Origin of the sequence: Epibacterium ulvae, assembly GCF_018678075.1 — a bacterium.
In the GTDB taxonomy this organism is placed as follows: Bacteria; Pseudomonadota; Alphaproteobacteria; order Rhodobacterales; family Rhodobacteraceae; genus Epibacterium; species Epibacterium ulvae_A.
On sequence record NZ_JAHHIR010000022.1, the window covers coordinates 1 to 57,671 of the forward strand.

The 57,671-nt window shown below is 56.5% G+C and carries 50 protein-coding genes and 2 pseudogenes (1 of these 52 running past the window's edge); 27 read left to right on the top strand and 25 right to left on the bottom strand.

Annotated features, from left to right (window positions below; all coding sequences use genetic code 11):
• Positions 1-295: pseudogene (locus tag KMP13_RS04735) on the top strand (integrase core domain-containing protein); the annotation flags it as partial.
• Here KMP13_RS04735 and KMP13_RS04740 read toward each other — a convergent pair.
• The 5 genes and pseudogenes from KMP13_RS04740 to KMP13_RS04760 form a co-directional block, all read right to left on the bottom strand.
• A pseudogene (locus KMP13_RS04740) lies at positions 255-1,531 on the bottom strand (NAD(P)/FAD-dependent oxidoreductase). The pseudogenes KMP13_RS04735 and KMP13_RS04740 sit on opposite strands and share 41 nt — an antisense overlap.
• Positions 1,531-2,346, bottom strand: a complete 816-nt coding sequence (locus KMP13_RS04745; protein ID WP_215264412.1) for an ABC transporter permease — start codon at positions 2,344-2,346, stop codon at positions 1,531-1,533. The pseudogene KMP13_RS04740 and the gene KMP13_RS04745 overlap by 1 nt, the downstream one beginning before the upstream one ends.
• Positions 2,343-3,224 carry an ABC transporter permease subunit gene (locus KMP13_RS04750; protein WP_215264413.1) on the bottom strand — a complete coding sequence of 294 codons (882 nt, stop codon included), beginning with the start codon at positions 3,222-3,224 and terminating at the stop codon, positions 2,343-2,345. Before KMP13_RS04750 ends, KMP13_RS04745 begins: the two co-directional genes overlap by 4 nt.
• Positions 3,224-4,351 (bottom strand): ABC transporter ATP-binding protein, encoded by a 1,128-nt coding sequence (locus KMP13_RS04755; RefSeq protein ID WP_215264414.1) that lies wholly within the window; start codon positions 4,349-4,351, stop codon positions 3,224-3,226. The genes KMP13_RS04750 and KMP13_RS04755 overlap by 1 nt, the downstream gene beginning before the upstream one ends.
• A gap of 122 nt (positions 4,352-4,473) precedes the next feature.
• The gene (locus KMP13_RS04760; protein ID WP_215264415.1) at positions 4,474-5,559 is read right to left on the bottom strand and encodes a polyamine ABC transporter substrate-binding protein; all 1,086 of its coding nucleotides are present in this window, start codon (positions 5,557-5,559) and stop codon (positions 4,474-4,476) included.
• Positions 5,560-5,722: 163 nt separating this feature from the next.
• Here KMP13_RS04760 and KMP13_RS04765 point away from each other — a divergent pair, with 163 nt between their 5' ends.
• From KMP13_RS04765 to KMP13_RS04790, 6 genes are all read left to right on the top strand, one after another.
• The gene (locus KMP13_RS04765; protein ID WP_215264670.1) at positions 5,723-6,403 is read left to right on the top strand and encodes a GntR family transcriptional regulator; all 681 of its coding nucleotides are present in this window, start codon (positions 5,723-5,725) and stop codon (positions 6,401-6,403) included.
• A 43-nt stretch (positions 6,404-6,446) separates the two neighbouring features.
• Entirely contained in the window at positions 6,447-7,841 is a 1,395-nt protein-coding gene (locus tag KMP13_RS04770; protein ID WP_215264416.1) for an aspartate aminotransferase family protein, read from the top strand.
• Between the two features lie 324 nt (positions 7,842-8,165).
• A complete protein-coding gene (locus KMP13_RS04775; RefSeq protein ID WP_215264417.1) occupies positions 8,166-9,266 on the top strand; it encodes an ABC transporter ATP-binding protein in 1,101 nt (366 codons plus the stop codon).
• An 84-nt stretch (positions 9,267-9,350) separates the two neighbouring features.
• A complete protein-coding gene (locus tag KMP13_RS04780; protein ID WP_215264418.1) occupies positions 9,351-10,424 on the top strand; it encodes an ABC transporter substrate-binding protein in 1,074 nt (357 codons plus the stop codon).
• A 93-nt stretch (positions 10,425-10,517) separates the two neighbouring features.
• Positions 10,518-11,834, top strand: coding sequence for an ABC transporter permease (locus KMP13_RS04785; RefSeq protein WP_215264419.1), 1,317 nt, complete (start codon positions 10,518-10,520; stop codon positions 11,832-11,834).
• A gap of 5 nt (positions 11,835-11,839) precedes the next feature.
• Positions 11,840-12,760, top strand: coding sequence for an ABC transporter permease (locus KMP13_RS04790; RefSeq protein WP_215264420.1), 921 nt, complete (start codon positions 11,840-11,842; stop codon positions 12,758-12,760).
• Between the two features lie 51 nt (positions 12,761-12,811).
• Here KMP13_RS04790 and KMP13_RS04795 read toward each other — a convergent pair whose 3' ends face one another.
• The 5 genes from KMP13_RS04795 to dapE all read right to left on the bottom strand — a co-directional run bounded on the left by KMP13_RS04795 (position 12,812) and on the right by dapE (position 18,746).
• A complete protein-coding gene (locus KMP13_RS04795; protein ID WP_215264421.1) occupies positions 12,812-14,125 on the bottom strand; it encodes a lytic murein transglycosylase in 1,314 nt (437 codons plus the stop codon).
• Positions 14,126-14,266: 141 nt separating this feature from the next.
• The gene (gene rnr / locus KMP13_RS04800) at positions 14,267-16,546 is read right to left on the bottom strand and encodes a ribonuclease R (protein WP_215264422.1); all 2,280 of its coding nucleotides are present in this window, start codon (positions 16,544-16,546) and stop codon (positions 14,267-14,269) included.
• A gap of 51 nt (positions 16,547-16,597) precedes the next feature.
• Positions 16,598-17,182: a TIGR04282 family arsenosugar biosynthesis glycosyltransferase gene (locus KMP13_RS04805; RefSeq protein WP_215264423.1), complete on the bottom strand. Its 585-nt coding sequence runs from the start codon at positions 17,180-17,182 to the stop codon at positions 16,598-16,600.
• A complete protein-coding gene (locus KMP13_RS04810) occupies positions 17,179-17,604 on the bottom strand; it encodes a GNAT family N-acetyltransferase (RefSeq protein ID WP_215264424.1) in 426 nt (141 codons plus the stop codon). The genes KMP13_RS04805 and KMP13_RS04810 overlap by 4 nt, the downstream gene beginning before the upstream one ends.
• Positions 17,601-18,746: a succinyl-diaminopimelate desuccinylase gene (gene dapE, locus KMP13_RS04815; RefSeq protein ID WP_215264425.1), complete on the bottom strand. Its 1,146-nt coding sequence runs from the start codon at positions 18,744-18,746 to the stop codon at positions 17,601-17,603. The genes KMP13_RS04810 and dapE overlap by 4 nt, the downstream gene beginning before the upstream one ends.
• 347 nt (positions 18,747-19,093) lie before the next feature.
• Between dapE and KMP13_RS04820 the strand changes: the two genes are divergently transcribed.
• Entirely contained in the window at positions 19,094-20,662 is a 1,569-nt protein-coding gene (locus KMP13_RS04820; RefSeq protein WP_215264426.1) for a Hint domain-containing protein, read from the top strand.
• A gap of 161 nt (positions 20,663-20,823) precedes the next feature.
• Entirely contained in the window at positions 20,824-21,891 is a 1,068-nt protein-coding gene (locus tag KMP13_RS04825; RefSeq protein ID WP_215264427.1) for a transporter substrate-binding domain-containing protein, read from the top strand.
• An 8-nt stretch (positions 21,892-21,899) separates the two neighbouring features.
• Here the strand turns inward: KMP13_RS04825 and KMP13_RS04830 are convergent, their stop codons facing one another.
• The 3 genes from KMP13_RS04830 to KMP13_RS04840 all read right to left on the bottom strand — a co-directional run bounded on the left by KMP13_RS04830 (position 21,900) and on the right by KMP13_RS04840 (position 23,951).
• Positions 21,900-22,262, bottom strand: coding sequence for a hypothetical protein (locus KMP13_RS04830; protein WP_215264428.1), 363 nt, complete (start codon positions 22,260-22,262; stop codon positions 21,900-21,902).
• A gap of 157 nt (positions 22,263-22,419) precedes the next feature.
• Positions 22,420-23,247: a 2,3,4,5-tetrahydropyridine-2,6-dicarboxylate N-succinyltransferase gene (gene dapD / locus KMP13_RS04835; protein WP_215264429.1), complete on the bottom strand. Its 828-nt coding sequence runs from the start codon at positions 23,245-23,247 to the stop codon at positions 22,420-22,422.
• 104 nt (positions 23,248-23,351) lie between these two features.
• Complete coding sequence (locus tag KMP13_RS04840; protein ID WP_215264430.1) at positions 23,352-23,951, bottom strand: GntR family transcriptional regulator; 600 nt, start codon at positions 23,949-23,951, stop codon at positions 23,352-23,354.
• Between the two features lie 186 nt (positions 23,952-24,137).
• On the opposite strand from KMP13_RS04840, the gene KMP13_RS04845 reads away from it, so the two are divergent.
• Positions 24,138-24,986, top strand: a complete 849-nt coding sequence (locus KMP13_RS04845; RefSeq protein ID WP_215264431.1) for a TIGR00730 family Rossman fold protein — start codon at positions 24,138-24,140, stop codon at positions 24,984-24,986.
• A gap of 41 nt (positions 24,987-25,027) precedes the next feature.
• Here KMP13_RS04845 and rlmN read toward each other — a convergent pair whose 3' ends face one another.
• Positions 25,028-26,221, bottom strand: a complete 1,194-nt coding sequence (gene rlmN / locus KMP13_RS04850; protein ID WP_215264432.1) for a 23S rRNA (adenine(2503)-C(2))-methyltransferase RlmN — start codon at positions 26,219-26,221, stop codon at positions 25,028-25,030.
• A 170-nt stretch (positions 26,222-26,391) separates the two neighbouring features.
• The gene (locus KMP13_RS04855) at positions 26,392-26,925 is read right to left on the bottom strand and encodes an invasion associated locus B family protein (RefSeq protein WP_215264671.1); all 534 of its coding nucleotides are present in this window, start codon (positions 26,923-26,925) and stop codon (positions 26,392-26,394) included.
• 171 nt (positions 26,926-27,096) lie between these two features.
• Here KMP13_RS04855 and KMP13_RS04860 point away from each other — a divergent pair, with 171 nt between their 5' ends.
• Positions 27,097-28,095, top strand: coding sequence for an asparaginase (locus KMP13_RS04860; RefSeq protein ID WP_215264433.1), 999 nt, complete (start codon positions 27,097-27,099; stop codon positions 28,093-28,095).
• A 12-nt stretch (positions 28,096-28,107) separates the two neighbouring features.
• On the opposite strand, the gene KMP13_RS04865 is transcribed toward KMP13_RS04860, so the two are convergent.
• The 3 genes from KMP13_RS04865 to serB form a co-directional block, all read right to left on the bottom strand.
• The gene (locus KMP13_RS04865; RefSeq protein WP_215264434.1) at positions 28,108-28,422 is read right to left on the bottom strand and encodes a hypothetical protein; all 315 of its coding nucleotides are present in this window, start codon (positions 28,420-28,422) and stop codon (positions 28,108-28,110) included.
• Positions 28,423-28,484: 62 nt separating this feature from the next.
• Entirely contained in the window at positions 28,485-29,243 is a 759-nt protein-coding gene (locus KMP13_RS04870) for a TSUP family transporter (protein ID WP_215264435.1), read from the bottom strand.
• Entirely contained in the window at positions 29,243-30,118 is an 876-nt protein-coding gene (gene serB / locus KMP13_RS04875; protein WP_215264436.1) for a phosphoserine phosphatase SerB, read from the bottom strand. The genes KMP13_RS04870 and serB overlap by 1 nt, the downstream gene beginning before the upstream one ends.
• 267 nt (positions 30,119-30,385) lie before the next feature.
• Between serB and KMP13_RS04880 the strand changes: the two genes are divergently transcribed.
• The 3 genes from KMP13_RS04880 (at position 30,386) to KMP13_RS04890 (ending at position 34,082) form a co-directional block, all read left to right on the top strand.
• A complete protein-coding gene (locus KMP13_RS04880; RefSeq protein ID WP_215264437.1) occupies positions 30,386-31,531 on the top strand; it encodes a phosphoserine transaminase in 1,146 nt (381 codons plus the stop codon).
• Positions 31,532-31,600: 69 nt separating this feature from the next.
• Complete coding sequence (gene serA, locus KMP13_RS04885; protein WP_215264438.1) at positions 31,601-33,196, top strand: phosphoglycerate dehydrogenase; 1,596 nt, start codon at positions 31,601-31,603, stop codon at positions 33,194-33,196.
• 160 nt (positions 33,197-33,356) lie between these two features.
• On the top strand, positions 33,357-34,082 hold the full coding sequence (locus KMP13_RS04890) for a metallophosphoesterase family protein (RefSeq protein ID WP_215264439.1): 726 nt from the start codon (positions 33,357-33,359) through the stop codon (positions 34,080-34,082).
• On the opposite strand, the gene tdh is transcribed toward KMP13_RS04890, so the two are convergent.
• The 5 genes from tdh to ubiE form a co-directional block, all read right to left on the bottom strand.
• Complete coding sequence (gene tdh / locus KMP13_RS04895) at positions 34,050-35,117, bottom strand: L-threonine 3-dehydrogenase (protein ID WP_215264672.1); 1,068 nt, start codon at positions 35,115-35,117, stop codon at positions 34,050-34,052. The two genes, KMP13_RS04890 and tdh, sit on opposite strands and share 33 nt — an antisense overlap.
• 14 nt (positions 35,118-35,131) lie before the next feature.
• Positions 35,132-36,316, bottom strand: a complete 1,185-nt coding sequence (locus tag KMP13_RS04900) for a glycine C-acetyltransferase (RefSeq protein ID WP_215264440.1) — start codon at positions 36,314-36,316, stop codon at positions 35,132-35,134.
• A 136-nt stretch (positions 36,317-36,452) separates the two neighbouring features.
• Complete coding sequence (locus tag KMP13_RS04905) at positions 36,453-37,019, bottom strand: helix-turn-helix domain-containing protein (RefSeq protein ID WP_215264441.1); 567 nt, start codon at positions 37,017-37,019, stop codon at positions 36,453-36,455.
• Between the two features lie 40 nt (positions 37,020-37,059).
• Positions 37,060-38,589, bottom strand: a complete 1,530-nt coding sequence (gene ubiB / locus KMP13_RS04910; RefSeq protein ID WP_215264442.1) for a 2-polyprenylphenol 6-hydroxylase — start codon at positions 38,587-38,589, stop codon at positions 37,060-37,062.
• Between the two features lie 3 nt (positions 38,590-38,592).
• Complete coding sequence (gene ubiE, locus KMP13_RS04915; RefSeq protein WP_215264443.1) at positions 38,593-39,345, bottom strand: bifunctional demethylmenaquinone methyltransferase/2-methoxy-6-polyprenyl-1,4-benzoquinol methylase UbiE; 753 nt, start codon at positions 39,343-39,345, stop codon at positions 38,593-38,595.
• Between the two features lie 93 nt (positions 39,346-39,438).
• On the opposite strand from ubiE, the gene mutM reads away from it, so the two are divergent.
• The 7 genes from mutM (at position 39,439) to gyrB (ending at position 48,672) form a co-directional block, all read left to right on the top strand.
• Positions 39,439-40,290 carry a bifunctional DNA-formamidopyrimidine glycosylase/DNA-(apurinic or apyrimidinic site) lyase gene (gene mutM, locus KMP13_RS04920; protein WP_215264444.1) on the top strand — a complete coding sequence of 284 codons (852 nt, stop codon included), beginning with the start codon at positions 39,439-39,441 and terminating at the stop codon, positions 40,288-40,290.
• Positions 40,291-40,355: 65 nt separating this feature from the next.
• The gene (locus KMP13_RS04925; protein WP_215264445.1) at positions 40,356-41,132 is read left to right on the top strand and encodes an enoyl-CoA hydratase; all 777 of its coding nucleotides are present in this window, start codon (positions 40,356-40,358) and stop codon (positions 41,130-41,132) included.
• A gap of 224 nt (positions 41,133-41,356) precedes the next feature.
• Positions 41,357-41,620 (top strand): 30S ribosomal protein S20, encoded by a 264-nt coding sequence (gene rpsT / locus KMP13_RS04930; protein ID WP_215264446.1) that lies wholly within the window; start codon positions 41,357-41,359, stop codon positions 41,618-41,620.
• Positions 41,621-42,169: 549 nt separating this feature from the next.
• Positions 42,170-43,618 (top strand): chromosomal replication initiator protein DnaA, encoded by a 1,449-nt coding sequence (gene dnaA, locus KMP13_RS04935; RefSeq protein ID WP_215264447.1) that lies wholly within the window; start codon positions 42,170-42,172, stop codon positions 43,616-43,618.
• Between the two features lie 247 nt (positions 43,619-43,865).
• Positions 43,866-44,987 (top strand): DNA polymerase III subunit beta, encoded by a 1,122-nt coding sequence (gene dnaN, locus KMP13_RS04940; protein WP_215264448.1) that lies wholly within the window; start codon positions 43,866-43,868, stop codon positions 44,985-44,987.
• Positions 44,988-45,050: 63 nt separating this feature from the next.
• The gene (gene recF / locus KMP13_RS04945) at positions 45,051-46,148 is read left to right on the top strand and encodes a DNA replication/repair protein RecF (protein WP_215264449.1); all 1,098 of its coding nucleotides are present in this window, start codon (positions 45,051-45,053) and stop codon (positions 46,146-46,148) included.
• A gap of 106 nt (positions 46,149-46,254) precedes the next feature.
• On the top strand, positions 46,255-48,672 hold the full coding sequence (gyrB, locus tag KMP13_RS04950; protein ID WP_215264450.1) for a DNA topoisomerase (ATP-hydrolyzing) subunit B: 2,418 nt from the start codon (positions 46,255-46,257) through the stop codon (positions 48,670-48,672).
• A gap of 115 nt (positions 48,673-48,787) precedes the next feature.
• Here gyrB and KMP13_RS04955 read toward each other — a convergent pair whose 3' ends face one another.
• Positions 48,788-49,699 carry a rhodanese-related sulfurtransferase gene (locus tag KMP13_RS04955; RefSeq protein ID WP_215264451.1) on the bottom strand — a complete coding sequence of 304 codons (912 nt, stop codon included), beginning with the start codon at positions 49,697-49,699 and terminating at the stop codon, positions 48,788-48,790.
• A 198-nt stretch (positions 49,700-49,897) separates the two neighbouring features.
• Here KMP13_RS04955 and pncA point away from each other — a divergent pair, with 198 nt between their 5' ends.
• From pncA to pncB, 3 genes are all read left to right on the top strand, one after another.
• Entirely contained in the window at positions 49,898-50,488 is a 591-nt protein-coding gene (pncA, locus tag KMP13_RS04960; RefSeq protein ID WP_215264452.1) for a bifunctional nicotinamidase/pyrazinamidase, read from the top strand.
• A 77-nt stretch (positions 50,489-50,565) separates the two neighbouring features.
• Positions 50,566-52,863: an ATP-binding protein gene (locus tag KMP13_RS04965; RefSeq protein WP_215264453.1), complete on the top strand. Its 2,298-nt coding sequence runs from the start codon at positions 50,566-50,568 to the stop codon at positions 52,861-52,863.
• A 6-nt stretch (positions 52,864-52,869) separates the two neighbouring features.
• Positions 52,870-54,162, top strand: a complete 1,293-nt coding sequence (gene pncB, locus KMP13_RS04970; protein WP_215264454.1) for a nicotinate phosphoribosyltransferase — start codon at positions 52,870-52,872, stop codon at positions 54,160-54,162.
• 29 nt (positions 54,163-54,191) lie between these two features.
• Here the strand turns inward: pncB and KMP13_RS04975 are convergent, their stop codons facing one another.
• Positions 54,192-54,698: a GNAT family N-acetyltransferase gene (locus KMP13_RS04975; protein ID WP_251363682.1), complete on the bottom strand. Its 507-nt coding sequence runs from the start codon at positions 54,696-54,698 to the stop codon at positions 54,192-54,194.
• 123 nt (positions 54,699-54,821) lie between these two features.
• Here KMP13_RS04975 and KMP13_RS04980 point away from each other — a divergent pair, with 123 nt between their 5' ends.
• The 3 genes from KMP13_RS04980 to panC all read left to right on the top strand — a co-directional run.
• Positions 54,822-55,940 carry an acetoin utilization protein AcuC gene (locus tag KMP13_RS04980; protein WP_215264455.1) on the top strand — a complete coding sequence of 373 codons (1,119 nt, stop codon included), beginning with the start codon at positions 54,822-54,824 and terminating at the stop codon, positions 55,938-55,940.
• Between the two features lie 253 nt (positions 55,941-56,193).
• The gene (gene panB, locus KMP13_RS04985; protein WP_215264456.1) at positions 56,194-57,051 is read left to right on the top strand and encodes a 3-methyl-2-oxobutanoate hydroxymethyltransferase; all 858 of its coding nucleotides are present in this window, start codon (positions 56,194-56,196) and stop codon (positions 57,049-57,051) included.
• Positions 57,048-57,671: the 5' portion of a pantoate--beta-alanine ligase gene (panC, locus tag KMP13_RS04990; RefSeq protein WP_215264457.1), read on the top strand. 225 nt of this gene lie beyond the right edge of the window; only the first 624 of its 849 coding nucleotides appear in the window; its start codon is at positions 57,048-57,050; the stop codon falls past the right edge of the window. The genes panB and panC overlap by 4 nt, the downstream gene beginning before the upstream one ends.

The following is a 57,671-nucleotide window of genomic DNA, read 5'->3' on the forward strand; positions in this document are numbered from 1 at the left end:
TACAAGAACAATGGGCAGGCGGGATTGAGCATCGACTGACCAAGCCGAACCATCCCTGGACCAACGGCCAGGTCGAGCGGATGAACCGCACGATCAAGGAGGCGACAGTGAAGCGAGACCACTACGACAGCCACGAACACATCTCGGCGACTTCATGGCTGCCGACACCCTTGCCCGCAGACACAAAACGCGCAGCAGCCTCACGCCCTGCGAAAACATCTGCAAAATCTGGACTTCCGAGCCAGATCAATTCATCATCGACCCGATCCACCAGATGCCGGGACTGAACAAGTAGTTGCGTTTTGCACGATGGGTGAAGAGGGCAGGTCCGGTGTTTTCCCTTGCACCAGGTCGGCTAACAAGCGGCCCGCGTAGGTCCCCATGGCCACGCCATTCCAGTGGTAATTCAGCCCTGAAAAGAGTCCAGGGAAATCGGGCACCGCGCCGATAAAGTGCACCAAACCGGCCCTCATACCGACCAAACTGGACCATGTGTTGATGATCTCAACGGTCTTCCAAGCAGGAAAAAGGCGATGAAAGTGGTGAACCAATTGACGCCGGATGTGCTGTTCGGTGGTTGGTGAAGACATCAGGCCACCGCGCATTCCAAACAGGAACCGACGGTCCGGCATCAGACGAAAATAGTGCAGCAGGTGGCGGGTGTCCTAAGCCATTTGGTTGCTGGTCCAACCCTGCGCCTGAAGCTCGCCGTTGGTCAGTGGGCGCGTGACCAGAACGGTCGACTGACTAGGCAGGTCCCGCCCACGCAACCAATCGGGGATATCTTCGCTGGAATAACCGTTGGTCGCAATGACCACGCGTTTTGCGCGCAGCGAACTGGTGTTGGTGCGCAGTTCAAAGCCATTCGGCGTCTGTTTGATCCTGGCAACCGGGCTTTTTTGAAACAGTCGAGCTTTGGCGGTTTGAGCGCGGCGGCCAGACCGAACAGGAACTTTCGCGGGTTTAGTCCAAAGCCAACGGGCGTTGTCAGGGCTCCGAAAAATGGCCCCGCCAAACCCAAAGCGGCCAATTCGTTTTGCTCGAACAGCGACACACCATCATCTGCGGCGTGCGCCTGCTTGCGCAGCTCTGCCATGGCGCGCGGGGAATGGGCCAGGAGGGTCTCTCCCTTTGAATGTATGTCTGCCTGAATGCTGTGTCGGTCAATCAGATCGCGGGCAAGGGCGACTGCCTGCACTTCACTGTCTGCGTCACATTGTGCGGCCGATCCGCCGTGACGCCGGACCATCGTGGCATGGCCCAGCTTTGCGCCACCCAGACAGCAGAACCCGCCATTGCGCCCTGACGCCCCCCAGCCGGGTGTTTCGGCCTCAAAAAGGGCCACATCAACACCGGCCTCAGCCAAGTGGAGGGCCGCAGACACACCGGTAAATCCACCGCCAATAATCGCAACCTCTGCGGTGTGGGATCCCTCAAAAACGGGCCACGCCGGTGCCGAGATGGTTTCATCCCACCAGCAGTTGTCGCGCGGCCCATTCCCGTAAGCGTAGTCCGGATAGATCCGGCGCATCAGCTTCTTTCGGCCTCTTGTTCCTCGCGTCGTTGGCGGACCACCTGTCGTTTGCTGATGAGCGATGTTGTAATGACGCCCGTTGCCACAATGGCGATCATAATGGTCGACAGGGCATTGATCTCTGGGCTGACGCCCAATCGCACGGCGGAAAAGATCTTGATCGGCAATGTGGTTGCTGCAGGGCCCGAGGTGAAGGATGCAATCACCAGGTCATCCAACGACAAGGTGAAGGCGAGCAGCCAGCCCGAAATCACGGCTGGCGCGATAATGGGAAGGGTCACCAGGCGGAACGCCTCGGACGGGGTGCAGCCTAGATCCAGCGCGGCTTCTTCGATCGAGCGGTCAAACGTCACCAACCGTGAGGATACGACAACCGAGACGTAGCACATGGAGAAAGTCGTATGCGCCAGGATGATCGTGAGAACACCGCGGTCCAGCCCAATGCCGATGAAGAGAAGCAGCAGCGACAGACCGGTGATGACTTCGGGCATGACCAGCGGTGCGTAGATCATCCCAGAAAACAGCGTCCGGCCAAAGAATCGCCCGCCGCGCACCATGACATAAGCCGCCATTGTGCCCAGAACGGTGGCAAAGGTCGAAGAAACTACAGCCACTTTGATGGTGACCCAGGCCGCATTCAGAAAGGCATCATTGCGCAACAACTCGCCATACCATTTGGTGGAGAACCCGGCCCAAACCGTGACAAGTTTGCTTTCGTTGAAGCTGTAGATCACCAAGATCACGATCGGGATGTAAAGAAACGCAAAGCCAAGCGTCAGGGAGACCGTGTTAAACCAGCTCATCCGGGTCATTGTTCCGCCTCCTGCTGCTTTTGCTGATTGCGTTGGAACAAGACGATGGGCACCACCAGCAACAAAAGCAGGATGACCGCTACGGCTGATGCGACCGGCCAGTCACGGTTGGAGAAGAACTCCTCCCAGAGGACTTTACCAATCATCAACGTATCAGACCCGCCCAGCAGGGATGGGATGACAAATTCGCCGAGGGTGGGGATGAAGACGAGGAAGCTACCCGCGATGATACCGGTTTTCGACAAAGGGATGGTCACCAGCCAAAACGCGGAGATGCGGGAACAGCCCAAATCTTCGGCCGCCTCGATCAGGGAGGTGTCCAAACGTTCCAGCGCGGAGTAGATGGGCAGGATCATAAACGGCAGATACGTGTAGACGATGCCGATATAGACAGCGGTATTGGTGTTCAAAATCACCAGAGGATCAGAGATCACCCCCGTCCACAGGAGGAATTGGTTGAGGATGCCTTCGTTCGACAGGATCCCCATCCAAGCATAGACGCGGATCAGAAAGCTGGTCCAGAACGGCAAAATGACCAACATCATCAACGTCGGACGCCATTCGGACGGCGCGCGCGCCATAGCGTAGGCGATCGGGTAGCCAATCAGCAGCGTGCACAGGGTTGAGAAAACTGCGATGCGCAACGAACTGATGTAGGCTTTCCAGTACAGATCGTCCTGGGTGAGCCAGATGAAGTTCTCCAGATCCAGCTGCGCAAGGAACGCCCGGATGCCTTCGGCCCAGTCAAATTTTGGAACATAGGGTGGAATTGCGATCGCGATGTCGGACAGCGCGATTTTCAGCACCATCGCAAATGGGATCAGAAAAAGCGCAACCAGCCAGATATACGGGATAAATACGAGGAAAAAGCGCTGCATCAGCTTGCCAAAAGCACGCCTGCCGTGGCGGTCCAGGACAGCCAGACAGTGTCTTCCCATGTGAATGCACGACGCGAAATGCGGCGGGTATTTGCGGTCTGCGCTTTGATCACCGCGCCGTTTGTCAGCTCGACGTGGTAGGTCGAGCTGTTGCCCAGATAGGCGATGTCCAAGATCTTGCCCTGGACTGCATTGGTGGCATCATCCGGTTTATCCGCAGTGATCGCGACTTTTTCTGGACGAATGGCGAGATGACAGGTTTCATCAAGCGCGAACGGAATTGCTGATTTGGCCGTCAACGGCGCGGTCTCTTCGCTCCATTGAATGGCAAATGTGTCGTCGCCACTCGGGGTTGCCGTGCCAGGGATGATGTTCACATCGCCAATGAAATCCGCGACATAGACCGAGTTTGGTTCCTCATAGATCTTGTCGGGCGTGGCGATTTGAATGATTTTGCCGTGATCCATTACGGCCACCCGCGACGCAACCGTCATCGCTTCTTCCTGGTCGTGGGTCACAATGACAAAGGTGGTCCCGGTTTTTTCCTGAATATCCATCAGTTCGAACTGGGTTTCTTGGCGCAGCTTTTTATCCAGCGCTCCAAGGGGTTCATCCAACAGCAACAGTTTCGGCGCTTTGGCCAGAGAGCGTGCCAAGGCAACGCGCTGGCGTTGACCGCCCGAAATCTGATGCGGCTTGCGGCGCGCGAATTTTTCCAGATGGGTCAGGCGCAACATTTCGGAAACGCGTTCGTTGATCTGATCCTTGGGCATACGTTCGCGACGCAAGCCAAAGGCAATATTGTCCCAAATGCTCAGGTGCGGAAACAACGCATAGGATTGGAACATCATATTCACTGACCGCAGGTTTGGCGGGACCATGGCAATGTTCTGACCAGCAAGGTCGATCGCCCCTTCGGTGGGCGTTTCAAAACCTGCAAGCATGCGCATCAATGTGGTCTTGCCGCAGCCTGACGGGCCCAGCAATGCAAAGAACTCTCGTTCAAAGATCTCCACGGTCAGATCGTCGATGGCTGTGAAAGTGCCAAACCGTTTGGTGACGTTTTGGAATTTGATCAGTGGGCGCTCTGATGGATCATCCCACGGCGCAAAGACTGTATTGGACACGCTAAACCTCTTGGAAATCGTGGACAGAGTTCGAATGCCATCCACGTGCAAGATGCAGATGATCAGTCACCAGAAGCCAGGGCATGTGGACGCCCTGGCTGATTTTGGATGGTAAAAACGGCTTAGGTGCCGGACTTCACTTTGGTCCACAGACGTGTCGCGATACGCTGAACCTTGGCCGGGTAAGCCTCTTTGATGTAGAGGTTTTTGACGGTTTCTTCGTTCGGGTAGATCGCTGGATCACCGATCACGTCTTCGACCAGGAACTCCTGGCTCGCCTTGTTGCCATTGGCGTAGTAGACGTAGTTCGACGCCGCCGCCATGTTGTGCGCATCCATGATGAAGTTCAGGAATGTATGCGCGGCTTCAGGGTTTGGAGCGTCTACTGGGATCGCCATTTGGTCGAACCACATCAGCGCGCCTTCTTTTGGCGGGTTGTATGCGATTTCTACGCCATTCTCAGCTTCTGCGGCACGGTCACGCGCCTGCAGGATGTCGCCGGACCAACCAAATGCAACGCAGATTTCGCCGTTGGCGAGGGCGTTGATGTATTCCGAGCTGTGGAATTTTTTGATGTAGGGACGGATCGCTGTCAGCACATCTTCGGCTTTGGCAACAACATCAGCATCTGCGCTGTTGGGGTCTTCACCGATGTATTTCAGTGCAGCCGGGATCATTTCGTCAGGCGCGTCCAGGAAATAGACGCCGCATTCCGCCAGTTTTTCCATGTTTGCAGGATCAAACACCAGCGACAGGGAATCGACGGGCGCATCTGCACCAAGCGCTTCGGCGACCTTGCCTGTGTTCACACCCAGACCGGTTGTGCCCCACATGTAGTTGACGGAATATTCGTTGCCGGGATCATACAGCGAGGTCCGCGCTTCGATGGCGTCCCACATGTTTTCCGCGTTGGCCAGTTTGGATTGGTCCAGCTTTTGGAACGCACCGGCTTGAATTTGGCGCGCCAGGAACGAACCGGTTGGGACAACAACGTCATAACCGGATCCACCGGCCAACATCTTTGTCTCCAGAACTTCGTTGCTGTCAAAGACATCATAGATGAGCTTGATGCCGGTCTCTTCTTCGAATTTGGTCAACAGCGACTCGTCAATGTAGTCGGACCAATTGTAAACTCGAACTTCTTCGGCTGTGACTGCAGCGGCACTCAGCGCGGCGACGGTCGTCAGTGTGAATAGTTTAGTGGTCATTTTGACACTCCCAATTGAGACCGGCTTCCTCGTCCGGTGGTGATAATTTGATCAAGTTTCGATATGATCGCAACATGTTTGTGTTTCCAGCGATCATTTCTTGGTGCATTCTGCCAAAAATATAGGAGGACGCGGAACAGTGACCGCCCCAGTTTTGCAAGACATGCAGACAGCAGATACAAGTGAAAAACGCCCCACCCATGAGGTGGTCTATCAACGCTTGCGTGAGAAAGTGCTGTTTGGAGAGCTGGCACCAGGCCAGGCTGTGACAATTCAGGGTTTGGTGGAAACGCTCGGTGTCGGAATGACGCCCGTCCGGGAAGCAATCCGCAGGATGATTTCTGAAGGCGCATTGGTCTTCCAGGGCAACCGAAGGGTTTCTGTCCCTTCTTTGTCGCCTGACGACATAGATCAAATGGTTTTTATAAGGAAATCAATTGAATGTGAGCTGGCGAATCGAGCTGCTAGTAACATTTCGGATGCTGGCGTGAACCGTCTGGCAGAGATCGACGCGGCATTGGACAAGGCACTTTTGGCCGAGGATATCCATAACTACTTGGTTCATAACTATCAATTTCACGCAGAGCTGTACCGCCATGCAAACGCGCCAGTTTTGACCGATATTGCCGAACGGGTTTGGCTTCGGTTCGGACCGTCGATGCGGGTCGTTTGCGGGCAATTGGACGCCGGGAATTTTCCAGACCGTCACAAGGATATTCTGGAGGCCATGCGCCGTCGGGACGGTGAATTGGCTGCCCTGGCGATGGAGCGGGACGTGAAGCAGGGGATGGAACAGATCCGCCATGGGTTGTCGCGGGAAGTTGATTCGATTGACAAAGAATAATTTGATCATATTCTGGCGGTAACTTTGAATTGGGAGTTGCTCCATGTCGACGATTACAAACCACATGCCCACCGAGGAGCTGCAAGCGCTGGACGCTGCGCACCACATGCATCCTTTTACCTGTAATGGCGAATTGGCCCAAAAGGGCGCGCGCGTTATCACCCGCGCCGATGGCGTCACGCTGACCGACAGCGAGGGGAACCAAATCCTGGACGCGATGGCAGGATTGTGGTGCGTCAATATCGGCTACGGCCGTGACGAACTGGCGGATGTCGCCGCGCGTCAGATGCGCGAGCTTCCCTATTACAATACGTTTTTTCAGACGACCCACCGGCCCGCTATCGAGCTGGCGCAGAAAATCGCGGAACTTGCACCGGGCGATTTGAACAACGTGTTCTTTGCCGGGTCGGGGTCAGAGGCCAACGACACAAACCTGCGCATGGTGCGTCACTATTGGGCGCTCAAGGGTAAGCCGTCCAAGTCCATCGTCATCAGCCGCAAAAACGCATACCACGGATCCACTGTTGCGTCGGGTTCCCTGGGCGGGATGACCGGAATGCACGAACAAGGTGGCATGCCGATTCCGGACATCCACCATATCAACCAGCCAAACTGGTGGGCCGAAGGCGGCGACACCTCTCCAGAAGCGTTTGGCCTTGCCAAGGCGCAAGAACTGGAAAAGGCGATCCTGGAACTCGGCGAAGATCGCGTCGCAGCGTTCATCGCCGAGCCAATTCAGGGGGCCGGTGGCGTTATCGTCGCCCCAGAGAGCTATTGGCCAGAGGTTCAACGCATCTGCGACAAATACGAAATTCTTCTGATTGCCGATGAGGTGATTTGTGGCTTTGGTCGCACTGGAGAATGGTTTGGTTCGCAAACCGTGAACATTCGTCCAGACATTATGACCATCGCCAAGGGGCTGAGCTCGGGATACGCGCCGATCGGTGGTTCTATTGTCAGTGACGAGGTTGCGTCGGTGATTGCGACGGGTGAGTTCAATCACGGCTACACCTATTCCGGTCACCCGGTTGCAGCGGCGGTTGCATTGGAAAACCTGCGGATCCTCGAAGAAGAAGACGTCATCGGCCATGTTCAAAACGTGGCCGCCCCATACCTGAAGGAACAGTGGGAAGGTTTGCAGGACCACCCGTTGGTGGGAGAAGCCAAGATTGTTGGGATGATGGGCTCCATCGCCTTGACGCCGAACAAAGAAACGCGCGCGGTGTTTGCAGCTGATACGGGTACTGTTGGGTACATCTGCCGCGAGCGGTGTTTTGCCAATAATCTCGTGATGCGACATGTTGGCGATCGGATGATTATTTCACCGCCATTGGTGATTAAACCTGAAGAAATTGACCTTTTGATTGCGTGCGCACGGACATCTTTGGATGAGTGCTACGCCCAACTGAAGGAAGACGGGTTGTTGCAAAGCGCCTGACGTCGGCCACATTCTGCTCAATATTATACCAAAGCGCACCCTCGGGTGCGCTTTTGCGTCATTCGATTCGTCCTTCGAAACCGTTATGATTAAGGGGTTTTCGACGGAGGTGCGTTAAAACGTGCCGCAAAGTAATCTCGATATGCCGCAAAATGTCCTTTTCCTCACAGGAAAGCTCTTTTACCCTCACGTCAAAACAGACCCGGCGAAATCTGCCGCGCTCTTCTTTGACGGACATGCGCTTGCCCTCTTTCGGCATAAATGTATGGTGAGTGAAAAGAGTGACAGACAGTCGCCGATAAACATAAAAATGGGGAGCCTCCATTGGCCAATTCATCTCGTAACAACGCGTTCGTGGAATTCGAACGCGTCCAAAAGAGCTATGACGGCGAGAACTTGGTCGTTAAAGATCTGAACCTCACTCTCCCTAGGGGTGAATTCTTGACGATGCTTGGCCCATCAGGTTCGGGGAAAACCACCTGCCTTATGATGTTGGCGGGATTTGAGACGGCAACCCACGGCGACATCCGCCTGGATGGGGTGTCGATCAACCATATCCCACCGCACAAACGCGGCATTGGCATGGTGTTCCAGAACTACGCTCTGTTTCCGCATATGACCATCGCCGAAAACCTGAGCTTCCCGTTGGAAGTGCGCGGCATGGGCAAATCCGAGCGGGAACAAAAGGTCAAACGTGCGCTTGATATGGTTGAAATGGGTGCCTTTGGCGGGCGCCGCCCCTCGCAACTGTCTGGTGGCCAACAGCAGCGTATCGCCCTGGCCCGTGCCCTGGTGTTTGAGCCGGAGCTGGTGTTGATGGACGAACCGCTCGGCGCCTTGGACAAACAACTGCGCGAAAAGATGCAGTTTGAGATCACGCGCCTGGCGCACAATCTCGGCATCACAACCGTTTACGTCACCCACGATCAGACCGAAGCGCTGACGATGTCAGACCGGGTTGCCGTGTTCAACGATGGACGCATTCAGCAGTTGGCCCCGCCAAATGAGCTGTATGAAGCCCCCGTCAACAGCTTCGTCGCCCAGTTCATCGGTGAGAACAACACGATGGAAGGCACGATCAAAGAGATCACTGGCAATCAGGCATTGGTTCAGCTGGACGACGGCGAAGTCATCCGTTGCAAGCCAGTGAATGTGTACAAACCCGGCGAACGGGCCCGCGTTTCCATCCGCCCAGAGCGGGTCGAGTACAACAAAGACCGGATGCAAGAGGGCGCGCATACCATCAAAGCCGAAGTGCTTGAGTTCATTTATATGGGCGACATTTTCCGGACCCGTCTGAAAGTGGCCGGAAACGAGGAATTCATCATCAAGACGCGGAACGCACCAGATCAAGTGCGCCTGCAAGCGGGACAGCAAATCGAGATCGGTTGGATGCCCGAAGACTGTCACGCGCTCGACGCCTGATACGCAATTTTCAAAGTCGGCGGAGATCCACGCCCGGGCCGCAGAACACCAACAATAAAACGGGCTTCACTTGGGAGTTACTACATGAAAGTCAAAACTGCACTTCTTGCGACCGCACTGACCACAGCCGCGGGCGCAACCTTCGCTCAGGAAGTTACTGTTATGTCCTGGGGCGGCGCTTACACCAAGAGCCAGGTAGAAGCCTACCACAAGCCATTTACCGAAGAGACCGGCATCAAGATCGTCTCTGTAGACGCGGGCAACCCTGCAACTCCGATCAAAGCGCAGGTAGAAGCAGGCAATGTTTCGATCGACGTTGCGGACGTAGAATTCTCTGACGCCGTGCGTCTGTGCGACGAAGGTCTGCTGGAAGAGATCGACCTCTCGATCCTGCCGTCGGCGCCTGATGGCACTCCGGCCGAAGACGACTTTATCGATGGTGCGCTGCAGGATTGTGCGGTTGCAAACATCGTGTGGTCGACTGTTTTTGCGTACAACACCGAGAACGTGTCGGACGCGCCAACCACCATCAGCGACTTCTTTGACACAACCAAGATCCCTGGCAAGCGCGGCCTGCGTAAATCTGCCAAGGCGACTTTGGAAATGGCTTTGATGGCGGATGGCGTTGCGTCAGAAGAAGTCTATGACGTTTTGGACACCGATGAAGGTGTTGATCGCGCATTCGCGGTTCTGGACAAGATCAAAGACGACATCGTTTGGTGGGAAGCTGGTGCCCAGCCGCCGCAACTGTTGGCCGATGGCGAAGTTGTGATGTCCACTGCTTATAACGGTCGTATCTTCAACGCGGCCATCGCCGAGAGCCAGCCGCTGGAAGTGGTTTGGGATGGTCAAATCCTGGACTTCGACCTCTTTGTTGTACCAAAAGGTGCACCCAACAAAGAAGCAGCAATGGATTTCATCGCCTTCTCGACAGATACTCAGCGTTTGGCCGATCAGGCGTCTTGGATCTCCTACGGGCCAGCCCGTAAATCCTCTGGCGATCTTGTGGGTATCTTCTCTGACGGTTCCACCGAAATGGCGCCTCACATGCCAACCGCAGAAGCCAACCTTGGCAACGCGCTGGTAAACGATTTTGAGTTCTGGGTCGACAAAGACACCGAGCTGAACGAGCGCTTCAACGCTTGGCTGGCTAACTAATCCAGCCTCTCAGCACTGCTGAGATACGCAAGCTTTTGGGACCGGGCCACATTATAAGGCCCGGCCCACTTCCGGGGAGAAGGTGTAACCCAAATGAGTGATGCTACTCTGTCACCAGCTGCAATGGCCGACACGATGCCAGAACAGCTGACAACGGCCGATGGAAAGCCGTTGAAACAAGCGCTTATACGTGCCCAATCACATGCCCGCCGACGCGCATTCCTATTGGTAGCGCCGCTCTTGGCTTTTATTCTTTTGACCTTTGTGATGCCCATTGGGCAGATGCTGCACCGTTCGGTGCACAATGAAGGTTTCACTTGGCATGAAGACGTCGCAAGTGGTGAGCGCACGCGCATTATGGCAAACCTGTCGCAGTGGTTTGACCAAAACGAATTGGGAACCGAACCCGGTGAGGCGGCCTTTGCGGCGCTCGCGGCTGATTTGGTGGTCCTGCGTGAGGTCAAGGCAGCGGGTCAGGCGGGGACGCGGATCAACTATGAACGGTCTGGCTCACGCTCCATGTTCACCAAGGCAGCGCGGCGTGCTCAACGGTTAGAAGCGCCCTTCAAGGAAGCCATTGTTGATCTGGACGAAGACTGGCTGGATCCGGACCTGTGGCGCGTCATGCGTGATGCAAGCTCATCCTATACCGCGAATTTCTACCTTGCTGCATTGGACCGCACCAAAGATGCAGACGGCAATGTCACCCCAGTGAACGAGAACCGGCAGGTGTATGTAAAGCTGTTCCAGCGGACCCTGTTCTTGTCGATCGTCATCACCTTTATGACGTTTATCCTTGCCTATCCAATTGCCCATTTGCTGGCGACCCTACCCTTGGCCAAGTCGAACCTGCTGATGATCCTGGTGTTGTTGCCGTTCTGGACGTCCCTTCTGGTGCGGACCACCAGCTGGATGGTGCTGTTGCAAAGCCAGGGTGTGGTGAATGACGCTTTGGTCAGCACCGGCATCCTTGCCGATGATAACCGGTTGGAAATGATGTACAATCAGGCGGGTACGTTGATCGCCATGACCCATATTCTGTTGCCGTTCATGGTTTTGCCGCTCTACTCGGTGATGCGCCCGATCAACCCGTCATATGTCCGGGCCGCGCGTTCCCTTGGTGCGACCAGCTGGACCGCGTTCCGTCGGGTTTACTTCCCGCAAACGGTGCCCGGTATCGGTGCTGGCGCGCTATTGGTCTTCATCCTGGCGGTTGGGTATTACATCACCCCCGCGCTTGTGGGTGGTGCGGATGGTCAGCTGATCTCAAACCTCATCGCCTTCCACATGCAAAACTCCCTCAACTGGTCTTTGGCCGCGGCTCTGGCTGCGCTGCTGCTGGGTGGCATTCTGCTGCTCTACTGGCTCTATGACCGGCTGGTGGGCATCGACAATCTGAAGCTGGGGTAACTGACATGGCACTTCCAACACATGCGTCGCGCCTCGAACGGATTTGGCACTACACCTATTTGGTGATCTGTACGCTGATCTTCCTGTTCCTGATCGCTCCGATTCTGGTTGTTATTCCGCTCAGCTTCAACGCAGAGCCGTATTTCACCTTTACCGAGAAGATGTTGAAACTGGATCCAACAGGGTTTTCCACTCGCTGGTATGACCTGCTGCTGACCTTCGGCATGACAGATCCCGAAGCGCCACGTGGCTGGAGCTGGTGGACGGATACCTGGACAAATGCGGCCTGGATCAACGCCGCCAAAAACTCGGTCATTATCGGGCTGTTCTCGACCGTTCTGGCCACGGGCCTTGGCACCATTGCGGCGCTGGGTCTGTCCCGTCCCGAGATGCCGGGACGTCGGATCATCATGGCGATCCTGATTTCGCCGATGATCGTTCCGATTATCATCGTCGCCACCGGCCTGTTCTTCTTTTACTCCTCGATCGGCATTCAGAACTGGGGCATTCCTTACCTGGGCGTCATTCTGGCGCATGCCACGCTTGGCATCCCCTTTGTGATCATCACCGTGACGGCCACTTTGGTCGGGTTCGATCACTCCCTGACGCGTGCATCCGCCAGCCTTGGTGCTGATCCGGTGACCACCTTTATGCGGGTACAGATGCCGCTGATCCTGCCGGGTGTTGTCTCCGGCGCGCTCTTTGCCTTTGTCACGTCTTTTGACGAGGTGGTTGTGGTGCTCTTTGTTGGTGGCTTGGACGAGCAAACAATCCCGCGCCAGATGTGGAATGGTATCCGCGAGCAGATCAGCCCGGCCATCCTGTCGGTTGCGACGATCCTGGTTCTGATCTCCATCGCGCTTTTGACCACAGTCGAGCTGTTGCGCCGTCGTTCAGAACGCCTGCGCGGTATGAGCCCGCAGTAAGGTTTGGAAATTCAACATGAAAAAGGCCCCGCATTCGGGGCCTTTTTTGATTTACTGAAGCCGTTTCAACAGGCTCAGCGACGGATACCCGTCCTGGACCAGCCCTTGTGACGCTTGGAATGCACGGACAGCGGCGATCGTATTTGGACCGATTTTGCCATCGACCCCTTGGGTGCTGAAACCTGCCCGCGTGAGCAGGCGCTGCATCTCTTGACGTTCCTTAAAGCTCAACGCGCGATCACCACGGGGCCAATTGGCTTTGATCGGGCCGGCTCCGTTGATGCGGTCCGACAGATGACCAACCCCAATCACATAGGCATCAGCCGCGTTGTACCGTTCGATGACCGAGAAGTTCTTGAAGATCATAAAGGCCGCGCCCTGACCGCCAGCGGGAAGCAGGATAGAGGCGCTGCCGTAATTAGGAACATTACGTCCATCGACGCCTTTGACCCCAAGCTTGGCCCAGTCGGCGGGCGACTTTTTGATTTTCCGGTTGGCCAGCGAGAAGTTGAAATTGCGTGGAAGCTGCACTTCGACACCCCAAGGCTGCCCTTTGACCCAGCCGAATTTGGCCAGATAGGCCGCGGTTGAGGCCAGCGCATCGGTGGGATCTTCCGACCAGATGTCCCGTTTGCCGTCGCCGGTGAAATCCACGGCGTAAGCCAGATAGGACGTTGGGATAAATTGCGTGTGCCCCATCGCGCCGGCCCAGCTACCGGTCATCTTGCGCGGAGCGACATCGCCCGCTTGCAGGATTTTCAGCGCCGCAATGAGCTGTGCTTCAAAAAACCGTCCACGGCGCCCGTCATATGCAAGCGTGGCCAAGGATTGGACAATATCCATACTCCCTTTGTAAGTGCCATAAGCGCTTTCCAGTCCCCAGACAGCTGTCACGACTTCTTTGGGCACGCCGTAATGCGCCTCTATCCGTTCCAACGTGCGGCGATGTTCGCGCAAGGCGGCCTTGCCGTTCTTGATCCGCGAATCTGAGGCCGCACTGTCGAGGTATTCCCAAATCGTTTTGGTAAATTCCGATTGGTTGCGATCTCTGCGGATGACCTCGGTGTCATAGCTTATGCCGCTAAAGGCGCGGTTCAGGGTGCGTTTGCTGATGCCCTGATTTTGCGCCCGTCTCTGAAAACCACCGATCCAGTTCTGAAACCCGGCATTGGCCGCTGCCGGGGTCGCAGTCTGCGTCAGATCAACGGTGGACCGGGCGGTCGGGCGCAGCGCTTCGACAGAGGACAACACAACATTGTCGCTGGAAACGGGACGCGACAGGGGCCTCAAAGAGATTTCCGGAGACGCCATTCCGGATGTGCCCAGTGCGATTAAAATTGCAGTGGTTGATACCAACTTCATCATTTAGCACCTCAAAAACATCTGCTCGTTTTCAGCCTAGCGCGGGTCAGACATGCAAAAAAGACTTCTCATTGGAAAATACCCATCATCGGCCATGAGTCGCGCGTTCGGTTGCATGCGATTTTACGCCCCGGTAACGGCAGATCATTTGCGTTTGCGTATCACCTTGCGTTTGACCTTGTCGTTCTTGATCTTTGCCTTGGCGGCTTTGCGCTTTGGTGCGCGCCCTGCGGGGCTGCGTCGACCGCGCCCGGGCCGTCCACTGCCACCCTTTGGCATTGCCGCACCTTCGAGCGTCAGAAGTTCCAGCTCAAGCCCGCCGGTCACCGGCGCAGCTTGTGCCAAGCGGACCGTAACCGGCAGCCCAACCGAAAGGGTCAGGCCAGTATCGACGCCCATAAGGGTTCCGGCTTCGGCGTCGAAATGAAAGAACTCGCGCCCGATGGTGCGCACCGGGACCAGACCGTCGGCGCCAGTCTCTTCGAGTTTCACAAAGATACCAAAACGTGCAACGCCACTGATACGACCCACAAACTCGTTGCCCACCCGTTCTGACAGATAGGACGCAAGATAACGGTCGGTTGTGTCCCGTTCAGCGACCATTGAGCGGCGCTCGGTATCTGAGATATGTTGCGCAGTGTCGTCGAGCCGTTCGATATCGTCCGGCGTCAAACCGTCATCCCCCCAGCCGTGGCTGGAGATCAGTGAGCGGTGCACGATCAAATCGGCATATCGACGGATAGGTGAGGTGAAATGCGCGTAATTGCGCAGTGCCAGCCCAAAGTGGCCAAAGTTCTCAGCGTTGTAATAGGCCTGCTGCATCGATCTCAGCGTGCTGATATTGATCACTTCGGCATCGTCGGTCCCGGCGGCGGCATTTAGCAACGCGTTCAGGTGCCGGGTCTGCAACACTTGCCCTTTTGCCAGTGCGAAGCCTGCGGATTTGGCGGTTTCCCGCAGCGCTTCCAGCTTTGCTTCGGCCGGTTCCTCGTGCACCCGGAACAGCTGCGGCGAGCGTTTCTTGATCAGGGTTTCCGCAGCCGCGACATTGGCCAAGACCATGAATTCTTCGATCAGTTTATGCGCATCCAACCGGTCCCGGAACGCGACCGAGGCGACCTGACCGTCGTCATCCAGGATGATTTTTCGCTCGGGTAGATCCAGATCAAGCGGTTGACGCGCTTTGCGTGCGTTCACCAAAGCGGCGTAGGCGGCGTAGATCGGCTTGATCACGTCTTCTACAAAAGGCGCGGTCTTTTCATTGGGTTGCCCATCAAAGGCCTCTTGCACTTCGGCGTAATGGAGCGAGGCGGCAGAGCGCATCAGACCCCGCACAAAACGGTGGCCGATCTTATTGCCATCCACATCGATCTGCATGCGCACAGCAATACAGGCGCGCGGCACGCCCTCGTGCAGAGAACAGAGATCACCGGACAAACGATCCGGCAACATCGGCACAACGCGGTCGGGGAAATAGCTGGAGTTGCCGCGCTTGCGAGCTTCGCGGTCCAGGTTTGAGCCGGACTTTACATAGGCTGCCACATCGGCAATCGCGACCCAGACCACATGTCCGCCGGGGTTTTTCGGATCATCATCCGCATGGGCATAACAGGCGTCATCGTGGTCACGCGCGTCGGGCGGGTCGATGGTCACCAGCGGCATATCGCGCAGGTCTTGGCGTCCGTTCAGCCCCATAGGCTTGGCTTGATCCGCTTCGGCAACCACCTTGTCCGGGAAATGATCGGGAATGCCGTGTTGATGGATCGCAATCAGCGACACGGATTTTGGTGCAGATGGATCGCCGAGCCGCTCGACCACACGTGCGCGCGGCAATCCCATCCGGCCTTTGGGACCGGCTTGTTCCGCCTCGACCAACTCGCCGTCCTTGGCACCCATTACCGCGTCAGTCGCGACAACCCATTCTTGGCTGCTGGCCTTGTCGATGGGCACAATGCGACCGCCCTCTGAACTTTCTCGAAAGATGCCCAGAACGCGTTTGGGATTGGTTCCAATTCTGCGGATCAGCCGCGCTTCATAGTGATGGTCTTCGCCTTTGACTTGCGTCAGCCGACCCAGAATGCGGTCGCCCTTGCCAAGGGCCGGGTCTGATGCGCGTGGAATAACCAGAACGCGGGGCTCTTCGCCTTCGCCGTGCCATTCCATCGGCTGGGCAAACAGGTCACCGTCTTCGTTCGGCTCTTTGACAACCAGCACGCTGACAGGTGGCAGACGGTCCGGATCCCGGTAGGTTTTCTTGCGTTTTTCCAGATGCCCTTCCGCTTCCAGCTCTTTGAGCACGCGTTTCAAATCGATCCTGTCGGATCCTTTGATGCCAAAGGCCTTGGCAATATCGCGTTTGGAAGTCTGGGTCGGGTGGGCGGTGATCCAATCGAGGATCTCGGCCTTGCTGGGAATAGAGCTCATACACCCGGCCTATCACGGCCAGATGACAAGGTCATGAGCAAAAACGCGTGGTCAGCCTTGCACAGCGCGCAGATCTTCGACGGTGTCCACATCTGCCAATGTATCGACCAATGCAATCCGCTGCCCGTGCAGCGTGTCCAGTGAGTCAGACAATGCATAGATGCTCGACCAGCGTGCGCCAGCAAAAGCGCCGCGTGGCAATCGTTTGGGATGGCGCGCACCCACCAGCCAAAAGCCGCCATCCGGGGCCGGTCCAAACACCGCGTCATGATCCCCCAGCGCGCCAAAAGCCCGTGCAATATGCGCGCGTTGGATGCCCGGGATGTCGGCGCCAATCAAACAAACCGGCCCGGTTTTGGCCGCCGATTTCAACATCCGCGTCATCCGTTGGCCCAGATCACCGGTCCCCTGTGTGATCCGGTCCAGATCCGCTGGCCACACACGGGAGGACACGGCAGTATCCGGCGCGGTTGCCAAGATGATGCGCCAGCGCGGATCTCGTAGACGACGCAACAAATCTGCGGAATGATGCCGAAACCACCACGCCGAAGAAACCAAACCAATATCCCGGCCCAAGCGAGTTTTTACCCGGCCCGGGCGCGGTTCCTTGATCATGACGACCAGAGTCTTGTTCATTTTAGCTCTTTCACCATGTCGCGGTGGGGGATTCCACCGTCGTCGTAGATGGGGCCAAAGGGAGCAAAACCCAAGCCTTCATAAAAGCCAATCGCGTAAGTTTGAGCTCCCAGTTTGGCGCGTTTGACGTCCGACTTGCCCGTGACCAGGTCCAGGGCAAACTGCATCAATTCCTTGCCAAGCCCAGTCCCACGGGCGGATTTGACGATGCAGACCCGGCCGATCTTGGCGGTGTCGCCTTGGATGACCACACGTGCGGTCCCAATCGGCGTGGACCCGTCGCGTGCCAAAATATGCACCGCATGGTCGTCCAACGTGTCCAGCTCGTCTTCGACTGGCACCCCTTGTTCGTGGACAAAAACCTCCATCCGCAACGCAAGACAGGGGCTGGGGTCGGCGACAACTTCTATCGAAACCGTCATGCAAAATAATCCGCAAGGATTTTCGAATAGATCGATTTCAGCTGTTTGATATGGTCGATTTCAACGTGTTCATCCACCTGATGCATTGTTTTCCCGACAAGGCCGAATTCAACAACTGGACAGTGGTTTTTCACAAACCGCGCGTCAGATGTGCCGCCTGTGGTTGACAGTTCTGGGCGCACGCCTGTTTCAGCCTCAACCGCGCCTGCGACCAATGTGGACAGCGGTCCGGGTTGGGTCAGGAAGCTTTCGCCAGAGATTTTGATCTTGGTGTCGATGGTCACGCCAAACTCTTCGCAGATTTTGTTGGCTTCGCTCTGCAGCCAGTCCGACAGTGACGCGCCGGTGTGGGTGTCGTTAAACCGGATGTTCACAGCCGACGTTGCCTGGGCTGGAATGACATTCGTCGCAGGGTTGCCGGTATCCACGGTGACAACGGCCAAAGTGGACGGGTCGAAATGTTCGGTGCCTTTGTCCAGCTGATGGCTTGCCAGACGATCCATCAGACGTACCATGGCGTTCAGCGGGTTATTGGCGCGATGGGGATAGGCAGAGTGACCCTGAACGCCGGTGACCGTAAACCAAGCGGTCATTGAGCCACGTCGGCCGATCTTGATCATGTCACCCATCTGGTTGGGGCAGGTGGGTTCGCCAACCAGACAAACCGTCATCTGTTCACCAGCAGTGTCCATATAATCCAGCAAGGCCGTGGTCCCGTCGGTTGCATCGCCTTCTTCGTCGCCGGTGATGGTCAGGACAACCGCGCCATTGGGGGGCGTGTTCGTGACAAAGTCGATAGCGGCGGCGGCAAAGGCTGCAACGCCTGACTTCATGTCAGTCGACCCGCGCCCATAAAGGATGCCGTCTTTGACCTCTGCTCCAAATGGATCCACGGTCCATGCGGAGGCGTCACCGATCGGGACAACATCCGTGTGGCCATTGAAACCAAAGGTTTTTTCATGCCCCTTGGCACCCCAACGTGCAAAGAGGTTGCTGATTTCTCCACGATCCGCGCGCGTGCATTCAAACCCTGCATCGCTCAGCAGGCGCTCCAACAAGACAAGCGCGCCGCCCTCAACAGGGGTCACGGATTGGCATCGGATCAGATCAGCGGTCAATTCCACGGGGTCAATAGTGGGCACGTTAGCCTCCTGCAATTTTATATGGTGTGGCCTACCCCGGAATGTCGTGGGGTGCAAATGACGCTCTCGGTATAGCTGTGGCCAAAAAACAGCGCAAATCAACAGGTTTCAGGAAGGCGGCTGACTCACAAATTAAGTTTGGTTAACTAATGGTTAATTAGACCCGAGGCAGGGCGACAGAGCAGTTGGAAAACCGGACAAACCGGGCCAACATCCAAATTTGAGACACGTCGTGACGCATTGTTTTTGCGTTGCTCAGACGATCTGAACCGCTTGCGGCTCGGTTTGCTTTTGCCTTGTTGAAACTCAACTTGCCGTCACGGCGAGAGGCACGCAAAGGCGAACAGATGGTTGCAGCGTCAGAACTCAATTACGACACGTCAGCAACGGCAGAACAGCTTGCTGCGACGATCTTTGGCGATGGCGTCTCTGTCGAAACCGCGACCTATACGGGTGATCCGCTGTCTTCGGCGATCTATTCCGGTGGCGATGCACGTGCGTTCGACGCAACCCCTTCGGACACGGGCGTCATCTTCTCGACCGGTCGCGCGGCGGACTACACCAATTCAACGGGCGACGCCAACCAGTCAAATTCCCGAACGACAAACACAGACGGCGAAACTGATCAGAGCGATTTTAACGCAGCCGCCGGCACGCGCACCTTTGATGCATCCTATCTGGATGTGGAGTTCATTCCGACCGGCGATACCCTCACGATGCAATTTGTCTTTGCGTCAGAGGAGTATCCCGAATTTCAGGGCTCGGTCTTTCAGGATTTTGTCGGCGTTTGGGTGAACGATGAATTTGTCGAGTTGGGGTTTGGCACCGGCGACACGGATCCGGGCAATATCAACGATGGTGCCAACCAGAACCTCTACCTCGATAACTCAGACAGTGATTTCAACACCGAGATGGACGGGCTGACGATCACACTTTCGCTGAAGGTGGACGTCAATCCAGGTGAAATAAACTCGATCCGTATTGGGATTGCCGATGTGGCCGATTCCTCGTTCGACAGTAGCCTGTTGATTGCCGCGGATTCTGTGCAGACCACGCTGATCGCCAACCAGGACGTTGTCCATGTGCGACCGGATGAGAGTAAGACGGTTGACGTGTTGGCCAATGATGAAAGCGGCAACTCTGGCACGCTGACCATCACCCACATCAACGGCCAGGAAGTGGCCGTTGACGACGTGATCACCCTTGGCACCGGTCAGGAGGTTCAGCTGAACGAAGATGGCACGCTGACGCTGTTGGGCGACGGGGATGCCGAGGATTTCACCTTTACCTACACAGTGTCCGACGGCACCAACAGCGATGTGGGCATTGTCGAGGCGAGCTCAATCCCGTGCTTTGTTGCAGGCACCAGAATTGCCACCCCCAGTGGTGAGAGATTGGTGGAAACCCTGGCCGTGGGCGATTGGGTGCGAACGCGCGACAATGGCGACCAGCCCATTCGTTGGATCGGTCAGCGTACCGTTCCGGCAAGCGGTCGGATGGCGCCCATTCGTATTTCACAAGGCGCCATTGGCAATCAGCGCGATCTTTGGCTGTCGCCACAGCACCGGGTGCTACGGTCGGATGCGTCAACCGCATTGTTATTTGGCGAAGACGAGGTTCTGGTGTCCGCACAGGCGCTGGTGAATGATGCCACGATAACCCGCCAACCGGGCGCGTGGGTGACATATGTGCATATGATGTTTGACGATCACCAAATCGTCTTCTCCGAAGGGGTCCCCAGCGAAAGCTATCTGCCCGGTGATCAAACACATGCGCTGTTCGACCCCGAGGTGCTCGATGAAATCTGCACGATTTTCCCCGAGCTGGATCCGTCAACCGGCAATGGATACGGTCTTGCGGTTCGACCTGTGCTGCGTGGCTTTGAAGGGGCGTTGCTGTCACGGCCATCCGATTGATCCACGCATGCTTGCCAACAAAGCGCCCAGCTTACGTAAGGTCGCATGGAATATGTACGTTCAGATAGGCGGCGATCGTGGCTTTACTGCTGCTCACAAGGCTTAATTTCTTGCCTGAACGCCCATCCCAGCCTAAGCATTCGCCGGATGACAACTTGCCCATGAGGTCTTCTTTGTTCTTTCTACGGTCGATCATGTTTCTTGTTCTCGTGAATTTAGCGGGGACAGCCTGGGGACAGGTGTTGACGGTGAATACGGTGACACGCCCGCCGTTTTCGATGGAAGAAGACGGAAAAGACGACGGTTTCACCGTCAATCTGGTGGAGGCTCTGGCCAACCGGCTTGGGCAAAACGTAGAATTTCGGCGTGTCGACAGTTTTCCCCAAATGTTGATCGATGTGGTGGATGGAACGGCCGATATGGCTGCAGCCAATATCTCGGTTACCGCATCGCGCGAGCAAACCATGGATTTCAGCCACCCGATTTTCGAAAGCGGGTTAAAGATCATGGTCGCCGCCGACGATATGAAAGAACCCTCTCTGTTTCGGGCGCTTTTTTCCACCGAACTGGCGATTGCGATCGGCGTGGCTTTCTTGCTTTTGGCGGGAGGCGGCATGTTGATGTGGACCGTCGAACGGCGCGCGCAGCCCTATTTTGACCGCCCTTTGAAAGAAGCCTGGTTCCCGTCGTTCTGGTGGGCGCTCAATCTGGTGGTAAACGGCGGGTTTGAGGAACGCGTTCCACGCACGCCGATTGGCCGGGTGTTTGGCGTGTTTCTGGTGATTTCATCGCTGTTTATCGTGTCGGTCTTTGTCGCCAAAATCACGGCGGTGATGACGGTAGAAGCGATCAGCGGCAATGTGAATTCCGTCAATGACCTTTATGGCAAACAGGTGGGGACGCTGTCTGGATCCACCGCAGCTGGGTTCTTGGATCGGCGTGAAGTGGACTATCGCGGCTTTACCGACTTGAACGACATGCTTGCTGCTTTCGAAGACGGCAATATTCGTATCGTGGTCTTCGATGCGCCGGTGCTTGATTATTACACCAGCCACGAAGGTCACGGTTTTGGCCGCACCATCGATCAGATCTTCCTGCAAGAAAGCTATGGGATCGCGTTGCCGCAGGGCTCGCCTCTGAAAGAAGAAGTGAACCGGGCGCTTTTGGAAATGCGCGAAGACGGCACCTATGATGCGATCTATAAAAAGTGGTTTGGTCGCCTGAACTAAAACGGGGCCTAGTGCACCGTGTCCGATGTGCCGTCGTCAAAAAACGGTGTCATCTGGGCGACAATAACCGCGTTTTCTTCCAGCGCGCGTGCCATCAGATCGCGCTCTTCGTCACTGATCTCGTGACCCTCGGCTTCCCGTTCGGCCAAAGTGCCATATCCGGTGACATCAAGCGGCGCGGTATCCGCTTGTTTTAGGATCGCGACCGTTTCGCGCACCGCTTCGGCCTCATCAACGCCAGAGGCATAGACCATAAGCGCCGCGCCGGTTGCATTTTCGGGCAGCCCGTCACCGTCTTTGCGACCGATTTGGACAAGCAAAGTGTAGACTTGCTGGCGGGATTTCTTTTTTTCGGGCTTTTTCTCGGTCATGGGGGAAGCCTTTGCCGGGATTTGTCGCGCGGGTCAAATAGAAATGCAGATCTTGTCCAGGTGCTGCGAAGTGTTGAGCAACAAGATAAAAAGGTGAAGACCAGAAGCCCTCACCTTTTTGTCTTGTTTATCAGCGCATCGCTGCGCCTTGGATGGATCAGTCGCGCAACAGCTCGTTGATGCCTGTTTTGGAACGGGTTTTCTCGTCCACGCGTTTTACGATCACGGCGCAGTACAGGTTCACGCCATTCTTGGAGGGCAGGGAGCCTGCGACCACAACGGAGTAGGGCGGAACTTCGCCGTACATGATTTCGCCGGTTTCGCGGTCAACGATTTTGGTGGATTGGCCGATGAACACGCCCATGCCCAAAACGGCACCTTCACGGACAATACAGCCTTCAACAACTTCGGAACGCGCACCAATAAAGCAGTTGTCCTCGATGATGGTTGGGCCAGCCTGCATGGGTTCAAGGACGCCACCGATACCAACGCCACCAGACAGGTGCACGTTTTTACCAATTTGCGCGCAGGAACCAACGGTGGCCCATGTATCAACCATGGTGCCTTCGTCGACAAAAGCGCCAAGGTTTACGAAGGACGGCATCAGGACAACGCCGGGCGCGATAAAGGCTGATTTGCGCACAACAGCGTTTGGCACAGCGCGGAAGCCTGCTGCCTTCCACTGGTTTTGGCCCCAGTCTTTGAATTTGCTGTCGACTTTGTCCCACCAGCCAGACCCCTGTGGGCCGCCGGATTGCTCTTCCATGTCCTTGATCCGGAAGCCAAGCAGCACGGCTTTTTTGGCCCATTGGTTGACATGCCAGTCACCGCTGTCGAGCTTTTCCGCAACGCGCAATGTGCCGCCGTCCAAAGCATTCAGGGTATCTTCGATGGCTTCACGGGTCTCGCCGGTGGTGGCGGGGGTGATAGTGTCACGGGCCTCCCAGGCGGCCTCGATTGCGGCTTCCAGCTGCGCGTTGGACATAGGTGCTCTCCACGGGATTAAAAAATTTGTCGGCGATACATAACCGGAAACGCGGGGATGGTCATGCCTCAATCCGCCCGAATCTGTAGGAATTCTGCGATGGATCAGCGCACACGCCGCAGATGGCGCCGCAGAATGTCACAGGCGCTGCCTGTTTCACGCCGCGTGACGGCCTCCACGAGGGCCGCATGATCGGGGTCAGGTCGCGCACGCCAGGTTCCGCGCCAATGGGCAAACATATGTCGCGCTGCCGCAAGCTGCAGATCGGCGATGGTTTCCAGCAGGCGCGGCATGGCACATGGCGACAGCAGCGTCATGTGAAACTGTCGATTTGCGCGGTCCCATTGCACCATATCCGTGCTGGTCTCGCAGGCTTCAAAACGGGTCTGGATTTGGCCTAGATCCTGATCGGTGATCCGCGGCACCGCGTGGGACAGGGCCAGAACCTCTAAGGAGACCCGCATTTCGACCACCTCGCGGATTTCTTTGGGGTCCAAGGCGCTAACACGGGTGCCCCGGCGCGGGAGAGAGGTCGCCAGGCCATGCGCCTCCAGCCGCAACAAGGCTTCGCGCACCGGCACATGGCTGGCGTCATAGTCGCGGGCGATATGGTCCTGCCGCAGCTTCTCCCCCGCAGGTAGCTCGCCGATGACAATGCGTTCACGCAGGGCGGTGTAGATTTTATCGGCGACGGTTTCGGTCATGCATCCAATGCTTCGTGTCTTGGCCTTCGGGACAGCTGCGCGGTACAGCCAAAACAGACTAGGAAATTGCAGGCGTTTCCGCAATTAATGTTGGCCGCGTCTTGGTTTGCACGCGTGCGGGGGTGGTTTCATACAAAGCCTGTCGATAGGATCTAAGTCTAACTTTTTAGACGAGGTCCCTTTTCCATGACCGAAGAACGCCACAGTCGTTTTCCTGATGCCCACGCAGATCGTGACCGTGCCGAACATGTTCCGCTGACGCCACAAACCTCATCCCCGGCTTATGCCCTTGCTTTTGCAGATGAAGAGTTCCTGTGCCGTGAAGAGCTTCGTCCGGTGCGCTTGCAGCTTGAGCTGTTGAAACCACAATTGATGTTGGACGAACAAGGCGTCGAAAGCACGATTGTTATGTTTGGTGGGGCGCGTATTCCTGCGCCCGCACACAAGGACCAAGCCCGGACACAGACCCTGGCGGATCTGTCCCATTTCTATGATGAAGCCCGTGAATTTGCCCGGCTGATGACGTTAAAGTCGATGGAGACTGATGGGAAACAGAACGTTGTCGTCACTGGCGGCGGTCCCGGTGTGATGGAGGCCGGCAACCGTGGTGCAGTTGATGCGGGCGGCAGCTCCATTGGCCTCAGCATTGTTTTGCCGCATGAGCAGGCGCCCAACGAATATGTCACGCCCTCGCTGAGCTTCAATTTCCACTACTTCGCGATTCGCAAAATGCACTTCCTGATGCGCGCGCGTGCGATCACGGTGTTCCCCGGCGGCTTTGGCACATTGGACGAGCTGTTCGAGACGCTGACCTTGATCCAAACCGGTCGGATGGAGCGGGTGCCGTTCATCCTCTTTGGTCGTGCGTTCTGGGAAAGCATCATCAACTGGGAGGCCCTGTCTGATGCGGGCACCATCTCGGCTGATGATCTCAACCTGTTCAAATTCGCCGAAAGCGCCCAGGAAGCGATGGAGATTTTTGAAGCCTGGGAAAGCGCGCCACCGCGCGACAGTCTTCCCGGTCGCGAGCGCTGATCAAAGAAAGAGCCCGGTTGCAACGCCGGGCTTTTTACTGCCTACTCTTTGGTCATGCCTGCTTCGGCTTCGATCTGCTTGCGTGATTTTCGCGCCCGCTCAGTGGCCGATTTCAACTGACCACAGGCCGCCATAATATCATCGCCCCGTGTTTTGCGGATTGGTGAGGCATAACCTGCGTCATGAACAATATCCGCAAATGCTCGAATACGGTTGTTTGAAGACCGTGTGTAAGGGCTGCCAGGCCATTCATTAAATGGGATCAGATTGATTTTGGCTGGGATCTTGTACTGTTTGATCAGCGAGACCAGGCGATGTGCGTCTTCGTTGCTGTCGTTCACCCCGTGCAACATCACATATTCAAATGTGATACGTTCCGAGTTTGACACTTTAGGGTAATCCGCCAGTGCTTGCAGCAGCGTATCAACGTTCCAGCGTTTATTAATCGGAACCAGAACATCGCGTGTTTCATTGGTTGTGGCATGGAAAGAAATCGCCAACAGGCAGCCGATTTCTTCGGCCGTACGCGCGATCTCAGGCACCACGCCCGACGTCGACAGGGTGATCCGGCGACGTGATAGGGAAATCCCTTCCGGGTCCATCGCGATCTTCATCGCGTCGCGGACGTTCTCAAAGTTATAAAGCGGCTCGCCCATTCCCATCAAAACAATGTTCGACAGGCGACGGTTTGCGTCCGTGGGCGTTCCGGGAACCGGCCATTCATCCAGATCGTCGCGCGCCATCATCACTTGGCCAACAATCTCGGCAGGGGTCAGATTGCGCACCAGCTTTTGGGTTCCAGTATGACAGAACGAGCAGGTCAGCGTGCACCCTACCTGCGAAGAAATACAAAGCGTGCCGCGATCGTCTTCGGGAATATAGACGACTTCGACCTCATGACCGCCGTTGATCCGCACCAGATACTTCCGGGTTCCATCGGTCGACACTTGTTTGCTGACAACTTCGGGAATGCGGATTTCAAATTTCTCTTCCAGATCAGACCGGTAGGCCTTGGAGAGGTTGGTCATCTCCGCGAAATCGCGTTTGCCCCATTGGTAGATCCATTGCCAAATCTGACCTACGCGCATCTTGGCCTGCTTTTCGGGGGTGCCGTTTTCGATCAACACCTCGCGCATCTGGGCGCGGGGCAGGCCGACAAGGTTGATCTTGTCGCCGTCCGCGTCTTTGCGGGGCAGGGTCAGGACGTCTTGCGTGATCGGCGCTTTGGCGGTCATGGCTTGGGACTCGAACTGCTGGGGATTGAAGGCGGCTCTATATATGAGATTACCCTAAGTTCCAAACAAAAGATGTAGCCTTCGTTCGGCGCCACTTTTTGGCCATGACCCCAAAATGCACAAGACCGCCCATTGGGGCGGCCTGTTTAGGACGTCAAAAGCTTTGGCTTTTAGCCGTTACAACGTTTCGCGGCATCGTCCACGGCGGCTGTAAACCCAAGCAATGAGAAGGTGTCTTTTGTCTGCGTGCCACGTGCAGAACGCGCGGTAAGGGTCGCACTGGCACCGCGTTTCATTGCCGAGATAATTTTTGCATCATCTCCTGCGGTTGTGGGCCACGCCCACTCGCCTTCGGTGATCAGGTTGAATTGCTCGTCGCCGACCTCCAGCGAAACCGTAGAACCGGGTGCAAACGGATATCCGCCGGTAAAGGTGACCTGACCATCTTTGGATGTGTCAGGGCGATAAAAGACGAACAGTTGAATTTCACTGCGTCGTACGGCGACCACGCGACCTTCGCGCGTGTTCACGGTCTCTTTAGGTGCAGAAACGCCCCAGCATTCTTTGGGACTATCACCTTGAAAGACGCTCCAATCTACATTGGCGCCTACGCGATTATCTGTTGTTGCTTGTTGTGCTACGGCCATGCTGGCAACGCAGGCCACGCTCAGTCCCGCGATAATGCGGACGAGTTTCGATGCCATTTGTCCCGACTCCAAAGACTGTTCTTTAACCTCAATTACGCCGGGGGTTTGCGGCTTTGTCACGCCGTCTCTTCCCCTGTCCCGCGCTTGCGTTACACAATCATATTAGCGTATCTAGTGCTACGGTTGAAAGGGAGTTTGGCGGGAAATCGCGCAGAAAAGAGGTCGAAAATGACGAACCCGGTTCCTTTGGTGGAAATATGGCGCGCAGCTCTGTGTGAATCACTTCATTCTGGCCATGCGGTGGTTTGCGACGCAGCTGGTCAGATCGTGCACAGCTGGGGTAATCCAGCGACGGTTATTTACCCGCGAAGCTCCGCAAAAATGCTGCAAGCGCTGCCTTTGGTGACCTCTGGCGCTGCTGCGAAATTTGGGCTGAACAGCGAACAACTGGCCCTGGCCTGCGCCTCCCACAACGGAGCGAAAATTCACACGGATCGGGTTGGCAAATGGCTGGACCAATTGGGGTTGCAGGATGGTGACTTTCGATGTGGTGCCCATATGCCGAAAGATGGCGATGCCCGCGATCACCTGATCAAAACGGATCAAAGCCCATGTCAGTTCCACAACAACTGCTCCGGTAAACACGCGGGCTTCTTGACACTGGCGCAACATCTTGGTGCCGGTCCAGAATATGTGGAGCCTGACCACCCTGTTCAACAGGCATGTCTGGCCGCATTCGAAGAGGCGACAGATGCCACAAGCCCCGGATTTGGGATCGACGGCTGCTCTGCCCCGAATTTCGCGACGTCTCTCAAAGGGTTGGCGCGTTCCATGGCCTGGTTTGCGTCCGCGCACCATCGACATGATCGCGCCTCTCAGGCAGCAGCGTCGCTGGTTCAGGCAATGACGGCCCATCCCGAACTTGTCGCTGGAGAGGGGCGCGCCTGTACCGAATTGATGCGCGCCATGGGTGGACGGGTTGCGATCAAAACCGGGGCTGAAGCGGTCTTTGTCGCGATGCTGCCAGAGCAACAGCTTGGCATTGCGTTGAAAATCACCGACGGGTCGACGCGGGCCAGTGAATGCGCCATCGCATCCATTCTGGTAAGCCTTGGCGTTTTGGATCCGGCTCACCCAGCGGTCGCCAAATTCATGGATGTTCCAATTGTGAACTGGCGCGGAATAAACTGCGGCTCGATTCAACCAGCCGCAGTTTTGAAGTTCTGACCCCTAGAGGACTTACATTTCGTGGATTTCAGCGATTTCGACCGAGCCTGATCCGTCTTTTACCATCGGGCAGCCCTGCGCCATGCGGCAGGCGTCGTCGATCGTTTCCACGGAAATCACGGTATAGCCGGAAATCGGATTGCTGCCGCCATTGTCGGCCACGCCGCCTTGGCTGACTGTTTTGGACATTCCAACGGGCGCGCCGGGAATATCCACAATCTCGCCCATCTCAGCGAACCAATCGTTCCACTGCGCCATTACTTTTTCACCCTCTTCGGGGGTCTCGGGTGATTTTCCGCCGTGATACGCAAAAATAAACTGGGGCATCAAAGCCTCCTTTACTGTCAAAACACACACTACGATGGGGGCAGCCTATCAGAAAACGGGCGTTAAAGCATCTCCCACAACAGCTTGATCGCGAGGATCAGGGAGGTTGTAACAAGCAACGGTTTGATGAGCCGCGCTCCGATCTTTTGTGCAAGCATGGCGCCACATTGCGCACCGGCGATTTGGACGGCAGCCATCGCGAGGCCCGTAAACCACCAGGGCGTGGCCACCACCGCAAACACGGTCAATCCACCAAGGTTGGAGGCAAAGTTCAACAATTTGGTATGGGCCGTTGCCTTCAAAACGCCGTAACCGGCCAGGCTGACAAAGCCGAGCATGTAGAAACTGCCGGCCCCCGGACCCAACAGCCCGTCATAGGCTCCACACAAGGGCACAACAGATGCGCCAAAGATCAGCGGTGTCATACGTTTATGGCGGTCTGTGTCATCCAGCCCTTTTTTGACCACAAAAAACAACGCGATGCCAACAAGGACAACCGGCAGCAACAACCGGATGGTGTCTGTGGGCAGGATTGAGACCAAGAGCGCGCCACACATCGCAGCAGCAAATGCCGCGCTTGCAGGAAGCGCCTGTTTGCGCAAGTCCACATGGCCGCCGCGCGCATAGGACAAGGCTGCTGTGCCTGCGCCAAACAGCCCTTGCACCTTGTTCGTGGCCAATGCGGTTACGGGATCGGCGCCGACCAACAGCAATACGGGCATGGTGACGAGCCCACCACCGCCCGCAATGGCGTCGATGAAACCGGCCACAAACCCCGCTGCGATCAGCAGGGCAAGTAGGTCAAGACTGACTTCGAACATTAGGCGGCGAAATCTTCGCTGCTATACCCTTGAATATAAAGGAGCGCGGTGAGGTCGCTGTGGTTGATGCGGATGTCGCATTCGGCGGCAACCGAAGGTTTGGCATGAAGCGCAACACCGGCACCGGCGCGCCCCAGCATGCCCAAATCATTGGCGCCATCACCCACCGCAATCACGTCCTGTTCGGTAATGCCAAGGCGTTCGGTGATCTGCTCCAAAGCTTCGACCTTGGCTTGTCGGCCCAGAATTGGCCGCCCAACGTCACCGGTGAGCTTGCCATCGGCGGTGATCAGCGTGTTGGCGCGGTTCTCGTCAAAGCCCAGTTCAGCAGCCACTTTGGCTGTGAAGGCCGTAAAGCCGCCGGAAACGAGTGCAGCATATGCGCCGTTTGCCTTCATCGTCGCCAACAGGGTTTTACCGCCGGGCATGAGTGTGATCCGTGTGTCGAGCACTTGGCCAATGACCGCTTCGGGCAGATCCTTCAGCAGGCCTACACGTTCTGTCAGCGCGCCTTCGAAGTCCAGCTCGCCGTTCATGGCGCGGGCAGTGATGTCTTTGACCCGTTCGCCGACGCCGGCTTCGTCGGCCAGCTCGTCGATGCATTCCTGCTGGATCATGGTGGAATCCATATCCGCCAGCAGCATTTTTTTCTTACGCCCTTCAAGGGGTTGCGTCACCAGGTCGATGCCCATTCCCTGAAGATCCGACCAGACGTCCCACCGGTTTTCCGGAATGTCAGCATGGGTGAATTCCAGCGCCACACCTTGGTTCAGCCAGACGATATCGCCGCCGCCCCAAGCGTTGCGCAGCGACTCAGCGAGCGCCGGTTCCACAGACGGAGAAGACGGGTTGCACAGCAGGGTGGTGACATACATGGGGTGCGCGTCCTTTGCGGTGATTCTGCCCGACTCATAAACAGAGGCGGCAATTGGAACCAGCCCCGTTTGTGTACTTGGTACAAGGTTTGTATCCGGTCGCGGATGCGCGAAAGTTTCCTAAAGGCGAAATTTTACGTCGCAATTGGAAATAGAATAGCCGGAAATGGGCGATTTTCCCTATTGCTGATTTTCGCGCCGCTCTCTATCTCGGTCGGCGGGACACCTCTCCCCAACGAGAGGCACTTATCTGGAAGGGTAGCATCAATGGCTATTTCTCAACCGGCAACGCGGCCGGCTAACCCGCGTTTTTCCTCTGGCCCCTGTGCCAAACCCCCCGTTTTTGAACTGTCCAAACTCGCCGACGCGCCTCTTGGCCGTTCGCATCGTGCCGCCGTTGGCAAAGCCAAACTGAAAGCCGCGATCGAAGAAACCCGCGAGATCCTGGGCATTCCGGCTGACTACAAGATTGGCATCGTGCCTGCGTCCGACACCGGCGCAGTTGAAATGGCGATGTGGAACCTCTTGGGCGAACGCAAGGTTGAGATGGTCGCCTGGGAAAGCTTTGGCGCTGGCTGGGTCACTGACGTTGTCAAACAGCTGAAAATCGATGCCGAAGTCAAAACCGCTGAATATGGCGAAATCGTCGACATGGCGTCTATTGATCCAAAGAACGATGTTGTCTTTACCTGGAACGGCACCACCTCGGGCGTACGTGTTCCCAATGGCGACTGGATTGCCGACGACCGCGAAGGTCTGACCATCTGTGACGCGACCTCTGCGGCCTTTGCGCAGGATCTGCCCTGGAACAAGCTGGATGTGACCACATTCTCTTGGCAAAAAGTTCTCGGCGGCGAAGCGGCTCACGGCATGATCGTGCTGGGCCCGCGCGCAGTTGAGCGTCTGGAAAGCTACACACCCGCATGGCCGCTGCCGAAAATCTTCCGCCTGACCAAAGGTGGCAAGTTGATCGACGGTATCTTCTCGGGTGCAACCATCAACACGCCGTCGATGCTGGCGGTTGAGGACTATCTGGTCGCGCTGGAATGGGCGCGTTCCGTAGGTGGTCTGCAAGGTCTGATCGCACGCGCTGATGCAAACGCCAAGGCCGTGTTTGATTTCTGCGACGCCAATGATTGGATTGCCAACCTGGCCGCTGATGACGCGACACGGTCCAACACCTCTGTTTGTCTCAAGTTCACCGACGCCCGCATCAACGATGGCGCGGCTTTTGCCAAAGCTGTTGCAAAACGTCTGGAAGCCGAAGACGTCGCGCTTGACGTTGGTGCCTATCGTGACGCGCCTGCGGGTCTGCGGATCTGGTGTGGTGGCACGGTTGAAACGGCTGATCTGGACGCCATGCTGCCGTGGCTCGCCTGGGCCTTTGAGGCTGAGATCGAAGCGCAAGCTTAAGAACATCTGATTTGGGTGCGCGTTCGGCGCGCGCCCTCCCGCACCCCATTTATTGAAGGACCCAAACCCATGGCTCCCAAAGTACTCGTCTCCGATAAACTGTCTGAAACCGCCGTCCAGATCTTCCGTGATCGTGGCATCGACGTGGACTTCCTGCCCGAGCTGGGCAAAGACAAAGATAAACTGGCCGAAGTGATCGGTCAATACGACGGTCTGGCGATCCGCTCCGCTACCAAAGTGACCCCGACCATTCTGGAAGCCGCCACCAACCTCAAAGTTGTTGGCCGCGCCGGTATCGGCACCGATAACGTGGACAAAGAAGCGTCCTCGAAAAAAGGTGTGATCGTCATGAACACGCCGTTTGGCAACATGATCACCACAGCCGAACATGCGATTGCGATGATGTTCGCCGTTGCGCGCCAGATCCCGGAAGCGTCGGAATCGACCCATGCCGGTAAATGGGAAAAGTCCAAATTCATGGGCGTTGAGCTGACCAACAAAACGCTGGGCGTTATTGGTGCGGGCAACATCGGTGGCATCGTCTGTGATCGCGCCCGTGGTCTGAAAATGAAAGTTGTCGCGTTCGACCCCTTCCTGTCGGAAGAGAAGGCCGAAAAGATGCAGGTCGAAAAGGTTGAGCTGGACGAGCTGCTGACGCGCGCGGACTTCATCACGCTGCACGTGCCTTTCACTGAAGGCACCAAGAACATCCTCTCCGCTGAAAACCTGGCCAAAACCAAAAAAGGCGTGCGGATCATCAACTGTGCCCGCGGCGGTCTGGTTGACGAAGAAGCGCTGGCTGAGCTGTTGAAATCTGGCCATGTTGCCGGTGCGGCGTTTGACGTGTTCAAAGAAGAGCCCGCCAAAGAGAACGCGCTGTTCAACCTGCCCAACGTTGTCTGCACCCCGCACCTGGGCGCCGCAACCACCGAAGCGCAAGAAAACGTGGCGCTGCAAGTTGCCGAGCAGATGTCCAACTATCTACTGACCGGCGCTGTTGAAAACGCGCTGAACATGCCATCTGTGACCGCCGAAGAAGCCAAAGTCATGGGGCCGTGGATCAAACTGGCCGATCACTTGGGTGCATTTGCCGGTCAGATGACCGACGAGCCCATCGAAGCGATCAACATCTGCTACGATGGTGTTGTCTCTGACATGAATCTCGAAGCGCTGAATTGCTCGGTGATCGCGGGCATCCTGAAAAAGGCAAACCCGGACGTGAACATGGTTTCCGCACCGGTCATTGCAAAAGAGCGTGGCATTCAGATCTCGACCACCACTCAGGACAAGACCGGCTCGTTTGATGGCTACATCAAAGTCACCGTTGTGACCTCCAAGCGTGAACGTTCGGTTGCGGGCACTGTGTTCTCGGATGGCAAGCCTCGTTTCATCCAGATCAAAGGCATCAATATCGACGCCGAAGTTGGCGCCAACATGCTCTACACCACCAACAAAGACGTGCCGGGCATCATCGGGACATTGGGTGGCACCCTGGGCGGCATGGACGTGAACATCGCGAACTTTACCCTGGGTCGTTCCGATGTTGGCGGCGAAGCGATTGCTCTGCTTTATGTCGACGGCCCGGTTTCTGTTGAAGCCCGCGCCAAGCTGGCAGAGACCGGCATGTTCACTCAGGTGAAGCCGCTGGCATTCGACGTTGCCTAACGCAGCCGCTTGGAATGCTTAATTCAAAGGCCACCCTTTGGGGTGGTCTTTTTCATTCAGGGTTTAACGGCGGCTTTTGGTGTAATCGCTGATAGCGTCTTGTTACCAATGGCCTGTATGTGTGTTACCGAATGATTGATTTTTAAGAAGGGAATTTGTGATGTCTGAGACGATTTACGCAATGGGGGATATCCATGGCCAAATTCAGATGTTGCACGAGGCACTTGCGTGGATTGAGGCCGACGGCGGCCCCGACGCGCAGATCGTGTTTCTGGGCGATTACGTTGACCGGGGGCCTGACAGTCGTGGCGTGATCGATGTCCTGAAATCAGGCATCGACGCGGGCCGCAATTGGACCGCGCTCAAGGGCAACCACGACCGCCTGTTTGAATGGTTCATGGAAGACTCGCCGCGTCTCGACCCGATTTTGAAGGCGAAATACACTTGGGTGAGCCCGCCTTTGGGTGGAGACACAACGCTGGCCTCTTATGGCATCGAAGGTGCGGCCGACACACCGTTGGGCGTGTTGCACCCCGCCGCGCAGGAAGCGGTGCCTGCCGAACACCTCGACTTTCTCAAGTCGTTGAAGACCTATTACCAATTCGGCGACTACCTGTTTGTTCACGCAGGGATTCGTCCCAATGTCGCGCTGGAAGATCAGGCGGAAGACGATTTCCTGTGGATCCGTGAGCCCTACCTCAGCTACGCCGACCCGCATCCCTGGACCGTTGTGCACGGCCATACCGCGCTTGAGGCGCCGCAGGACTATGGGAACCGGATCAACCTGGACAGCGGTGCAGGCTATGGTCGCCCGCTGTCGGTTGCCGTTTGTGAAGGTGCCGAGGTCAGCTGGCTAACCCAGGACGGGCGCATCAAGGTCCGCTGATCTTTTGGCGGTCCAGTCCAGAACAACCTTGCCGGATCGCCCAGATTTCATCGCCGCAAAACCTTGCTCAAAATCTCCGACCGGAAAACGGTCGGTGATCACCCGGCTCACATCCAGACCGTTTTGCAGCATGGCGATCATTTTATACCAGGTCTCAAACATCTCGCGGCCATAGACCCCTTTGATCGTTATCGCCTTGAACACGATGCGCGACCAATCGACTGGGGATTTTCCGGGCGGAATGCCGAGCAATGCGATCTTGCCGCCCATCACGATGGCTTCAACCATCTGATCCAGCGCGATTTGGTTGCCCGACATCTCAAGCCCAACGTCAAACCCTTGGCTCAAACCCAGCTCATGGATGACGTCGTTCAGGTCTTCTTGACCAATATCGACAGGACGGACCGTTGGAACCACATGCTCCGCCAGGGCCAGCCGGTCCGAGTTGATGTCGGTGATGACCACATTGCGCGCGCCCGCATGACGCGCCACCGCCGCGGCCATGATCCCAATCGGCCCGGCCCCCGTGATCAACACGTCCTCGCCCAACAAATCAAAGCTCAGCGCGGTGTGCACCGCATTGCCAAGCGGATCCAAAATCGCACCGATTTCATCCGGGATGTCATCAGGTAGAGGCACGACGTTAAAGGCCGGCAGGCGCAAATATTGGGCAAACGCCCCTTGCACGTTTACGCCGATACCCCGCGTGCCGGGATCCAGGTGAAATTTTCCCGCGCGCGATTGGCGACTGTCGTGTTCGATCAAATGACCTTCGCCGGAACACCGCTGGCCTACCTCAAGACCGGTGACATCTTTGCCGATCTCAACAATCTCGCCCGCAAACTCATGGCCGGTGATCATTGGAACCGGCACCGTCGCTGATGCCCAGTCGTCCCAATTCCAGATATGAATGTCAGTGCCGCAGATCCCGGTTGTGTTGACCTTGATCAGCACCTCATCCGCGCCGATCTCGGGCACCGGGGCCTGCACCATCCACAAGCCTTCTTTGGGATGTGACTTTTCCAGCGCTTTCATCGTGTTTGGGTGCATCATATCACCCCGCAGGCCTTGCCGGCCGTCTCAAACGCCACCAATGCCCGTTCCAGTTCGGACCGCGTCAACGCGGCGTTCATCTGGGTGCGAATACGGGCCTGACCGCGCGGAACCACTGGGAAGAAAAAGCCGGAAACATAGACACCTTCGTCGAACAGTTTTGCGGCCATATCCTGCGCAAGCTGCGCCTCGCCCAGCATCACAGGAATGATCGGGTGTTCTCCCGGCAACAGTTCAAACCCGAGGCTTTCCAACCCATCACGCCAAAACTTAGCGTTTTCAAACAACTGCGCGCGCAGCGTGTCGCCTTCTTCGACCAATCGGATGGCTTCCAACCCGGCGGCAACAATTGCCGGTGGCAGTGAATTCGAAAACAGGTAGGGGCGCGCACGCTGGCGCAACAGATCCACAACGGGCTGCGGTCCGGCAATGTAGCCGCCAATGGCACCGCCCAGTGCTTTGCCCAAAGTGCCGGTCAGAATATCGATATCGACCCCAAAGTGATCCGGCGTCCCAGCACCCTTTGGCCCCATAAAACCCGTCGCATGACAATCATCCACCATAACCACAGCGTCATACGTGTCGGCCAGAGCGCGGATGTCGGGCAGATTGGCCAGATAGCCATCCATGGAGAACACGCCATCGGTCGCAATCATGATATGGCGCGCACCCTTTGCACGTGCCTCCTTCAGTTTGGCTTCCAGATCATTCATGTCGTTGTTTGCATAACGATAGCGTTGCGCCTTGCACAGACGCACCCCATCGATGATCGAGGCATGGTTCAAACTGTCCGAGATGATCGCGTCGTCTGCGGTCAGCAGCGGTTCAAACAGGCCACCATTGGCGTCAAAACAGGCGGCAAACAGGATGGAATCATCCTTGCCCAGAAACTGCGCCAGCCTCTGTTCCAACGTGCGGTGAATGTCCTGCGTGCCACAGATGAACCGGACCGAGGCCATGCCAAACCCTTTGGGTTCCATCGCACCTTGGGCGGCGGCAATCAGGTCGGGATGGTCCGCAAGCCCCAGATAATTGTTTGCACATAGGTTGATAACCGCGCGGTCGCCGACCTGGATCTCTCCTGCCTGAGGTGAGGTGATCATACGTTCGCGTTTATAAAGCCCGTCCGCTTCAATCTGATGGAGGGTCTCGGTGAGGTGATTCAGGAAATCTTGGGACATGGCAGAGCTCCGCTGTGATGAGGAATTCTGTCATACTGGACGAGCGTCCGTAAAGAGGGAAGTTTTCAATAATGGAAAAGTGTCTGCTATAACGGATTTTAAGCGCGAGCGAATGTCGACCTACCATTGGCCCAGTTCAGCCGTTTTTTACAATCAGGAAAACCCGCGCATCGGCGTTGATTGCGGCAATCGTATGCGGGACGTCTGCCGCGTAGCGCGCTGTATCTCCGGTTCTGAGCGTTTCTTCAACGCTGCCGGAATTCAACAGAATCTCACCCTCCAAAACAGTCACCTGTTCACGGGTGCCAACCGAATGAGGCTGGCTGATCAACGCGCCGCCGGTTGAGATCGAAATATCATAAACCTCATGCCCGCCTGCATCTTCTGGCGGAGACAGGATCATGATCCGGCAGCCTTGGCCCATGTTTTGAATGACGGGGACGTCGGCTGCGCGCAATACGTCAATCCGGTCTTGCTTGTTGGCGGCCTCCAGAAGCCCTGCGAAATCCACCTGCAAGGCACGTGTCAAATTCCACAGGGTCGCGATTGTGGGGCTGGATTCGCCGCGTTCAATCTGGCTGACCATAGACCGGCTCACGCCAGATAGATTGGCCACAGCTTCCAGGGACAACCCTTGCGCCCGCCGCGCGTCTTTGAGGCGGGCGGGCAGGAGGTGCAGAATATCGTCAGCGTGTTCCGTCATACTGGAAACTTTCTAGGCAACACCGGCAGAAGTCAAATCGTCAGAGCAAAGCCGTCACGATCAGGCAAAGCGCAACGCCCAAAGCGACCCCAAAACCGACAGGAACCAGCCGGTTTGATTTCTTTGAACTGCGCGCTGATGTGCCGGTGGATTGCTCGATCAGCGCCTTTTCCACCAATCCAGGCAGACGGGGACCAAACCGCGCAAGCACCTTGGCGGTTTTTGCCAGATCCGAGGCAACCGCTTTGGGCCCGATTGACGATTTGATGTAGTCCTCAACAACCGGATGGGCGGCTTCCCAGATGTTCATATGCGGGTCCAGCGACCGCGCGACACCTTCGACCACCACCATGGTGCGTTGCAAAAGGATCAGTTCGGTACGGGTTTCCATGCCAAACCGTTCAGTCACCTCGAACAGATAGTTCAAAAGACGACCCATCGAGATATGTGCTGCATCCATGCCAAAGATCGGCTCACCCACGGCGCGCAAGGCTCGCGCAAACTCGTCGACGTCATGATCTGCGGGAACATAGCCCGCTTCGAAATGGACCTCGGCGACGCGGCGGTAATCGCGCTTGATAAAGCCATAAAGGATCTCGGCGTAGACGCGGCGGGTGTATTCGTCGATGTGCCCCATGATGCCAAAGTCATAGGCAATGATGTCACCGTTGGCCGCAACCTTCAGATTGCCCTGGTGCATATCCGCATGAAAGTAGCCATCCCGCAGCGCATGGCGCAGAAACAGCGACAAAACCCGGTCCGCCAGAACGCGACGATCATGGCCTGCCGCGTCCAGCGCGGCATTGTCACCCAGTGCGGTGCCATCGGCCCAGCCCAACGTCATCACCCGACGGGACGAATAATTCCATTGCACCTGCGGCAGCTGGAACCCTTCGTCGTTGACCGTATTGGCCGTGAACTCGGACGCAGCGGCGCTTTCAAGGCGCAGGTCCAGCTCTCCTTGGACGACCCCGTCAAAGTGTTTGATCACTTCCATCGGTCGCAGTCGGCGTGCACCCGGCGCACAGATATCAGCAATACGCGCGGCGAGGTAAAAGGCGTCCACATCGCGGTTAAACGCACGTTCGATCCCGGGGCGCAGGACCTTTACGGCGACCTCCTGGCCTGTGTCGACCAGCCGTGCCTTGTGAACCTGCGCAATGGAGGCGGCTGCAATGGGTTCGCTGAACTCCGAGAAAACCTCATCCATGGGTCGGCCAAGCTCACGTTCGACCTGTTGAATGGCCTCGGCGCGGGAAAATGGCGGCAGCTTGTCCTGTAGAACACGCAGCTGCTGCGCCAGATCATCGCCCACAACATCCGGGCGGGTCGACAGGACCTGGCCAAATTTGATGTAGGCAGGCCCCAACGCGGTCAAGGCGCGGGTGGCGGGCGGCATGTCTTCGTCGCCTTTGTAGCCCATCCATTGAAAGGGCCAGCCCAGGGTATAGGCCACCATACGCAGGGCGCGCGGTGCTTTAAACGCATCCAGAACAGCATTCATGGCGCCTGTGCGCACCATGGTGGCGCCTGTGCGGATCAGGCGGACAATATTGTGGGGACCACGCATGGATCAGATCTTCCAGCCAGAGTGCAGTGCCGCAATGCCCAGGGAGAGGTTGCGATACTTGGCGTTCTCGAACCCGGCTTCGCGCAGCATGCCCAAGAATGTGTCCTGATCGGGGAAATTGCGGATCGATTCCACCAGATATTGATAGCTGTCGTAATCGTTGGCGATCAGCTTGCCCATGCGCGGAATGACGTTGAACGAGTATAGGTCATAAAGCTTTTGCAGCCCCTCATTGGGCAGCTGGCTGAATTCCAGAACCATCAGCCGTCCACCGGGCTTCAGCACGCGATAGGCTTCTTTCAACGCTTCCAAGGGACGCGTCACATTCCGAATGCCAAAGGAGATCGTGTAGACGTCGAACGTATTGTCCTGAAACGGCAAAGCCATGGCGTCACCGGTGACCCAATCCAGACTGTCGGCCATCTGTTCGGCCTCGGCGCGTTTGCGGCCCTCTTCCAGCATGGGGCGCGTCAGATCCAGCACGGTTGAATGGCCGTATCCTGCACGTTTCAAAAACCGGAAAGAGATATCGCCGGTGCCGCCAGCCACATCCAACAGCTTTTGCCCCGGACGTGGCGCCAGCCAGTCCATCATCGCATCTTTCCAGACGCGGTGGATGCCAACGCTCATGACATCATTCATAATGTCATATTTCGAGGCAACCGAGTTAAAGACCCCTTGTACACGCCCGGCCTTTTCATGCTCGGGCACGGTTTCAAATCCAAAATGGGTGGTGTTGTCCTGCGTCTCGGTCATTTGGCTTGCCGTTTCCTTTGGTTCGCCCCAGTTATAGAGCGCAATTCGGGCGGCACAATGCGGCCCACCGTCATCTGTTGCAGGAGCGATGTAATGCCTGAACTGCCCGAGGTCGAGACCGTGATGCGAGGTTTGGCGCCTTCGATGGAAGGTGCAGTGATTTCGACCGCACAGATCAACCGCCCAGACCTGCGTTGGCCCTTTCCTGACAACATGTCAGAACGGTTGACCGGCGCCCGTGTTTTGGCGCTGCGGCGACGGTCCAAATACATCCTGGCAGAGCTGGATCGCGGTGAGACCTTGCTGGTGCATTTGGGTATGTCTGGGCGGATGACCGTATCGGGTGATCCTTTGGGTCAGTTTGTACATGACCACCCGGCGCATCAAAAACACGACCACGTGGTGTTTGACATGGACAACGGGGCACGGGTTACCTTTAACGATCCGCGACGCTTTGGCGCGATGGATTTGATTGCGACCGATGGGGTGGAAGATCACAAGCTTTTAGCGGTCCTGGGACCGGAGCCTTTGGGCAACTCTTTTGATGAAAATTACCTGATTGAAGCCCTGAAAACACGCAACACGCCGATCAAATCAGCCCTCTTGGATCAGGGAATCATCGCTGGTCTTGGTAATATATACGTGTGTGAGACCCTGTTTCGGTGCGAAATTTCGCCGAAACGCAAGGCACGCGAATTAGCGAAAACACAGATTGCGAGCCTCGTTCCGGTCATTCGCGAAGTGTTACAGGGTGCAATAAAGGCAGGCGGTTCTTCGCTCAAGGATTTCCGCCAAGCCAATGGAGAACTTGGATATTTTCAGCATAGTTTCGATGTTTACGGCAGGGAGGGAGAGCCGTGCCGTAGGGAGAAATGTGAGGGTGAAATCACGCGAATGACCCAATCTGGACGCTCAACCTTCTATTGCAGTCAATGCCAAAGATAACTTGATCCGAGCTGCGCGCGTGGTAAGAAATCGACCCTAAACGGAACAATCGAAAGCAAAGCCCGATGGCATATGAGACGATTAACGTCAACGTGCAGGACCATGTTTGCGTCATAAAACTGAACCGCCCGGAGGCGTTGAACGCGCTCAATACCGAACTGTTGTCAGAGCTTGCGACCGCCCTGGAAGAAGCCGATGCAAGCGAGAAGGTGCGCTGCATCATCGCGACCGGGTCTGAGAAAGCCTTTGCTGCGGGCGCTGACATCAAGGAGATGTCGCAAAAGAGCTTTGTCGACGTCTACAGCGAAGATCTGTTCGCCAAGGTCAGCGATCGCATCACTTCGATCCGCAAGCCGATCATTGCTGCGGTGTCTGGCTATGCGCTAGGCGGTGGTTGTGAACTGGCCATGATGTGCGATTTCATCATTGCCTCTGACACCGCCAAATTCGGCCAACCTGAAATCAACCTGGGTGTTATGCCAGGTATGGGCGGCAGCCAGCGTCTGACGCGGTTCATTGGCAAATCCAAGGCGATGGATATGAACCTTACGGGTCGTTTCATGGGGGCCGACGAAGCCGAACGCTCTGGCCTCGTGTCCCGTATCGTGCCCGCCAAAAAGCTGATGGATGAGGCAACAGGCGCTGCGCAAAAGATCGCCGAGAAGTCACAGCTGAGCTTGACCGCGACCAAAGAAGCCGTGAACCGCAGCTTTGAAGTGCCACTGGCCGAAGGTCTTCTGTACGAACGCCGCCTGTTCCACTCGATGTTTGCGACCGAAGATCAAAAAGAAGGCATGGGTGCCTTCCTTGAAAAACGCGAAGCGCAGTTCCGCGACAAGTGATCGATACCGGATAATTCCGGGTCATACCCACGTGCAAGGCCAGCCCAAGGGTTGGCCTTTTGCATTGCCGGATGTGGGGCTTGCAATTCCATACATATGTGGATACACATCGCCGTCATACATGCGCGTGCAGCCCGCCTAGGCTAGAATCACACCGGTGACCGGACCCGGGGTTGGTTGGCATTGCGCCTTCAAAGAACACAAACCCTGTAGAGGTCCACATCATGGCAAATTCGCCTCAGGCCAAGAAACGCGCACGTCAGAATGAACAGCGTTTCGCGGTAAACAAAGCCCGTCGTTCGCGCATCCGCACTTTCCTACGTAACGTTGAAGAAGCAATCGAATCTGGTGACAAGGAAACGGCAACTGCCGCTCTGCGCGCTGCCCAACCCGAGCTGATGCGTGGTGTGACCAAAGGCGTTTACCACAAGAACACTGCGTCTCGTAAAGTATCCCGCCTGGCGTCCCGCGTAAAAGCGCTGGGTTGATTCTTATACAACTCTGCTAGGCTACGGTTTAGGTACCACAAATTTGTGAAGCGCTGCGATTTGCGGCGCTTCTTTTTTTTCCATGAGGACAAAAACTTATCGCAAAGGGCAGAGATTCTTTCTGACCAAAGGTAGAGTCAACATCATAGTTTCGTTGCTGTCTCCCACTCAAAATTGCTACCAATATTGAGCGATTCATGCGCTGGGGGACTTGCTGCCGAAGTGGTTTCCACTGAGATCCAAAAATGACATCGATGACTGCGCTTGTTTTTGCGCAGCCATATAGTGCGTTGTCTCTGTTGTGTTTTTGACCACCAGGGATGTCGGGACGTCGTTTAAGGATACTTCGCTCGTGAATTGTTGCAGGGTGATAACGGTCATCCATTGCTTAAAAAATTAGACAGGTAAGAGGGATCGTATCCTCTGGCTAGAAAGACACCAGTCTTTCGGCACAGAGATCCTTTTTGCGTGTCAAAACCCAATAATGGGTACGGGACGAAACGATAGGCCCAAAGAGGCCGCGGCACGTGGGGACGCGAGAGGCGAATAATGACGAACGATAAATGGGGCAGTGTCAGACAAAGATTGTTAAAGACAGTCGGACAAAACAATTTTACGACTTGGATCGAGCCGCTTGAGCTGCAGAACCTGGACGATGGAATCGCTGTTTTTAATGTGCCCACCAATTTTATGGGCAACTATGTCGGGCAGAATTTCTCTGATCTGATTTTGCACGAATTGAATATGTCAGGTGAACATGTTCAACGTTTGGCGTTTAATGTTGCGGTAAACTCCCCAAACCGCCCTGCGGCGTCTGGGCAGCCTCTTTTTGAAGTGATTCAAGGCTCCGACGGCGACACGGATGTTGCTGTGTCCGCAACCCGAAGAGAATCGGCAGATACACCGGCACCTGCTGCGTCTGAACAGCGGTCCGCAGGTAAGGACACATTGGAAGGTTTGCAGGCGGCCCCGCTGGATCCGCGGTTCACCTTTGACACTTTTGTTGTGGGCAAGCCCAATGAACTGGCGCATGCCGCTGCCCGGCGCGTCGGCGAAGCAGGCCCGGTGACATTCAACCCGCTTGTCCTTTATGGTGGCGTGGGTTTGGGTAAAACGCACCTGATGCACGCGATCGCATGGGAGCTGAAACGCTCCAATCCCGATCTCAACGTTCTGTATCTCTCGGCAGAGCAGTTCATGTACCGCTTTGTGCAGGCTCTGCGCGAACGCAAGATGATGGATTTCAAACATCTTTTCCGCTCAGTTGACGTCTTGATGGTAGATGACGTGCAGTTCATCGCGGGCAAGGATTCCACGCAGGAAGAATTCTTCCATACGTTCAACGCGCTTGTGGATCAGAACAAACAGATCATTATCTCTGCCGACCGCGCCCCCGGTGAGATCAAAGAGCTGGAAGATCGTGTGAAATCGCGTCTTCAGTGTGGCCTTGTGGTTGATCTGCACCCAACCGACTACGAATTGCGTCTGGGCATTCTGCAGACCAAGGTTCAGCAGCACCGCCAAACCTTCCCCGATCTCAAGATCGCGGATGGGGTGTTGGAATTTCTGGCGCATCGCATCTCAACCAATGTCCGTGTCCTCGAAGGCGCGTTGACCCGCCTGTTTGCATTCGCATCCTTGGTCGGGCGTGAGATCGACATGGAGCTGACGCAGGACTGCCTGGCGGATGTTCTGCGCGCCTCGGAACGCAAAATCACCGTTGAGGAAATTCAGCGCAAAGTATCGGAGTACTACAATATCCGCATGTCCGACATCATCGGCCCCAAACGCCTGCGTTCTTATGCGCGTCCGCGTCAGGTCGCGATGTATCTTTGCAAGCAGCTGACCAGCCGGTCATTGCCCGAGATTGGACGCCGGTTTGGCGGTCGCGACCACACCACCGTAATGCATGGTGTGAAGCGGATCGAAGAGCTGAAACAGGTCGACGGTCAGATCGCAGAAGACGTGGAAATGCTGCGCCGCTCCTTGGAAGCGTAACCGATCCCCGCTTTGTTTGATTTTGAAACGACTCTGATCCCAATCAGGGTCGTTTTTACGTTGTGAATACAGCCGGAAAGCCACGAATGCCGCGCTTCTGCACAATAGCGGTCTTTGGCCCCTTGACGCTGGTCATCTACAATTGGAGAAATCGAATAAAGTCTTGTCATGGGGACGCAAAAGGTTACCGTGACCTCCCGGCTTGGCGACGGGCTGCTGGTAAAGCCAGACGAAAGGAATGATAGATATGAAGATCAGTATCGAACGTGGCACCCTTCTAAAGGCTGTGGCTCAGGCGCAGTCCGTTGTGGAACGCCGCAATACCATTCCGATCCTGGCGAATGTGCTGATCGAAGCCGAAGGTGACACGGTGCAATTCCGCGCCACTGACCTCGACATCGAAGTGGTGGACAAGGCAACGGCACAGGTAGAGCGCGCAGGCGCCACCACGGTTGCCGCAACCACCTTGCACGAGATTGTGCGCAAGCTTCCAGATGGCGCATTGGTCACGCTGACCGCAGATGCGGCCACCGGCCGTCTGACGGTTGAGGCGGGGCGGTCGAACTTCTCGCTGGCGACCCTGCCGCGCGAGGACTTCCCGGTGATGGCGACATCAGAATACCAGTCGAACTTTGCCGCAAACGCCGCCGTTCTGCGCCGCCTGTTCGACAAGTCCAAATTCGCAATCTCAACCGAAGAGACGCGGTACTATCTGAATGGCGTCTATATGCATGTCTCGGACGGTAGCACTGGCGGACGTGTTCTGCGCTGCGTTGCAACCGATGGTCACCGTCTGGCGCGTATTGATGCAGACGTACCTGCGGGTGCCGAAGACATGCCGGGCGTAATTGTTCCGCGCAAAACCGTGGGTGAGCTGCGTAAGCTGCTTGATGATGACGAGATGGACATCGCCGTCTCGGTCTCGGAAACCAAAGTGCGGTTTGCCACGCCCAATATCACCCTGACATCTAAAGTGATTGATGGCACCTTCCCGGACTACACGCGGGTGATCCCGGTCGGCAACACGCGCCGCCTGGAAGTGGACGCCAGCGAATTCGCCAAGGCCGTTGATCGCGTGGCAACCGTGTCTTCGGAACGCTCGCGCGCGGTCAAACTTCAGCTGAGCGAAGATCAACTGATCCTGTCCGTCAATGCACCCGACAGCGGCGCCGCCGAAGAAGAGCTGGCAGTTGCTTATAGCGATGAACATCTCGATATCGGTTTCAACGCGAAATACCTGCTGGAGATCGCCAATCAGGTTGATCGCGAAAATGCGGTCTTCATGTTCAACTCGTCCGGTGATCCAACCCTGATGCGCGAAGGCAGCGACGAAAGCGCGGTCTACGTCGTGATGCCGATGCGCGTTTAAAGTGCCTGACGGCACTGCCTCCGGCGGAAGTATTTTGGAAAAGATGAAAGGGAGCGCAGTTCCTTGCGTGCGCTGACCTCCTTATCCCTGTCTCATTTCCGCTCGCATTTGCGGGCGGAACTTCATTTGGACGGTCGCCCTGTTGCGCTTTATGGAAATAACGGCGCCGGCAAGACCAATGTGCTTGAGGCTGTGTCGTTGTTTTCCCCGGGTCGCGGGATCCGACGCGCCAGCGCCGCCGATATGGCCCGCAAACCCGAGGCTTTGGGCTGGAAGCTCAGCGGCGTCTTGCGCAGTGGTACGCAGAACTATGAGATTGAGACCTGGTCCGAAACCGGTGCCGCCCGGCAGGTCAAGATCGACAATAAGTCCAGCAATCAAATCGCATTGGGTGAGATCGCGCGCGTTGTCTGGCTGGTGCCTGCGATGGACCGTCTGTGGATCGAAAGCGCCGAAGGGCGCAGGCGTTTTCTCGACCGTGTCGCCCTCAGTTTTGCGCCCGATCATGCCGAGGCTACGCTGACCTATGAAAAAGCCATGCGGGAGCGCAATAAGCTGTTGAAGCAAGAGGTCCGTGATCCGGTGTGGTACCGGGTTGTCGAACAGCAAATGGCCGAGGCTGGGCACCGCATCCACCAGGCCCGCCTGAACGCCATCGATTATCTGCATCAGGCGCAGGACAGCGCCCAGACCGGCTTTCCCACTGCGGAATTGGAGCTGCTGCAATCTGATGGCGACATGCCGCTGGGTGCGGCGGATTTTCAGGCCGCATTGGAAGAAAGCCGGTTTCGCGATCTTGTTGTCGGGCGCACCCTGATTGGCCCCCACAGAACCGATATGCTGGGCACCTATCGCACCAAGGCGTTGCCTGCCAAGGATTGCTCCACGGGTGAGCAGAAGGCGCTGTTGATCTCTCTCATTCTCGCCAATGCGCGTGCGTTGATGGCGCAAGGCAGCGGCCCGCCTATTCTGCTTCTGGATGAAGTGGCCGCCCATTTGGACGCAGGCCGTCGCGCGGCGCTCTATGACGAGATCTGCGCCCTTGGCGTGCAGGCCTGGATGACCGGCACCGGTCCCGAACTCTTTGCTGAGATCGAAAAACGCGCGCAGGTTTTCGAAGTGGCCGAAGAAGACGGCCATTCCGTGGTCCGCGCCGCATAAGGTCCGGCGAAAACAGCTTGAATTTGCCGAGAAAATCGAGCCACTGCGCGTGACATTCCAGTGTGAAATTCGTATAAAATCGGAAAGCTACAGCAGGAAATTGTGAATGTCCGAGAACGAGCAAACCCCAGCAGAATATGGCGCTGATTCCATCAAAGTTCTCAAGGGGTTGGAGGCCGTGCGTAAACGGCCTGGCATGTATATCGGTGACACGGATGACGGCTCGGGTCTGCACCACATGGTGTATGAGGTTGTCGACAACGGCATCGACGAAGCGCTGGCCGGTCACGCGGACGCTGTTACCGTCAAAATCCACGCGGATTCCAGTGTTTCTGTTGGCGACAACGGTCGCGGCATCCCGGTTGATATTCACCCCGAAGAAGGCGTCTCTGCGGCTGAGGTGATTATGACCCAGCTGCACGCCGGCGGTAAATTTGACAGCAACTCCTACAAGGTGTCCGGCGGTCTGCACGGTGTGGGCGTCTCGGTTGTAAACGCGCTGTCGGATTGGCTGGAATTGCGTGTTTGGCGCAACGGCAAGGAGCACATCGCGCGGTTTGAGCGTGGCGACACCGTCAAACACCTCGAAGTTGTGGGAGACTGCGGTGATCGCACCGGAACCGAAGTGCGGTTCCTGGCCTCCACCGACACATTCTCGAACCTGGAATACGTGTTTGAGACCCTGGAAAAACGTCTGCGCGAATTGGCGTTCCTGAACTCTGGCGTGCGGATCGTTCTGGTGGATGAACGCCCCGCGGAACGTCTGGAATCCGAGCTTTTCTATGAAGGCGGCGTCAACGAGTTTGTAAAATACCTCGATCGCTCCAAAACGCCTGTGATGGACGCTCCGATCTATATCAAGGGTGAGAAAGACGACATTGGCGTTGAAATCGCCATGTGGTGGAACGACAGCTACCACGAAACGGTGCTGCCCTTCACCAACAACATCCCTCAAAAGGACGGCGGCACCCACGTGGCCGGTTTCCGGGGCGCTTTGACCCGGACCATCAACAACTACGCACAGGCCACCGGCATCGCCAAACGGGAGAAGATCTCCTTTACCGGCGACGACGCGCGTGAGGGCCTGTCCTGCGTCTTGTCGATCAAAGTGCCGGACCCCAAGTTCTCCAGCCAGACCAAAGACAAGCTCGTCTCGTCCGAGGTGCGTCCGGTTGTCGAAAGCCTGCTGAACGAGAAACTGGCAGAATGGTTCGAAGAGAACCCCAATGTCGCCAAGCAGGTGGTCGGCAAGATCATCGAGGCCGCGCTGGCCCGTGAAGCCGCCCGAAAGGCGCGTGAGCTGACGCGGCGCAAAACCGCGATGGATGTGAACTTCCTCGCTGGTAAGCTGAAAGACTGCTCCGAAAAAGACCCATCCAAAACCGAAGTCTTCCTGGTGGAGGGTGACTCTGCGGGCGGCTCCGCACAGACAGGTCGCGACCGCCAAACACAGGCGATCCTGCCGCTGCGTGGTAAGATCCTGAACGTGGAACGCGCGCGGTTTGATCGTATGCTTTCCAGCCAGGAAATCGGCAACCTGGTGATGGCGCTTGGCACCGGCATTGGGCGCGATGAATTCAACATCGAAAAGCTGCGCTACCACAAGATCGTCATCATGACCGATGCGGACGTCGATGGGGCCCACATTCGGACCCTGTTGCTGACCTTCTTCTATCGCCAGATGCCGGAACTGATCGAAGGCGGCTACCTCTATATCGCGCAGCCCCCCCTGTACAAAGTGGCGCGTGGCAAGTCCGAGGTTTACCTCAAGGATCAGAGCGCTCTGGATGAATATCTGATCAACCAAGGTGTCGAAGGCGCGGTGCTGAAACTGGGCAACGGGGCCGAAGTTGCCGGTGCTGACCTGACCCGTGTTGTCGATGAGGCACGCCAGTTGAAACGAGTTTTGGACGCGTTTCCAACACATTACCCGCGATCCATTTTGGAACAGGCAGCCGTGGCGGGTGCCTTTGTACCGGGCGCCGTTGATGCGGATTTGCAAGGGGTCGCCGACAAAGTTGCCGCGCGTCTCGACCAGATTGCGCTGGAATACGAACGTGGCTGGCAAGGTCGGATCACCCAGGATCACGGCATTCGCCTGGCACGTATTCTGCGCGGCGTCGAAGAGGTGCGCACCCTGGACGGCCCAATGCTGCGCTCTGGTGAGGCCCGCAAAACCGGCAGCTTTACCGCCAGCCTGCAAGAGATCTATGGCAGCAGCGCCGTGTTGCAGCGCAAAGACCGCAATCAGGCCATTCACGGTCCTCTGAGCCTGCTCAAGGCGATCCTGGACGAAGGCGAAAAAGGGTTGAGCCTGCAGCGCTACAAAGGTCTGGGAGAGATGAACCCGGGTCAGCTGTGGGAAACTACCCTGGACCCGGACGCACGCACCCTGTTGCAAGTGCGCGTGGACGACAGTGTGGAAGCCGATGATCTGTTCACCAAACTGATGGGCGATGTGGTCGAACCACGCCGCGAGTTCATCCAGAAAAACGCGCTGAGCGTGGAAAACCTGGATTTCTAAGACACCAGATTGGCGGCGTGGCCTGTGCCCAAGGCGCGCGGTCGGCGGAGGCCTTTTCAATAAAGAGAAGCCCGCAACCGTTTGGTTGCGGGCTTTTTCTTTTTGAATTCAGTTGCTACAGCGGGTTTCCGGCATAGGTTTTGTCACCCCGCTCGCGGGCAAGCCGGATTTGTTTTTGGCGCTCCCGGAACCGTGCTTTGTCGGCCTCGGTGGTCTCATGCGCGCATTGATGGCAGGATACGCCCAGCTCAAACTCGGGACGTTCCATATCTTCGGGCAGGATTGGGCGGCGACATCCATGGCACAACAGGTGCGGGCCTTCTTCCAGCCCGTGACCAACGGAAACACGATTGTCAAAGACGAAACACTCGCCCTGCCAGGTGCTTTGTTCGGCGGGTACTTCTTCCAAGTAACGCAGGATCCCGCCTTTTAGGTGGTAAACATCCTCGATCCCCTGACCCAACAGATAGTTGGTGGATTTTTCACAGCGGATGCCACCGGTACAGAACATCGCCACACGTTTGTTGTGAAACCGCGTCTGGTTCTCTTCCCACCAGGCCGGAAAATCGCCAAAGCTCACGGTCTTGGGATCCACCGCGCCTTCAAAGGTGCCAATGGCAACTTCGTAGTCGTTCCGAGTGTCAATCACCACAACATCGTCCTGCTGGATCAGGTCGTTCCAATCCTGCGGTTCGATGTAATTGCCGACACGTGCACGGGGATCAACATCGGGTTGGCCCATGGTGACGATCTCTTTTTTCAACCGGACTTTCATCTTGCCAAAGGGCGGGTGGTCGCTGGTTGCTTCTTTCCATTCCAGGTCCGCACAGCCGGGCAGCGCCTTGATATGGGCCAGAACGGCGTCGATACCCGCACGCGGACCAGCAATTGTCCCGTTGATACCTTCCTTAGCCAACAGGAGCGATCCTTTGACCTCCTGCGCAACGCACAGGTCCAGAAGCGCCGGTTTGATGTCGGCGGGGTCTTCAAAGCGGGTGAAGTGGTAGAGAGCAGCGATTGTGTACATGTCCCGCCATTAAATCGCTCTGAGCCGTATTTCAAGCGCTACAAACACGGGTGATGCGCAGTATCCGGGTCAAATGTGTTCAGAAAATAACATATCTTACTTACATGATTTACGGTTGCGTGACGCAAGCAGGTCGGCGAAGATTCCTGTAGTGTTGCGATGTTTCACAGAAAATCTCTGAGGAGAGGAAAGCAGCCAATGACCGCAGCTCTGTTAGTTATCGATGTTCAAAACGACTTCTGCTCGGATGGCGCATTGGCCGTCCCGGAGGGAGAGGCCGTGGTCGCGCCGATCAATGCACTGATGGAACAATATGATACGGTGATTTTGACGCAGGATTGGCATCCCGCCGGGCACCAGTCCTTTGCCAGCGCCCATCCCGGAAAAGCGCCGTTTGAGACCACCGAACTGGCCTATGGGACACAGGTTTTGTGGCCCGATCACTGTGTGCAAGGCACAGATGGCGCGGCGTTTCATGGCGATCTGCGCACGGACGCCGATCTGATCCTGCGCAAAGGCTTTCGCACGGCCATCGACAGCTATTCGGCGTTTTTTGAAAACGACCAAAAAACCGTGACGGTCCTGCATGGCTACCTTCAGGAACGCGGGATCTCGCGGCTCACACTTGTGGGTCTCGCAACGGATTTCTGTGTCGCCTTTTCCGCCCAGGATGCCGCGCGGCTTGGCTATGACGTCGCCGTTGATCTGAACGCTTGTCGCGCGATTGATCTGGATGGCGCGCTGGACGCGGCATTGACCAACATGCAATCCGCGGGGGTTTCATTGTAGCGGGGCGTGATCAAAAGTAACGAGTAATAAATAGAATATTTATCTAATTCGGTCGCAAACTGAGGAAGATCCCAACGATGACAGACGCAACTCGCCAGGTCGCCCAACATGACAGACGATACAGCGCCGCCGGTTTGTTGCAACGTTACGCAGGCCACAAGGTAGACCATCTGAAAACACGCCTACTCTTCACGTGTGTGTGGTGCCTGTACTTTGTCTACTACACCATCTACGAGGTTGCTCTGTATTGCTTCGCTTTGATCGTCGCCGGCGATCTGGTTGAGACGCTTTATATGAAGCGGATGCTGAACACTCCGGTTGAGGAGTTGGATGAGCGACGCGCAAAGCGGATGAGTCTGATTGTGGGGTTGGTTGACTCCCTTTGTTACGCAGCTGCCGTCGGAATATTGGCCTATTACTGTACAGTAACCATGATGGAACATCATGTGCATTGGGAGCCGATCTCTTCGATGTATCTGCTGATGGGCGCAAGCGTCGCCTATATGATGTTCTACCCTTTGAACCCAATCCCGATTGCGGCCCGTGCGGCGGTAAATTTTGCGGTGGTGATGGCAATTTTTGTCGCCGGCCCACCTGAGGTTTTGCTGAGGGCAAGTGATCATCCGCTGGAAATCGTCGGGCTCGTCCTCTTTGGTCTCGTGACGATTTGGCAGGCGCGCCTGATGAAGGCTCGCCATGAACGGCGGCGCAAAACAGAGCTGAAACTGGTCACCCAGCAACGGGAACTGCAGGACGCCTATGCGAAAATGTACGCGCAACAGGTCGAAGCGCGCCGGCTGGCGCTGGTCGCAGAAACAGCTAACGACAGCGTCATGATTGTCGATCGCGAGCTCAAAATTACTTGGGTGAACGAGAGCTTCAGCCGCGTCACGGGTTACACCGAGCAAGAGGCTCTAGGCCATCGTCCCGGCGCTCTTTTGAATTGTCCTGAGACTGATATGCCAGCGGTCGATGCAATGAACGCAAAACTTCTGTCAGGTCAGCCGGTGCGCGCTGTCGTGTTGAGCCAACGAAAGGACGGGCAGCGAATTTGGCTTGAAGTCAGCCAGGTTCCAATGATGAACGGCTTGGGTCAAATGGAGAGTGTGATTTCCGTTGAGCGCGACATCACCGCCACCAAAGAGCATGAAGAAGAGCTAGAATGCGCACGCAAAGCAGCCGAAGAAGGCGCGCGCTCCAAAGCGGAATTTCTGGCGATCATGAGCCACGAAATCCGCACCCCGCTCAATGGTGTGATCGGCATGACGCAGCTGTTGGAACACACGCGGCTGGATGATGACCAGCGCAACTATGCGGAAACCATTCACAGCTCTGCACGGTCTTTGCTAGCCTTGATCAATGACATTTTGGATCTGTCCAAAATGGAAGCCCGCGACGTGACCTTAACCCCGGTGAATTTTGACGTCCGCCGTTGTTTTGAAACGGCCATGACCATTCTGTCACCCTTGGCAGAGGAAAAGGGCATCGCTCTGACCTTGGACGTTGCGGAGGAGGTGCCCAAATATCTATGCGGCGATGATCGCCGGATCACCCAGATCCTCATGAACGTCGTGGGCAATGCGATTAAATTCACCAGCGACGGCGGCGTTCGCGTTGAAGTGGGTTGTATTGTTGAAAATGACACGCCGCACCTGTCCTTTGATATCTCTGATACCGGGATTGGCGTACCTGCCGAGGTCCAAGAACGCATTTTCGAACGTTTCTCACAAGCGGATGCAGCGACCTCCCGACGGTTTGGCGGCACGGGGCTTGGCCTCACAATTTCGCAACGTCTGGCTCAGGCGATGGGCGGCGAGATCACGATAACCTCGCAACCCGGGCATGGGTCCTGTTTTACCACAAAACTGATCCTCGCTGCAGGTGAGGAAACGACAGAGCCCGAGGACAGTGAAGCAAACCCGCAGGGCGCATTGTCGGATGTTCGGATCCTGGTGGCCGAAGACAATCAGGTGAACCGCGTGTTGGTGCAAAAGTTCCTCAAGGACAGCGGCGCCAAGCTTGGTTTTGCGGTCGACGGTGAACAAGCGATCGACATGGCCAAGGCGCTGGAGCCGGAGATTATCCTGATGGATCTTTCGATGCCAAATGTGAACGGCCTGCAAGCCACGCGCGCCATTCGCGAATTGAACATCCCGCAACCCCATATCGTGGCTCTGACAGCAAACGCTTTCGAAGAAGACCGCGCCGCCTGTTTTGACGCTGGCATGGATGATTTCCTGTCCAAACCAGTGAGCCGCAAAGCGCTTTTGGCCAATTTGCAGGACGCGATCAAACAACGACGCACGGAAACTCCGGCACATTCACTTTACGATGCTACTGATGCTAGCCTAAGAACGGAGCGAAACAGTAGGTAAGACGACATGTTGGACATCGCGACACGCGTATACAATCACAAGTGGAAGATTGACCCGATTGTCCGCTCATTGATCGACACGGATTTCTATAAGCTGCTGATGTGTCAGTCGGTGTTTCGCAACCGTCCAAACACCCATGTCAAATTCTCTCTGATTAACCGATCCACCGATGTGCCCTTGGCCGAACTGATCGACGAGGGTGAATTGCGCGAGCAATTGGACCACATCCGCTCGCTCTCCCTGTCCCGCGGAGAAAGCACCTGGCTGCGCGGTAACATGTTCTATGGCAAACGCCAGATGTTCCGATCCGATTTCATGGAATGGTTCGAAAACCTGCGCCTGCCGCCCTATCATCTGGAACGCAAAGGCGATCAATACGAGCTGACCTTTGAAGGCAAATGGCACGAGGTCATGCTGTGGGAAATCCCGGCCTTGGCGGTTTTGATGGAACTGCGGTCGCGCGCCGTCATAAACGAGATGGGTCGGTTCGAACTGCAGGTTCTTTATGCACGCGCAATGACCCGCGTGTGGGAAAAAATTGAACGCCTGCGCGAGGTTCGGGATCTGTCGATTGCCGATTTCGGCACCCGGCGGCGGCATGGGTTCCTGTGGCAGGACTGGTGCGTCCAAGCCATGATCGAGGGTCTCGGCTCACGCTTTACCGGAACATCCAACTGTTTGATCGCGATGCGGCGCGAGGTTGAGGCGATCGGCACCAACGCCCACGAGCTGCCCATGGTCTATTCCGCATTGGCGGAAAATGACGCCGATCTGGCTCAGGCCCCCTATGACGTCCTGTCGGATTGGCATGACGAACACGAAGGCAACCTGCGCATTCTGTTGCCCGACACCTATGGATCCCAAGGGTTCCTGGACCGCGCACCCGATTGGCTGGCAGGCTGGACCGGTATTCGCATCGACAGCGGCGATCCGGCCACCGGTGCCGAAAGCGCGATCCAATGGTGGCAGTCACGCGGCGAAGATCCATCGTCCAAACGGGTGATCTTTTCCGACGGTTTGGACGTTGGCAAAATGGAAGACTTGCAGGCGCAATTTGCAGGCCGGGTGCAGATCTCCTTTGGGTGGGGCACCCTGTTGACCAATGATTTCCGCGATTTGGTCCCCAACGACCGGCTCGCACCATTCTCATTGGTGTGCAAAGCGGTCTCGGCCAATGGAAAACCAACGGTCAAGCTCTCCGACAACCCGGAAAAAGCCATGGGCCCCGCAGAAGAGATCGCACGTTACAAACGGGTCTTTAAGGTCGGCGTGCAGGAAAGCATCGATGTCATTGTCTGACCACCGATCCAGCCCCGCGCCAGGTGGGGTTAGTTGGCACTCACCCAGAAGTTAAAGCTCTTGCTCTGACAGGCAGTAAACGGCGCGCCGGTCTTCACCTTGGCCACATTTGGCATTGAGCTAAGGCAGGTGCCCCAAAACGCCGCCGCATCCGGAGAGGCGCTGGACACCCCCATCCGCCATTGACCGGGAAACCGGGTCAAAAGCTGCGTCGCTGCGGCTCTGCCAAAGCCGTATCGTCGAAATTGTGGAAAGATGGTGAAATCAGACAGCTCCGCTTGCCCCTCCGGCAGCAACAGGACAATGGCAAACCCCAGATCAGCCTGCCCATTGCGCAGCCAGAAACTGCGGTGGTCTTGCCGGTTCAGAACACGGCGCGATTTCTTGATCACGTCTTGGTCCGCGGAAGGTGCAATCTCCATCAGATACCGGGCAATTACCGGCAAAAACCGCGGCTGTTCTTCCGGCGCGATGGGGTGCAGATCAACCCCGTGATCCTGCCCGAATACCGGCCCGGTTGGCGATGTGTTATACATCGGTGTCACCAATCTCATCTGTTTTGCCCGATTCTGTTGGCATTCAATGACCGTGGATCAAATTCTTTAATCCTGAATTTAATTGTCATTTGGATCTGTCCGACTTCGCGATAGATCTGCTTTATGCTTCAACGCCCGCATTTCATCGGCCACGACATTTATCGCCTTTCCAGCTATGGCACGTCGCATCCGCTCAGGGTGCCGCGTGTTTCATCCGTTATGGATCTGTCCCGCGCCTTGGGGTGGCTCGATCCGGATGTGTTTATCCGCTCGCCACGGGCAAAACCGGCCGCATTGCGCCAATGGCATGATCCCGATTACGTCACCGCGTTATTAGAGGCGGAGAAGTCACAAATCGTCTCTCCCCAGATATGTGCGCGCCATCATCTGGGCACCCATTCAAACCCGGTCTTCACCGAGATGTATCGCCGCCCTGCAACCTCGGCTGGAGCCTCCATCCTGGCCGGAGAGCTTTTGGCAAAGGGCGGGCAAATCTATGCACCTGCTGGCGGTACCCATCACGGAATGCCAGACCGGGCGAACGGGTTTTGCTATCTCAATGACCCGGTGCTGGGCATGTTGTCGCTGCGCCACAACGGGGTGCGGCGGATCGTATATCTGGACATCGACGCCCATCATCCCGACGGGGTGGAGGTCGGGTTTCGGGGCGATCCGGATGTGTTGATGATCTCCATCCACGAGGAAAACCTTTGGCCGCGCACTGGCGGGCTTGAGGAAACCGCAGGCGGTTCAGCCGTCAACCTGCCGGTGCCGCGTGGTTTCAACGACAGCGAAATGGCCTTGGCGCGTGAGGCTTTGGTGCTGCCGTTGATAGAACGGTTTGAACCGGATGCGATTGTCCTGCAATGCGGCGCTGATGCTGTGGTCGAGGATCCATTGGCGCATCTGGCCCTGTCGAACAACGCCCACTGGGATGTATTGCGCAGCCTCATGGGTAAAGCGCCCCGTTTGCTGGTTCTGGGCGGCGGCGGCTATAATCCGTGGTCCGTTGCGCGCCTTTGGACCGGGATCTGGGGGGTGTTGAACGGATTTCAGATCCCCAGCCTGTTGCCGGAATCCGCTCAAAAGGTCTTGCGAAGTTTGCGTTTTGACGGTCATCGCCTGGGCCGTAACCCGCCTGAACATTGGTTCACAACCCTACAGGACGCGCCGCGCGATGGTCCCATACGTGCCGAAATCACCGAACGTATTGCCCATCTTCGGGCCGTGCGTGGGCTGTGAAAATGCAGAAACCCTGCCGAAATTATCCTCCGGGTATTTCTACGGTATCTGTGATCCACGTGGATCGAAACCGACTGCTTGACCCACGGGATCAAAGAAACACTATGAAAATAAACAACTTTCTTGAAATGGCGTAAATTCGCCTTTGAAAATACGTCCCGCCGCGCTGCAGACGTCGCGACGTTCAGGCCACTGGCAATATCCGCGCGAAATTGATAGGTCACGCCAACCGCAGCCGCCTGGAGGACCGCCAATGAGCGCGACGGCCCGAAAATCAGCTCCGAATGCCGAGGACATTCGAGCGCGCAAAGGGGGAGGCCCCCTTGTGAGCTTGACCGCCTATACCACGCCAATGGCGCGTTTCATGGACGCCCATTGCGACATCGTTTTGGTCGGCGACAGCGTCGGGATGGTGCTGCACGGCATGGCCTCAACTTTGTCGGTCACGATGGAAATGATGATCATGCATGGCCAGGCTGTGGCCCGTGGGTTGAGCAGCGCGATGATGGTCATCGACATGCCTTTTGCCTCGTATGAGGAAGGCCCGGCGCTGGCCTTCCGAAACGCCGCACGGCTGATGAATGAAACCGGTGCTGCGGCCGTCAAGCTTGAAGGCGGGGTCGAGATGGAAGAGACCATCCGCTTCCTCGTCAAACGCGGCATTCCGGTGATGGCGCATATCGGCCTGACGCCGCAGTCCGTCAATACGCTGGGCGGCTACAAGGTTCAGGGCCGTGATGACGCCGCCGATCAGATCATGGCCGATGCCAAAGCGATCGAACGGGCCGGCGCGTTTTCCGTTGTTCTGGAAAAAGTGCCCGCGTCCCTTGCGGATCGCATAACGGCTGAGATTTCGGTGCCAACTATCGGCATTGGCGCATCCGCAGGCTGCGATGGGCAGATCCTAGTGGTGGACGACATGCTTGGCTTTTTCACCGCCTTCAAGCCCAAATTCGTAAAACGCTTTGCGGACCTTGGCGACGCGGCCGAGGCTGCAATTGCCGAATACGCCGCCGAAGTCCGCGCGCGAAGCTTTCCCGCGCCGGAACATGTGTTTGCCGATCAGGCTCCTGCGAAAAAGGGCACTGCGAACAAGGGCACTGGCAAATGAGCGCACCGATTGTGCGCGCGCTGTCCGATCTCCGCGCGCAACACAAAACCTGGATCCTTGCTGGGGAAACCGTTGGTGTGGTGCCAACCATGGGCGCGCTGCACGATGGGCATCTGTCGCTGGTCAAAGCCGCCAAAGCCGCCTGCGACCGGGCCATTGTCACCATCTTTGTGAACCCGAAACAGTTCAACAACCCCGAAGATCTGGCCAAATACCCGCGCACCGAACAAAGCGACGCGGAAAAGCTAGCACCTTATGACGTCGACGCGGTTTTTGTGCCGGAAGCGGATGAAATCTACCCCGATGGCTATGCCACCACGGTGTCCGTCAGCGGTGTGAGCGACGTGTTGGAAGGCGCTTTTCGTCCCGGCCATTTCGACGGCGTGTCTACCATAGTTGCCAAACTCTTTTTGATGACCGGCGCACAACGGGCCTTCTTTGGCGAAAAAGACTATCAACAGCTGATGTTGGTGCGCTGCATGGCGCGCGATCTGAACATCCCGATTGACGTGATCGGCTGCCCTACCGTGCGCGAGGCGTCAGGCCTGGCTATGTCATCGCGCAATATGCGCTTGTCAGCGGAAGCAAAGGCGCGCGCCGCCAAATTGTATGAGCTGATG

What these genes read in the sequence shown, in the direction of transcription:
- KMP13_RS04975 (WP_251363682.1), bottom strand. Translation starts at nt 54,698, where the DNA reads ATGTATAACACATCGCCAACCGGGCCGGTATTCGGGCAGGATCACGGG.
- KMP13_RS04820 (WP_215264426.1), top strand. Translation starts at nt 19,094, where the DNA reads ATGGTTGCAGCGTCAGAACTCAATTACGACACGTCAGCAACGGCAGAA.
- KMP13_RS04845 (WP_215264431.1), top strand. Translation starts at nt 24,138, where the DNA reads ATGACCGAAGAACGCCACAGTCGTTTTCCTGATGCCCACGCAGATCGT.
- KMP13_RS04840 (WP_215264430.1), bottom strand. Translation starts at nt 23,951, where the DNA reads ATGACCGAAACCGTCGCCGATAAAATCTACACCGCCCTGCGTGAACGC.
- KMP13_RS04890 (WP_215264439.1), top strand. Translation starts at nt 33,357, where the DNA reads ATGTCTGAGACGATTTACGCAATGGGGGATATCCATGGCCAAATTCAG.
- KMP13_RS04745 (WP_215264412.1), bottom strand. Translation starts at nt 2,346, where the DNA reads ATGACCCGGATGAGCTGGTTTAACACGGTCTCCCTGACGCTTGGCTTT.
- serA (WP_215264438.1), top strand. Translation starts at nt 31,601, where the DNA reads ATGGCTCCCAAAGTACTCGTCTCCGATAAACTGTCTGAAACCGCCGTC.
- KMP13_RS04870 (WP_215264435.1), bottom strand. Translation starts at nt 29,243, where the DNA reads ATGTTCGAAGTCAGTCTTGACCTACTTGCCCTGCTGATCGCAGCGGGG.
- pncA (WP_215264452.1), top strand. Translation starts at nt 49,898, where the DNA reads ATGACCGCAGCTCTGTTAGTTATCGATGTTCAAAACGACTTCTGCTCG.
- KMP13_RS04825 (WP_215264427.1), top strand. Translation starts at nt 20,824, where the DNA reads ATGAGGTCTTCTTTGTTCTTTCTACGGTCGATCATGTTTCTTGTTCTC.
- KMP13_RS04750 (WP_215264413.1), bottom strand. Translation starts at nt 3,224, where the DNA reads ATGCAGCGCTTTTTCCTCGTATTTATCCCGTATATCTGGCTGGTTGCG.
- KMP13_RS04785 (WP_215264419.1), top strand. Translation starts at nt 10,518, where the DNA reads ATGAGTGATGCTACTCTGTCACCAGCTGCAATGGCCGACACGATGCCA.
- KMP13_RS04760 (WP_215264415.1), bottom strand. Translation starts at nt 5,559, where the DNA reads ATGACCACTAAACTATTCACACTGACGACCGTCGCCGCGCTGAGTGCC.
- rlmN (WP_215264432.1), bottom strand. Translation starts at nt 26,221, where the DNA reads ATGACCGCCAAAGCGCCGATCACGCAAGACGTCCTGACCCTGCCCCGC.
- ubiB (WP_215264442.1), bottom strand. Translation starts at nt 38,589, where the DNA reads ATGCGTGGTCCCCACAATATTGTCCGCCTGATCCGCACAGGCGCCACC.
- tdh (WP_215264672.1), bottom strand. Translation starts at nt 35,117, where the DNA reads ATGAAAGCGCTGGAAAAGTCACATCCCAAAGAAGGCTTGTGGATGGTG.
- ubiE (WP_215264443.1), bottom strand. Translation starts at nt 39,345, where the DNA reads ATGACCGAGACGCAGGACAACACCACCCATTTTGGATTTGAAACCGTG.
- KMP13_RS04965 (WP_215264453.1), top strand. Translation starts at nt 50,566, where the DNA reads ATGACAGACGCAACTCGCCAGGTCGCCCAACATGACAGACGATACAGC.
- dapD (WP_215264429.1), bottom strand. Translation starts at nt 23,247, where the DNA reads ATGTCCAACGCGCAGCTGGAAGCCGCAATCGAGGCCGCCTGGGAGGCC.
- KMP13_RS04980 (WP_215264455.1), top strand. Translation starts at nt 54,822, where the DNA reads ATGCTTCAACGCCCGCATTTCATCGGCCACGACATTTATCGCCTTTCC.
- pncB (WP_215264454.1), top strand. Translation starts at nt 52,870, where the DNA reads ATGTTGGACATCGCGACACGCGTATACAATCACAAGTGGAAGATTGAC.
- KMP13_RS04770 (WP_215264416.1), top strand. Translation starts at nt 6,447, where the DNA reads ATGTCGACGATTACAAACCACATGCCCACCGAGGAGCTGCAAGCGCTG.
- KMP13_RS04830 (WP_215264428.1), bottom strand. Translation starts at nt 22,262, where the DNA reads ATGACCGAGAAAAAGCCCGAAAAAAAGAAATCCCGCCAGCAAGTCTAC.
- KMP13_RS04795 (WP_215264421.1), bottom strand. Translation starts at nt 14,125, where the DNA reads ATGATGAAGTTGGTATCAACCACTGCAATTTTAATCGCACTGGGCACA.
- KMP13_RS04955 (WP_215264451.1), bottom strand. Translation starts at nt 49,699, where the DNA reads ATGTACACAATCGCTGCTCTCTACCACTTCACCCGCTTTGAAGACCCC.
- rpsT (WP_215264446.1), top strand. Translation starts at nt 41,357, where the DNA reads ATGGCAAATTCGCCTCAGGCCAAGAAACGCGCACGTCAGAATGAACAG.
- panB (WP_215264456.1), top strand. Translation starts at nt 56,194, where the DNA reads ATGAGCGCGACGGCCCGAAAATCAGCTCCGAATGCCGAGGACATTCGA.
- KMP13_RS04790 (WP_215264420.1), top strand. Translation starts at nt 11,840, where the DNA reads ATGGCACTTCCAACACATGCGTCGCGCCTCGAACGGATTTGGCACTAC.
- KMP13_RS04765 (WP_215264670.1), top strand. Translation starts at nt 5,723, where the DNA reads ATGCAGACAGCAGATACAAGTGAAAAACGCCCCACCCATGAGGTGGTC.
- KMP13_RS04905 (WP_215264441.1), bottom strand. Translation starts at nt 37,019, where the DNA reads ATGACGGAACACGCTGACGATATTCTGCACCTCCTGCCCGCCCGCCTC.
- KMP13_RS04865 (WP_215264434.1), bottom strand. Translation starts at nt 28,422, where the DNA reads ATGCCCCAGTTTATTTTTGCGTATCACGGCGGAAAATCACCCGAGACC.
- KMP13_RS04880 (WP_215264437.1), top strand. Translation starts at nt 30,386, where the DNA reads ATGGCTATTTCTCAACCGGCAACGCGGCCGGCTAACCCGCGTTTTTCC.
- serB (WP_215264436.1), bottom strand. Translation starts at nt 30,118, where the DNA reads ATGTATGTCACCACCCTGCTGTGCAACCCGTCTTCTCCGTCTGTGGAA.
- KMP13_RS04780 (WP_215264418.1), top strand. Translation starts at nt 9,351, where the DNA reads ATGAAAGTCAAAACTGCACTTCTTGCGACCGCACTGACCACAGCCGCG.
- KMP13_RS04900 (WP_215264440.1), bottom strand. Translation starts at nt 36,316, where the DNA reads ATGTCCCAAGATTTCCTGAATCACCTCACCGAGACCCTCCATCAGATT.
- dnaN (WP_215264448.1), top strand. Translation starts at nt 43,866, where the DNA reads ATGAAGATCAGTATCGAACGTGGCACCCTTCTAAAGGCTGTGGCTCAG.
- KMP13_RS04810 (WP_215264424.1), bottom strand. Translation starts at nt 17,604, where the DNA reads ATGACGGTTTCGATAGAAGTTGTCGCCGACCCCAGCCCCTGTCTTGCG.
- KMP13_RS04805 (WP_215264423.1), bottom strand. Translation starts at nt 17,182, where the DNA reads ATGAACAAGACTCTGGTCGTCATGATCAAGGAACCGCGCCCGGGCCGG.
- dnaA (WP_215264447.1), top strand. Translation starts at nt 42,170, where the DNA reads ATGACGAACGATAAATGGGGCAGTGTCAGACAAAGATTGTTAAAGACA.
- KMP13_RS04925 (WP_215264445.1), top strand. Translation starts at nt 40,356, where the DNA reads ATGGCATATGAGACGATTAACGTCAACGTGCAGGACCATGTTTGCGTC.
- rnr (WP_215264422.1), bottom strand. Translation starts at nt 16,546, where the DNA reads ATGAGCTCTATTCCCAGCAAGGCCGAGATCCTCGATTGGATCACCGCC.
- KMP13_RS04860 (WP_215264433.1), top strand. Translation starts at nt 27,097, where the DNA reads ATGACGAACCCGGTTCCTTTGGTGGAAATATGGCGCGCAGCTCTGTGT.
- gyrB (WP_215264450.1), top strand. Translation starts at nt 46,255, where the DNA reads ATGTCCGAGAACGAGCAAACCCCAGCAGAATATGGCGCTGATTCCATC.
- mutM (WP_215264444.1), top strand. Translation starts at nt 39,439, where the DNA reads ATGCCTGAACTGCCCGAGGTCGAGACCGTGATGCGAGGTTTGGCGCCT.
- KMP13_RS04855 (WP_215264671.1), bottom strand. Translation starts at nt 26,925, where the DNA reads ATGGCATCGAAACTCGTCCGCATTATCGCGGGACTGAGCGTGGCCTGC.